Here is a 57048-nt window from a genome sequence, read left to right on the forward strand (position 1 = left end):
CCAGCAGGGTGGCCGGTGCAATCGTCAGCGGCATGTCTTCGTCCGTTACCAGTGCGTCGTTTTCGGCTTCCGGTCCATCGTTGCCGGCATCCGGATCGTCATTGACCGGATAGAGATACACTGTGACCGTTGCCGTATCAGTACCTCCTCGACCGTCGGAGATGGTATAGGTAAATGTTGTTTCACCATTGAAGTTTTCATTTGGCGTAAACAAAACCTGGCCGCCCTGCAATACTACAGAGCCATTCAGAGGGTTTTGCACACTGAGTAATGTGAGCAAGTCTCCATCGGGATCGCTGTCATTCGCCAACAAGGCGGAAACAGGAATAAACAATTGCCCATCTTCGCTTGCGGTAAAGTACTGGAATTCCGATTGACTTTCAGACTGATACCCGTCATCACGAGCATCTGGTGGGTTATTGAGTGGCACAACATCCGGATTAACAACAATTGTTACTGTTGCGGTATCGGAACCCCCTTGCCCATCACTAATCGTATAGGTAAAGCTGGCATTTCCAATAAATCCAGCGCTTGGCGTGAAAACCACTTGACCATCTTGCAAAGTGATCGACCCATTTACGGCCCCTTGCACACTGGTAATGACCAGAGGGTCACCATCAGGATCGCTATCATTTGCCAGCAGAGTCGCCAATCCGATTGATACAGGACGGTCTTGCCCGGTATTAAACAAGTCATTCTGCGCATCAGGACCATTATTTCCATCCTGCGGCTCGGGCTCCTGCGGAAGTACGGCCACGCTAACAATTGCAGTATCCGAACCACCCTGCCCATCGTTGATGGTGTAGGTGAAACTCGCATTTCCATCAAAGCCAGGATTTGGAGTAAAAACAATCTGGCCATCCACAATGGCAACAGAACCATTCACCGCATCTTGCACACTTGTAATCACCAATGGATCACCGTCTGTGTCAGTATCGTTTCCGAGCAAGCTGGCAAAGCTGATTTGAACAGGCGAATCCTGGTTTGTAACCAATACATCATCCAGCGCATCCGGGGGTTGATTGACAGGATTAACCGAAATACTGACCGTTGCCGTGTCTTCTCCTCCACGGCCATCACTGATCGAATAGGTAAAACTTGCTGATCCAGTAAAATCAGGAGCTGGAGTAAAGATGATTTGCCCATCCACCAGCTCAACAGTGCCATTGACAGCATCCTGCACGCTGGTAATGAGCAAAGGATCACCATCGGGATCCAGATCATTTCCAAGAAGTACCGCAGGGAGAATGCTCAAGGGAACACCCCTGTCGGTTACCAGGGCATCATCCTGTGCATCCGGTTCCTGGTTTACCGGCGATACAACAATCGTGACTGTGGCCGTATCCGTACCGCCACGGCCATCACTGATTGAGTATGTAAAACCGGCGTTGCCGCTGAAATCCGGATTAGGGGTAAACACAATCAGGCCATCCAGCAGGGCAACGCTGCCATTCACGGGATTTTGCACACTGGTAATCACAAGCGGATCACCATCCGGGTCAATGTCATTGCCCAGCAAGACGGCCGGATCGATATTCAGCGGAACATCTTCATTGGTAAACAGGAAATCATTACCGGCCAGCAAGGCATTATCATCCACGGCATCTGGCACGTTATTGGCGTCATCGACTAGATCCCCAGGCAATACCAGCGGATCGAGCAGATTCACGTCAAGGCCGGAAGTATCAAAGCCGCTATTGAGCGAAATCTGGCTATTGTTGAAGCCCACCACCACAATCCCGCCGCCGCCGTCATCACCACCGCCGGCTCCGCCTGCGCCAGCGGCCGTGGCTTCGGTGATCTGCGTCGGGTCGATGCCCTGGGCGATCAGCTGCTGGATACGGGCGGCGTCGTCCACTTCGGCGGCGCGGTCAGCGACATCGGCGGCCGGCTTGAAGACGTCATAATCCAGCACCATCTGGCTTTGCCGGCCAAGATCGAGGCGCTGGCCGTCGATGAAGGCAATGCTGACGCTGCCATCCAGGGTCTGGATGGTTTCGTTCTGGAAGACCATGTCGCCAACCTGCAGGACACGGGTCACGCCGTTGACATCGGTCACCATGACGGTGCCATTGATGGCTTTCACCGTACCGATGGCCGTGACATTCGCCGAGCCTTTCAGTACCTGGGTTGCCGTATTCGCTTGCTGGGCCATTTCACACCTCCACACCAGAATCCAGTCGCCAATGCCCAGTCCGCAGACGGGTCATCCGATGGATTAAGTGTATGCAGCAGGCCCGGGGGCGCTATCGTACTCAGGTACTAGAAGGTGCGGCGTCCCCTCGTCGCTCGTCAGAGCCCGACTGCTTGAGCAGCAGGGCAAGATGCAGGCGATCCGCCACGCCCAGTTTGCTGAAGACGGCGGTGAGGTGGGTTTTGACCGTGCGGTCGGTAATGTTGAGCGCGCGGGCGATCTGCTTGTTGTTGGAGCCATCGGCCACCAGTGTGGCAACCTCGCGTTCACGGCTGGTCAGGCGCGCCAGCGCCGGGTTCCCGGCACGATCCGGCGGCGCTGCGGCCGGCAGCTTGTGCAAGTGCAGCATGAAGAGGGGCCAGGCTCTCGCCGAGAGCCAGAAGCCGCCTTGCCGCACCACAGCCACGATGCGCTGGCGCTCTTCAGGACGCAGTCCGGGGCCGCAACAGGCCAGCACGCCGCGCCCCAGCCATTGCAGCTCTTCTTCCCCCGCAAAATCCAGCCCGCCCAGAATCAGCCGCGTGCGGCGCACCAGCTCCGGCAAGCGCTCGGTCAGTTGCGCCGCATCATCACGCAGGTCGATCACCAGCAGGCCGGCAGGGCTCAGTGGCAGGCGCAAGGCTTCGGCAAGGCTGCCGACATGGCAACGCCCGGCGGATTCGCCGAGTGCCGCCAGCCAATGCCGGCCGAATGCGTCGTTGCTGCTGACCACCGCCTGGATGTCCATCCCTGCTCCCTCTGCCCGCCCAGGTGACTGCGAAGTGGCCTGCGCTCGCGCGGACACTGCCGCCACCGGTTTTCATCTTTCCCGTTATAGCCCCCACCTCCGGCAGCGTGCGGCCTTTCCCCCGAGCGACAGGGATAAGCCTGCCGCCACTGGTTTTTCCCTATGGCGGCAAGCAATGCGGACTGATAAAAGCAAAGCTCGGCAGTCTCGATAAACATCGCCATGTATCTACCATGAACCAAGGAATAATCTACGCTGCAGCTGCATACCTCCTATGGGGCTTGCTGCCGCTGTATCTGAAAGCCTTGCAGGACATGCCAGCGCTGGAAATCCTGCTGCACCGCATGGTCTGGTCACTGTTTTTCCTGCTGGGCATCCTGGCGCTGCGGCGGCAATGGCGCTGGCTGCACGAGCTGCAGAATCGCCGTGTGCTGGGCGGTTTTCTGCTCAGCGCACTGCTGCTGGCCGGCAACTGGTTCATCTACATCTGGGCAGTACATGCCGGGCGTGTGGTCGACGCCAGCCTCGGCTACTTCATCAATCCGCTGGTCAGCGTGCTGCTCGGCGTGATCATCCTGCATGAGCGCCTGCGCCGCGGCCAATGGCTGGCCATTGCACTGGCGGCCGCCGGCGTGCTCTGGCTGACACTGCAGGCCGGCCAGCTGCCCTGGATCGCCATTGCCCTGGCGCTGACCTTTGGCTGCTATGGCCTGCTGCGCAAAACAGCCGGACTGGGCGCGCTGGAAGGCCTGACGCTGGAAACCCTGCTGCTGTTTCCCCTGGCCCTGCTGGCGCTGGCCTGGCTGATGCTGCATGGCGGCAGCCGCTTTGTGGATGGCCCGGACGGGCTGCGCCTGCTGGCGCTTTGCGCCGGGCCGGTCACCGCGATTCCGCTGCTGCTGTTTGCCGCCGGGGCGCGCTCGATCAGCATGACCCAGCTCGGTCTGCTGCAGTATCTGGGCCCCACCGTGCAGCTGCTGCTGGGCGTGCTGCTCTGGCAGGAGCCGTTTGGCCTGGCCAAGCTGCTCGGCTTTGCCCTGATCTGGGCGGCTTTGCTGCTCTTCACCGCCGAAGGAGTCTGGCAAGCCTGGCGCCGTCAGCGCTAAGCCGGCCAAACCAGCAGGCATGGCAAGTGAGCTGGCGCACATGCACCGGCTGGACAATGCGCTAGGCTCTGTTTAGCTTGGAAAGACAGCAGCGTATCCTGGCTGCACGCCTCGCGGAGAACACCATTGCGCCTGCTACAGCTATTCATCCCCCTGCTAGCCCTGCTGCTTGCAGCCTGCGGTCAGCCCGAGCTGGCACGCCTGCCTGCCGGCGCACCCATCCTCGCCTTTGGCGACAGCCTGACCTTCGGCACCGGCGCCAGCCCGGCCGAGGCCTATCCGGCCCGGCTCGCGGCACTGACCGGCCATCCGGTCATCAACGCCGGCATTCCCGGTGAAACCAGCGGCGAAGGCCGGGCCCGGCTCGCTGCCGAGCTGGATCAACACCAGCCGGCACTGGTGCTGCTTTGCCTGGGCGGCAACGATTTCCTGCAGCGTAAACCTGCCAGCGAAACACGGGCCAATCTGGCGGCCATGCTGGACGAGCTGCGTGCCCGCAAGACCCCGGTATTGCTGATCGGCGTGCCCAGCCTGGGCTTTGGTCTGGAAACCAACCCTGTGTATGCCGAGCTGGCCAAGCAGTATCAAGTGCCGCTGAATGATACGCTTGAGGGTATTCTTGGCGAACGCGAACTGAAGAGCGATACGGTGCATCCGAATGCCGAAGGTTACCGGCAGTTTGCGGAGGCACTGGCCGAACAGCTCGCCGGAACCGGCGCCCTCCGAGCCCGCTGAGCGGGTAAAAACCAATCAGCACGGCATGACAATCCTGCTACCAGCCTCAAGGCTGGCGAAGCCCTGCCGTCAGCTTTGCGGTCAAGTGCCGGATAAGTGCAATCTGCGACTGACTTTCCAGTACGCGTCTGGCTACAATAGAGGTCCCGGACGCAGCCGCGTCACGAATCGGGCGGTAACAGGGCCATGCAATAATGGCCATAGCCGGCGCCGGTCAGCCCCGCTGCAAGGCTGCGCGACAACGACATTCAACGATTTACTTTTGCTTGCTCACCTCTCCGGCCTGGCCGGGGAACACGGGATACGGGCCGGACATGCACCGGCCCGGTAAGGGACATACGGTGGTGTTTTCGTTTTTCCGCAAAAAAGATCAGGACGATGGCAAGGGCCCAGCCAGCATCACGGCCCCCCAGACCAACCCTGCGCCTGCCCCAGGCAAGGCGGGTACTGGCGCACCGGCCGCACCAGCAGAGCCCGTCACCAGCGCACCGGATGCGCAGAACGGCTATGACCTGTCGAGCCTGACCATCGAGGTCGGTGTCGGCTCCGAATCGCTCAGCGCCGCCGAAGAACAGGCGGTGATGCTGCATGCCAACAAGCAGGCGGAAGCCGCCATTGCCGTGCTGCAGGCCGAACTGCCCGCACTGAAAGGCAAGCGCCGGCTGGAATCCTGGCTGATGTTGTTCGAACTCTTCCAGCAGACCAACCAGCGTGCGGCCTTTGATGCGCTCGCGCTCGACTATGTGCTCGAATTCGAGCAGTCGCCGCCGATCTGGGAAAGCGGCAAGCCGCAGGTCAGCAGCAAGCCGCAGGGCAACAGCAATTACCACGCCTTTGGCCCGCGTCTGACTGCCGACACCATCATGGCCGAAACCGAGCGCCTCATGGAGGCCATGGGGCGTGGCCCGCAGCTGCGCGCGGACTTCAGCAAGGTGAAGGAAATCGACATGCTCGGCGCTGCCGAGCTGATGGTGTCCTGGCAACAGGCCCGCAAGCTGAAGGTCACCCTGCTGGTGCTGGGCTCGCAGACCATCATCCAGCTGCTGTCGGAAAAGATCGAGGTGGGCCGGCGTGCGCCGGCGGAAGCCCCCTTCTGGCTGCTGCTGATCGAGCTTTACCAGGCACTGGGCCTGCAGGACGAGTTTGAAAACCTCGCGGTCGACTATGCCGTGACGTATGAAGTATCCCCTCCCTCGTGGGACAGCCGCTTCGCGCCGCGCACCGCCAGCCAGGTTGCCGACGACGAGGCGCGCGCCAAGGCCGAACTGGGCGTGGCGCATGCCGTGATTACCGATGAATTGCAACTGAGTGGCGACATCTGTGCCAAACAGGGCGATGCGCTCGAGAATATCCGCCGCTACGCTCAGGATCATGACGAGGTCGTCATCAATCTGCGCGGCGTGGCGCGCATCGACTTCGAATCGGCCGGCCTGATGCTGAATCTCTTCATGGGATTGCAGCACAAAACGCTGCGCATCGTGCAGGCCAATGAAATGGTGTACGGCCTGCTGCGCCTGATGGGCATCACCGACATGGTCAGCGTCAGCCGCCGCAAGGGTGGCTGAAGCCCGCCCGCTTGATTTGCCGGGGCAAGACGCCATCTGGGGATAAACAGGCCGCCAGCTGAAGCGGCCAGTGCTGCGCAGCACGGCAGACCGTGCCCACGGGCACAGTCCGCGCCCGGCAGCCCCTTCCACATCGACATTTTTCCCGGAGCAACTCCATGCAGCAATTCGATGGCACCACGATCGTCTCGGTGCGACGCGGCAATCAGGTCGCGGTCGGCGGCGACGGCCAGGTCACGCTGGGCAATGTCGTGATCAAGGGCACGGCGCGCAAGGTGCGCAAGCTCTATCACGACCAGGTCATCGTCGGCTTTGCCGGCGGCACCGCCGATGCCTTTACCCTCTTCGAACGCTTCGAGGCCAAACTGGAAAAGCATCAGGGCCAGCTCACCCGCGCCGCAGTCGAGCTCGCCAAGGAATGGCGCACCGACCGCGCGCTGCGCCGCCTGGAAGCCATGCTGATCGTCGCCGACCCGAGCGCCACGCTGGTCATCACCGGCAATGGCGACGTACTGGAACCGGAACAGGGCATCGCTGCCATCGGCTCCGGTGGCGCCTTTGCGCAGGCCGCAGCGCGCGCACTGTTTGAGAACACCGAACTGCCGCCGGACGTGGTGGTAAAGAAAGCGCTGGAAATCGCCGGTGACATCTGCATTTACACCAATCAGAATCACGTCATCGAAACGATGTAACTGCACATGCTGATTCCTGATTAGCCAGACTTCTCAGCAATACCCAAATCAACCACAAAGACACAGCGCAAACCGGGAGCACACCATCGGCATTTCTCAGCGGTTTGCCTCCACTGTGTCTGTGTGGTTGAACAGCTTATTGTGGTTTGCTGAGAAGAATCTCCAATCTGGTGCTGGTTTGTGCCGGGCTTTGCCCGGCGCGGGCCGCCGGCCGAAAACCGGGTTTTCACCACCCGCCGCCAGTCCGTTACAGTACTATTGATCCGGCCCTAGGAAGTTTGAATTTCCGTAGGAGCGAGCTTGCTCGCGAAGCCTTGCTGATCGCGAGCAAGCTCGCTCCTACGAGTAAAAACATCAGAGGGCCGGATCAATATGGCGAAGCGCTTAGCGGGGCGCCTGCAGCGCATAGCGAAGCTCGCTGTTGCGTTTCCGGGACTTGCCGGCATGGCATCCGCCGCCATGGCACAGGATTTCGGCAAACCGCTGAACTGCGATGCGCGGGAAACCGCTTTTTACCACTACCAGCAAAAGCCGTGGCCGATACCCTCACCCTCCTGCGTGCGCTGCAGCACGACCGCTACCACTCCGGCTCGGCGCTGGCCGAGCAGTTCCAGTGCTCGCGCGCCAGCATTTCCGGCGCACTGGCCGAAGCCGAATCATACGGTATCGAGCTAGAACGCAAGCACGGCGTTGGCTACAGACTGATACACCCCATTGTATGGCTGGATGAAGCGGCCATTGCCGCACGCCTGCCCGCACAGAGTGTCTTGCAACTGCAACTGTGCAGCAGCACTGCCTCCACCAACCGCAGCCTGCTGCAAAATGGCAGCCATGGCCAGGTGCTGGCCACCGAATGGCAAAGCGCCGGCCGTGGCCGGCGCGGCCGCAGCTGGCAGGCCCCGGCCGGCGGCGCACTGCTGTTTTCGCTGGCCTGGCAATTCGACGGCGGTGCCAGCCGGCTGGCCGGTCTGCCGCTGGCCGTCGGCGCCTGTGTCGCGGAAACCCTGAGCCGGCACGGCGTGACCGACATCGCCCTGAAGTGGCCAAACGACCTGCTGCTGCCAGCCCAGCCGGGCGGCTGGGCCAAGGCCGGCGGCATTCTGATCGAAATGCAGGGTGACGCGCTCGGCCCCTCGCTGCTGGTGATCGGCGTCGGGCTGAATCTGGCCGCCCCGGTCGGTACCGACAATGCGGCCAGCGGGCTCAGCGCGCACGGCCTGGACTGTGACCGCAACACCCTGCTTGGCGACGTGCTGGCGGCACTGGAAACGCTGCTGCGCACCTTCGCCGCCGAGGGCTTCAGCCCGGCACTGCGCCAGCACTGGGAAGCCCGCCATGCCTGGCAGAATGAACCCGTCACCGCCATCCTGCCCGACGGCAGCCGCCTGCCCGGCCTCGCCCGCGGCCTGGCCGCCGATGGCAGCCTGCTGCTGGATACCGCCCAGGGCATGCAGACGCTGGCCAGCGGCGATATCAGCCTGCGCCGGGAATGACATGGAGCTGCTGATCGACCTGGGCAATACCCGCACCAAATGGCTGCTGAGCAGCGGCGCCCTGCCGGCCGACAGCCCCGACGACGCGGCAGCGCACCCGCCTGTCTGTCTGCCTGCGGGGCACGCCAGCGATGCCGCCAGCCTCTTTGCCGCCTGGCGAGACTTACCACGGCCACACGCCGTTGCCGGCTGCGCGGTTGGCAGTGCACAGCTGCAGCAGAAAATCGCCGCGTTCTGTCGCACACACTGGCAGTTGCAGGCGGTCTGGCTGCACCCCTCCGCGCAGGATCTCGGTATTGCCAATCCGTATGCCAGCGGACAGCTGGGCAGCGACCGCTGGGCGGCGCTGCTGGGTGCGGCGACGCTACACCCGCACACCGGGCTGGTGGTGGTTTCCGCCGGCACCGCCTGCGTCATCGATGCCCTGAGTCGCCATGGGCAGTTTCTTGGCGGCTACATCGCCCCGGGTTACCGGATGCAAAGACTGGCCCTGCATCAGCACACCGCCCGCCTGCCGCTGGCCGAAGGCGGCGCGCAAGCCTTTCCGCACAACACCGCCGACGCCATCGCCAGCGGCTGCCTGTTCAGTCTGACCGGAGCCATCACGCAGATGGCCGAGCAGCTGGCGCAGCACGACGGCTGCCCGCCACACATCCTGCTCAGCGGCGGCGATGCCGCACTGCTTGCCAGCCGGCTTAACAAGCCCGCCCGCGTGGTGGATAATCTGCCGCTGCGCGGCTTGGCCGCTTTGCGGACATCCGGCGAAGGAGTCTTCCTGCCATGAAATGGCTGTTTTTTCTGTTGCTGACGGCCAATGCGGCCCTCTTCGCGCTGGCGCAGCTGGAGCGGCAGCCACCGGCGCTCAATCTGGCCTCGCGCGAGATCAATGCCAGCGCCGTGCGCATCGTCGGCCTGGAACCCGCCAGCAGCAGCCCGGCTGCCGACCCGGAAGCCGAAACGACGCCCGAGCCTCCCGCCGCCCCCAGCCCCACACCCGTGCAGCAGGCCAAAGCCAGCGCGCCCGCCAGCGGCAAGCTGGTCTGTCTGAAATGGCAGGGACTGACCGGCGAACAGGTGGCCGCCGCCCGCGCCAACCTTGCCGAACTGCAGGTCAAGGCCAATGAACAGGGGCGTGCCGACAGCAGCAACAAGGTCTGGGTTTACATTCCGCCACTGGACAGCCTGCAGCAGGCGCAAACCAAGGCGGCCGAACTGAAGGCGCTGGGCGTCGATGATTATTTCGTCATCAATGACGGCCGCCGCTGGCAGAACGCGATATCCCTGGGCATTTTCTCCAATCGCGAAGCCGGCGAGCGTTTCCTGGAAGAGCTGCGCGCCAAGGGCGTGCGCTCGGCCGTGCTGCGCGAGCGCGACGATGCGGTACGCCCGACCACCTTCGTGATCCGCAACGCCACCAGCGAACAACTGGCAGCAATTCGCCGCTTCAATGCCCAGTATCGCGGCGCCGAAGTCAAGGAACTGGCCTGCTGGCAATAGTGGCAGGGTGAACAAGCCCGACTTCAGCCGGCGGCAAGCACTGGGCATGGCTCAGCGCTTCCGGCCTGCATCACGGGTAGCTGTAGAGCTGCCAGCGTTGCTCCGGGTTGCCGTTCACGTAAAAATCCTGCGGGGGTATTGGCACCCGACCCTTTACCGGCATAGCCTTGACAGGCATACCCTCAAGCTTATTGGCCTGCGCCTGCCCTCCCTGCCCCCCACTGCCAGCAGCCAGCCCCTTGGCCGGCGGCAGAATGGCCCCCGCCGGCAAGGCGGAGGCTGGCAAGACGCTTACCGGGCCGGGGCCCGGCACCGGGTGTGCGACCTTTTTGCTGGCGGGCTTCGCCTGCAAGCGGTGGCGACTGCTGTATACATCCGCCAGTGCCGGTGCAGCCAGCAGCAGGGCCGCCAGCGCCAGCCGGCGATACGCGCCGTATTGCCATGCCGGTTTGCTCATTGCCTTGTTCCTCCCGCCTTCTCGATACGCACATGATCGCCCGGCTCGACCGCGCCATCGACACGGCCGATGGCAAACAGGGGCTGGACGGCGGTCAGAGTCAGCCGTCCGCGCAGCTCTTCGGCCTCGCCCAGACCGGAACCCGGCGGCGCGCCCAGTGGCTGCACGGGCAGCGCGCTGTTCTTGCGGCGGTAGACGCGCAAGGTATCGCCGGGACGCATGCCGCTTTCCGCGCCGGCATCGATGTAGACATCCCGGCCGTCCAGCCGCACCACGCGCGCCGACAGCGGCAGGCAGCTCAGTGTTGCGTCGATCCGGCCCTGCAGCTCGCCCAGCACCTGCCGGACCATGCGGCCATAATCGCTGCGGAAAAAATGGCTGGATGCGAACTCGGTGTGCTCCGGCAGCACCACACTACCCGCGGCTGTACCACTGAACAGCTGGCGGGCCAGCAAGGCGCCGGAAATCCCGTCGAAAACAAACAGCTCGACATCGAAGCGCCGCTCGGCCGGCGTGGCCTTGACGCCAAACTGGGCAAAGCGTGCTCCCGGCACATTCAGCACCTGCTTGCGCTCACCGGGGCGCACATCGTTGCCCCAATCGACGGTATATCGCTCGCCGGCAAACCCGGTGTCGCGCACGATGCCGCCGACGACGAATTGCACACCAAAGCGCAGGGCCAGCTCGTGCACACGCTCGGGCATCTGCTGGGGCTCGAGCAATTTCGGGCTGAAATGAAAGGCCGCCTGGTACGCCGCCTGCTGCGGCAGGTAATGGCCGGAATTGAAGAGCTCGCGCCCCAGCCAGCTTTGCAAGCCCTCGGGAACGCGCAACAGGTCATCAGTCGCGGACGGCTGCTGGACATAGAAATAGGTCAGCAGCAGCTTGCGGCGGTAGCGATCAAAGCCGCACTCCCCCGCTGTGCCCGGCTGCACATTGCTGGCCGGTCGGGCCGGCGCCACATCCAGCCGCACATGCCAGAAACCGTTCGCCTGCCATTCCTGCAGCAAGGTGTAATCACCGACCGGCGCGCCACTCAGTTCGGAATACTCGACCAGCCGGCTGTTGCGGGTATCGAGGCTGCTGCGCAAGCGCGTGCCGGCGGCCAGGCTGGCATTGTGCAGGGCATCGCGGATGGCCTCGGCGCGCGCCAGTTCGACGCCCCCCGAACCCAGCGGTGCAACGCCAGTGAATTCAGCGGCCTGCGCCGGCAGGCCCAGTGCGCTCAGCAGGCTGGCAAAGCAGGCGGCAAGAACAAGGCGGATCATTGCGCCAGATAGTAGTTGTTGCTGCTCTCCCGGCTCTGGGCCAGTGACTCGGGCGCCCGGGCCGGCGCATCCTGCACCTGGACCGGCGGCGGCGCGGCGCGCAGCGCATCACGCTGGAAATCGGGGGTCAACTCCAGCTCCAGCACCGTTTCATAGCCATTGCCGGGCAAGGGTGTGACACTGACAACCCGTGCGCCGCGCAGATAGGCTTCCAGATAGACCCGGAAGCTGTCATTGGTCATCGTCGCGGCATTCACCGTGCTGTTGCCAACGATTTTCAGGCCGGACACGGTTTCCGCCAGCGCCCGGTAGGCATCGAGCTTGGAGGCGCGCAGGGCCAGGATGCGGCGCTGATCCGGCGAGAGCCCTTCCACGGTCGGGGATGTGCCATAGCCGACGGCCGTGACCTTGGCCGGCAGACTGACCGTCGGCGCGGTCGCCGACGAAGAAGAACTCATGCTTGCGCAACCGCCCAGCAGCAGACTGCAGGCGATGCCGATGGCCAAAGCGGATTTCATTTCCGGTTCCTTTCTGGGTAATGCGGGCGTGTGCTGCAGTCTAGCAGTTTGTGGCTGACAGATGACGCCCGGGACAGCTCCCGGCAAGGCCGCGCGCTCCGGCAAGGCCGGACAGTGGCAACTATGCTGCAGTCACCGGCCCACAGGAGCGCAATCATGACCCGCAATCAGGTACTGCAAGGCATTCTGGAACTGTTGGAAAAGCTCAGTGACAGCGAACTCGAGGCCCTCTACAACCGCCTGCACGACGAGGACCATATTCTCGCCACTGGCGGCGGACGCTTCGAGCACCAGGACATGGTTGACTGAGACCCGACCCGCGTCTCCCCATCCCGGCGATAGCGGGCATTTATAAAACCAAAAATCTTCAACGCAGAGTCGGCGCAAAAAGCGCCCAGCCCCCGGGTTTGGCTGTTTTTGGCCTGACACGGCGTTGCAAAGCCCTTGCATAGAACGACTATGCGGCAGGCTTCGCGCCTTGTTTCAGGCCAAAAACAGCACAAACGGGCAGCGCAAACAAAACCTCAACAGAACCCAGGATTTCTGGTTTTGGCTTAGTCTGTACCCAACTATGCTTGGCGCTTGCGGAAGACCAGATCCCACACGCCATGCCCGAGCTTGATGCCCCGGTTCTCGAATTTGGTCAGCGGGCGGTAATCGGGACGTGGCGCGTAACCGTCGGCGCTATTGACGAGCTCCGCGTTCGCCGACAGCACATCAAGCATCTGCACGGCGTAGTCTTCCCAGTCGGTGGCCAGATGAAGGTAGCCGCCCGGCTGCAGGCGCGACACCAGCAGCTGCACGAAGGGCGACTGGATCAGCCGGCGCTTGTGGTGGCGTTTCTTGTGCCAGGGATCGGGAAAATAGATGTGCACGCCGGCCAGGCTGTTTTCCGCCAGCATGTGCTGCAGGACCTCGACGGCATCGTGCTGGATGATGCGCAGATTGCCGATGCCACTCTCGCCGGCGAGCTTCAGGAGGCTGCCGACGCCGGGCGTATGCACTTCGACGCCGATGAAATCGCTATCCGGCCGGCCAGCGGCGATTTCCGCCGTGGCCTGCCCCATGCCGAAGCCGATTTCCAGCACGCGCGGGGCGCTGCGGCCAAAGGTGGCGTCAAGATCAAGCAGGGCGGGCTGATAAGGCAGGCAGTAGCGCGGGCCAAAATCATGCAGCGCCTTTTCCTGCCCCTTGGACAAATGCCCCTGGCGCAGCACGAAGGATTTGATGCGACGGTGCTTGCCGTCCGGGCCGGAATAATCGCATTGCGGCCATAGCGCGCGGATTTCTTCGGCCTGGCCGGCGGCGCTGAAATGCTCCCAGACGATGCCGTTCACATCCGTTTCGGCGCTGTTCGCCTCTGCCGCCGCGTCTTCCCAGCCCAGATGGCGCAAGCCCGGCGCCTCGTCCGTCACGCGCACCGACACATTCAGTGTTTTCGTGCGCCACAAGGCATACGCGCCGGCGATCACCAGTACTGGCTCGCAGCCCAGGCGCTGGCTGTAATCGGCGATGCTGGCGTCAAGATCACGCACGCCCAGCGCCAGATGCAGTTTCCTGTCACTCATACCCGTCATCCAAAAATGAAAACGCCGCCCATGGCGGCTTGACTGGCCACGATTATAGCAGCCTGGCGCACGGACGGTTCATGCCCGGTCAGCCACCGCCGGTACCGCAGGGCAGACCATTCGGCAGGACCCGCATTTGCAAGCTGACATTCCGTACTAAAGTGTTTAAATTAGCAAAGCCTGATGGACTGGAGCTGGGCATGAACTCACCGCAATTTGCCGGCCTGCGCCATCTGCCTGCCTGCCAGGGCAGCACAAGCGGGCCGGCCATCCATCATGGCCAACCCAGTGCCCACCATCTGGAACAGGAAGCCCGCAACATCCCGCCCGGCGGCGTGGCCGTCGAGCGGCAACGCCCCATTGCCACCCTGCTGGGCTCCTGCATCGCCGTCTGCCTGCATGACCCGCAGGCCGGCGTACTGGGCATGAATCATTTTCTGCTGCCCGAGCTGCATCCGCGGCGCATCAGCAATACCGACCTGCATCTTTCGGGAATGACCTCGATGGAAGTGCTGGTCAACGCCATGCTGAAGGCCGGTGCGCAAAAACGCCGGCTGACCGCCAAGGCCTTTGGCGGCGCCAGCATCGTCCAGCATCTGGCCCACGCGGTGGGCGAGCGCAATATCCGTTTTACCGAAGAATGGCTGGCCGCCGAGGGCATTCCGCTGCTGGCCTGCGATTGGGGGGATGTAATGGCGCGCAAGATTGTCGCCAATCCACGCACCGGCGACGTTTTCTGCCGCCGCCTGCCCTGCACGCCACCACAGCAGCGCGAGCTGAACGCCGCCGAAGCTGCCTACCGCAAGGCGCTGGAACTGCAGCTGGCACAGCGCAGAATCGACTACTTCGACTAGGTTCTGTTGATGTTTTGTTTGCGCTGCCCGTTTGTGCTGTTTTTGGCCTGAAACAAGGCGCGAAGCCCGCCGCATGGTCATTCCATGCCAGGGCTTTGCAACGCAGGGTCAGGCCAAAAACAGCCAAACCCGGAGGGCTGGGCGCTTTTTGCGCCGACTCCGCGTTGTTGCTTTGCTGACATAACCCGTTATGCGGCGCTCGCAACGCCTTGATTCGGCGCAAAAATCGCTCCAGCGGGAACGCAAACAAAACATCAACAGAACCTAATCACAACAAGGGGTATTACCCTGCAGCCCTTTTCTGAAAAAGGCTACAGGGCAATACCCCATTTGCACAAAACATCGCCCAGGTGAACGGCAACCGCCAACGCAGCGCAGAGGAAAGACAGAATCTTTGCGGTTTTCTGCGCAGCTTTGCCTTGGCTGGTGCCCTTGGTGTCCTGGCTTAATTGAACGGCCCTGCCGGGATACGGCAATCGCCGCCTTACTTGCTGGCGGCGATCAGCCCGCTCACCGGGCTGGACGGGTCGGCCGAATACAGTTTCTTCGGCATGCGCCCGGCGAGGAAGGATTCGCGGCCGGCCTCGACCGCCAGCTTCATGGCGCGCGCCATGCGCACCGGATCCTTCGCGTGCGCGATCGCGGTATTCATCAGGATGCCGTCGCAACCAAGCTCCAGCGCAATCGTCGCGTCCGACGCGGTGCCGACGCCGGCGTCGACCAGCACCGGCACGCTGAGCTGCTCGATGATCAGCCGCAGGTTCCACGGGTTGAGAATGCCCATGCCGGAGCCGATCAGTGAGGCCAGCGGCATCACCGCGCAGCAGCCGATCTCCTGCAGCTCCTTGGCGATGATCGGGTCGTCCGAGGTATACACCATCACGTCGAAGCCATCTTTCACCAGCACCTCGGCGGCCTTCAGCGTTTCGCGCACGTTCGGAAACAGCGTGTGCTGGTCGCCGAGCACTTCCAGCTTCACCAGGCGGTGGTCATCGAGCAGCTCGCGCGCCAGGCGCAGCGTGCGGATCGCATCCTCGGCGGTGTAGCAGCCGGCGGTGTTGGGCAGATAGGTGAACTCGGACGGCGGCAGGTAATCGAGCAGGCTGGCTTCGCCGGCATTCTGGCCGATGTTCACGCGGCGGATCGCCACGGTGACGATCTCGGCGCCGGAGGCCTTCACCGCGTCGCGCGTCTGCGCGAAATCCTGGTACTTGCCGGTGCCCACGATCAGGCGGGAGTTATAGGTCTTGCCGGCAATCTGGAAAATGTCGTCACTCATGGTCTTGCCCCTTTTGTCATTGAACCTGCTGGCGCCCGGTGTGCGGGTCGATCTTGCAAAAAAGTGCTTCTGCGGTGCCGGCCCGGCAACTCGACAGGGTATAGCTTTACAGCCATTTACAGAAAATGGCCACAGGCCGATACCCAATGCCGTTTGCCAGTCCGCGCAAGTGCTGGATCAGCCACCGCCCACGGCGACAACCATTTCCAGCACATCACCATCGGCGAGCCGGGTGTCGGCATGCTGGCTGCGCGGCACGATTTCGCCATTGCGCTCGATCGCCACGCGCTTGCCGGTCAGTTCGAGAATGCCGAGCATGTCGGCCACGGTGATGGAGTCGGGAAACTCGCGGTGTTCGCCGTTGAGCGATAGTTTCATCACAGGCCCCTGCCCTCTTGATTCAAACCGGGGCGATTCTAGCATGCCGGACCAACGCTGCCTTGACGCGACTCAGGGTTTGCCGCGTAGGGCGCTGCCGATCAGCGCCAGCAGCAGCACATGACTGACCAGGCCGAGGTAATAGCCGGGCAACATGCGCAACACCTCGGGCAAACCGGGCAGCCAGGGCGAGCCGATGTAGCCGGCGAGTTGCACGCCCTGCCACAGCAGCAGCAGGCGCCGCCATTTCGCCAGCCTGCCCGGACACCGGCACAGACCGACGGGCAATAGCAGAACCAGCAGGCTGGACAGCGTCTGCGCGGCCAGCAACAGCGGCACGGCCAGCGCGACGGCAGATGCGCCGTCCTGCATCTGTTCGAGTGGCAGGGCCAGCGCAATCAGCCAGATCCGCCAGCCCGCAAACTCGACCATCTCGCCCAGCAGTGGCGTGGCCAGAAAAGGCAGCACAAGCGCCGCCAGGTAGAACAACGGCGCAAGCAGCGCCAGGGCACGTTCAGGGCGCGGCATCCTGCTCGTCCACGGCAGCCACCGCGCGCTCGCGCAGGCGCAGCGCCAGATAGCGGCGGGCATGCAGGACGGTGAAAACGGCCCAGCCCAGCAGCAGCGCGGCAATCAGCAGCACATCCTGCAACGCCGTGCCATGGATGGTCATCAGCATGGCCAGCAGCGTCAGCGGCAGGAACAGCGCCACACACAGCGCATGCCGGCCGGCAAGGCGCAGGTAGTCGCGCGCCAGGGCAGCATCATGGCGACGCGCGGTGCAGCCACGCAGCAGGCTGGCAAGGCAAAGGGCTCCGGCGCACAACAGCAGCAACAGGAGCCAGGCTTGCATCAGCCCCTCACGCGCTGCAGGCGGTGGACACTGGAAAGCCCGCGCAGACTCTTGAACACCTGCGCCAGGTGCACGCGGTTGTGCACCTGCAGCGTGAACTGCACCTGGATCAGGTGGTCGCCGCTGTCGGACTGATCCTGCATGCTGACGGCAGCGATATTGGCGTCGGCGTCGGCGATGGCGGCGGCCAGCGCGGCGAGCGTGCTGCGGTCGTTGCTAGCGAGCACCTTCACCGGCACATCGAACAGCCGCGAGACATCCGGATCCCACTCGACGTAGATCAGCTTCTCGGCGTCGATGCGCCCGCGCGCAACCAGCGGACAATCATGGGTATGGATGAGCAAGCCCTGGTCTTTCTTGACCATGCCAAGGATAGGGTCGCCGGGTATCGGGTTGCAGCAGCGGGCGAACTGGATGGCCATGCCCTCGGTGCCGCGCACGGTGACCGCAACCGGCTTCCTGCCCGGCGTGCTGTCTTCATCCCAGGCGCCGGACAACTGCAGCAGGCGCTTGGCGACGACCACCGACAGGCGCTTGCCCAGGCCGATTTCGGCCAGCACCTCGTCGCGCGCCTTGTCGCCGTGTTCGCGCAGATAGCGCTCCCAGGCCTCCTCGGTCAGCGGGTGCGTCTGGTTCAGCGCCGCGAACGACTGCTGCAGCAGGCGCTCGCCCAGGTGCACCGACTCCTCGAAGCGCATGGTCTTGAGGAAATGCCGGATATGGCTGCGCGCCTTGCCGGTGGTGACAAAAGTGAGCCACGAGGGGTTCGGATGCGCGTGCGCAGCCATGACGATCTCGACCGAATCACCATTCTTCAGCCGCGTGCGCAGCGGCACCAGCTCGTGATTGACCTTGGCGGCGATGCAGCGATTGCCGACGTCGGTGTGCACTGCGTAGGCGAAGTCCACGCAGGTCGCGCTGCTGGGCAGCGAGAGGATCTTGCCCTTGGGCGTGAACACATACACCTGGTCGGGGAAGAGGTCGACCTTGATGTGCTCGAGAAATTCGACCGCATCGCCGGAATCGGCCTGCATTTCCAGCAAGGACTGCAGCCACTGGTGCGTCTTTTTCTGGACTTCCGAGAAGCCCTCGTCGCCGGACTTGTACATCCAGTGGCTGGCCACGCCGGCGTCGGCAATGCGGTGCATGTCGTTGGTGCGGATCTGGATCTCGATCGGCGTGCCATAAGGGCCGAACAGCGTCGTGTGCAGCGACTGGTAGCCGTTCTGCTTCGGAATCGCGATGTAATCCTTGAACTTGCCCGGAATCGGCTTGAACAGCGAATGCAAGGCACCCAGCGCCAGGTAACAGGCGCCGAAGTCCTTCACCTGCACGCGAAAGCCATAGATGTCCAGTACCTCGGAAAAGCTCAGGTGCTTTTCCTGCATCTTGCGGTAAATGCTGAAAAGGTTTTTCTCGCGGCCGCTCACCGTGGCCTCGATGCCGGCAGAGGCAAGCTTGGCGCGGATGGCATCGAGGATCTTGCCGACGACCTCGCGGCGGTTGCCGCGCGCAGCCTTCAGTGCCTTGGAGAGCACGTCGTAGCGGTGCGGGTGCAGGTATTTGAACGCCAGGTCGTCCAGCTCGACATACACCGCATTCAGGCCGATGCGGTTGGCGATCGGCGCGTAGATTTCCAGCGTTTCGCGCGCGATGCGTTTTTGCTTGTCGGCACGCATCGCATCCATCGTGCGCATATTGTGCAGCCGGTCGGCGAGCTTGATCAGGATGACGCGCAGATCGTGCGCCATGGCCAGCAGCATCTTGCGGAAGTTCTCGGCCTGCGCCTCTTCCTTGCTCTGGAATTCCAGCTTGTCGATCTTGCTCATGCCGTCGACCAGCTCGGCGACCGTCTTGCCGAATTTCTCGGTCAGCTCGACCTTGGTGACACCGCTGTCTTCCATTACATCATGCAGCAGGGCGCCAGCGAGCGCCTGGGCATCGAGCTTCCACTGCGTGAGGATGCTGGCAACGGCCAGCGGGTGCGAGATATAGGGTTCGCCCGATTTGCGCTGCTGTTCGCGGTGCGCCGCCTCGGAAAAGAGAAAAGCCCGGCGCAGGAATTCGCGATCCTCGGGCTTGAGGTAGGACGTCAGCTCGCCCAGAAAGCGGTTGGCGCTATCGATGACCTCCGGCGCACGCGCCAGGGCGGGAACATCATGGGGGCCAATTTCCGCTTCCATAGGCAGGCTCGATCGGATCAGCCGCGGTTGCGGGTCAGGATTTCCACCCCGACGAGGCCGGCGGACATTTCGCGCAGCGCCAGCACGGTCGGCTTGTCACGGCCCTGATTTTCCACCTGCGGGGTGGAGCCGTTTTCGATCTGGCGGGCGCGATAGGCGGCGGCCAGGGTCAGGTCAAAACGGTTCGGGATGCGGGACAGACAGTCGTCGATAGTGATGCGGGCCATGCGGCGATTCTCCAAAAGCGTCAAAAGCAGCGGGCAGACAGGCTGCCCGTGATGAAACAGTATAGCAAAGGCCGTGCCGGGCCGTCGAAAAACGGCCGGTCGGTCAGCCCTTCAGTGCGGCGATCAGCGCCGTGTGGCGGGCAGATTGCGCCGCCAGGCGCAGGCGCTCGGCGCGCACGACGGCGACGATGTCACGCACGGCCTCGTCAACGTGCTCGTTGATGATCACGTAATCGGCCTCGTCGACATGGCTGATTTCCTCGCGCGCCACGGCCATGCGCCGGGCGATCACTTCGTCGCTGTCCTTGCCGCGGCCGCGCAGGCGGCCTTCGAGCACATCCAGCGACGGCGGCAGCACGAAAATGCCGATCACCGCCGGGTGCAGCCGGCGTACCTGCTGTGCGCCCTGCCAGTCGATTTCCAGCAGGATGTCGCGACCTTCGGCCATCACGCCGTTGATCCAGCTTTGCGAGGTGCCGTAGTAGTTGCCGTACACCTCGGCATGCTCGAGAAAATCGCCGGCGTTGATCATGCGCTCGAACTCGGCGCGTTCGACGAAATGGTAATCACGGCCATTCACTTCGCCCTCGCGCGGCGCACGGGTGGTGTAGGACACGGACAGCTGGATGTGCGGGTCGGCGGCAAGCAGCGCCTTGACCAGCGTGGTCTTGCCGGCACCCGACGGTGCGGTCACGACATAGAGATTGCCTTTGGCCATTGCAGTAATCGGAGTCATTTCAGGTCCGCCAAGATTAGCACAAAGCCTTGCTCTGCTGCGTAGCCGCGCAGCACGGCGCAGCGGGATTGCCCGGCTGGCGGCAGCTTGCCACCGCTTGTCACACCGGTAAGCCGCGCCACCACCCAACAACTGACAAGCAATTTAAAATCAGCATGTTAGCCATGGAGCCAAGGCCATGTTTCCGTCAGTGGGCAGCATGGCTGCCCTGATCAGCAGCTTGCCGGACAGCACGCGCCCGCAGCCGCGGGGGGAACGGCGCGCCCGCGAAACGGCAGACGACGCCAGGACGGACGAAACCCGCGCACCAGCGCGCCAGAAAGCCGACGGCAAGGCGGCTGACGAGCAGGAAGAAGACAAAGCCATCCCCCCTGGCACCCCGCGCTCGCCATCCGGCCAGCCGCTCAGCCCCCAGCAAATCGCCCAGATCCAGGAGCTGGAAGCCACCGACCGCAAGGTGCGCCAGCATGAACAGGCCCACCTGGCCGCAGCCGGCGGGCTGGCGGTCAGCGGCGCAAACTACACCATGGTCACCGGCCCCGATGGCAAGCGCTACGCCGTGGCCGGCGATGTGCGCATCGATGTCTCGCCGGGGCGCACGCCCGAAGAAACAGTGCGCAAGGCGCGGATGATCCAGGCCGCCGCGCTGGCGCCTGCCGACCCGTCCGCCACCGACCGCAGCGTGGCCGCCGAAGCCGCACGCATGGAGCAGCAAGCCCTGCAGGAAATGCGCCAGCGCAGCAGTACCAGTGAAAAGCTCAGCCGCAGCTACGACAGCAACGAATTGCCGCAGGGCGTATTCAGCGCGTATGCCTGACCCCACATACCCACACACCCATACACCCATACACCCAAAGCCCTTTGCAGCAATAGGTTTCAGCCGAATACCCAAAGCACAATCAGCGTCGCAACCACCAGCCCCGCAGCAGGCGTGCGCCCAGCAGCAGCGCCAAGACGGCCGCGTAAATCAGCGGCTGCGTCAGATCGCGCTTCACCAGCCACAGGTAATGCAGCACGGCGAGGATGCTGGCCGGATAAACCAGCCAGTGCAGTCGCGCCCAGTTGCGCTTCAGCCGCCTGATCCAGCCATCCGTCGAGGTGATCGCCAGCGGCAGCAGCAACACAAAGGCGGCAAAACCGAGCGTGATGAAGGGGCGCTTCAGCACATCGCGCCACATGGCGGCCAGATCGAAGAACTGGTCCAGCCACAGCCAGGTCAGCACGTGCAGGCTGGCGTAGAAAAAGGCAAAGAGCCCAAGCATGCGCCGCAGACGCACCAGCGCGCCGTAGCCGCTCAGCCAGCGCAGCGGCGTCACCGCCAGCGTCAGGCACAGACCGACCAGTGCCCAAGTGCCGGAGGCATGGGTAATGAACTCGACCGGATTGACCGGCACGCCCTGCACCACCAGCACGCACACGCGCACCAGCGGCAACAGGCACAGCAGGAACAACAGGGGCTTGACCCAGCGTGGCAACATGCTCGCCTCAGTAAAAACGCTTCAGGTCCATGCCCTTGTACAGGCCGGCCACCTGATCGGCGTAACCGTTGAACATCAGCGTTTTGCGGCGGAACAGCTCACCGATGCGCCGCTCGCTGGCCTGGCTCCAGCGCGGGTGATCGACCGTCGGGTTGACGTTCGAATAGAAGCCATATTCGCGCGGATTGGCCATGCTCCAGCTCGTCGGCGGCTGCGTTTCCTGCAGGCGGATGCGCACGATGGACTTGCTGCTCTTGAAGCCGTATTTCCACGGCACCACCAGACGGATCGGCGCGCCATTCTGTTTGGGGAGGATGTCGCCATACAGGCCAACCGCCAGAATGGTCAGCGGGTGCATGGCCTCGTCGATGCGCAGGCCCTCGCGGTAGGGCCAGTCGAGCACGCGCTCGCGCACGCCGGGCACCTGCGCCGGATCGGCCAGGGTTTCGAAGGCCACGTACTTCGCGCGGGAGGTCGGATCAACCTGCTTGAGCAAGGCCGCCAGCGGAAAGCCCACCCAGGGGATGACCATGGACCAGCCTTCCACGCAGCGCAGGCGATAGATGCGCTCCTCCAGCGGGGCGAGCTTCAGCAATTCTTCAATGCTGAAACGGCGCGGCTTGCCGGCCTCGCCGTCCACCAGCACGCTCCAGGGGCGGGTTTTCAGCGTGTGGGCCTGTTCGGCCGGGTCGGATTTGGCCGTACCGAATTCATAGAAATTGTTGTAGCTGCTGATTTCCTTGAGGGTATTTTTCTCTTCGGCGGTCGAATAGGGCGAAGTGCGCGCCGGCAGCGCGGCGCTGGCGGTCGGCCCCAGGAGCGCCAGCGTCATGGCGGCGCCGGCGCCCATGAATTGCCGGCGGTTCAGATACACCTCGCGCGGGGTGATTTCACTCGGCGCAATCGGGTCGGGGTAGCGTATCAGCATGTTCGGGTCCTCGGTCTGTGCTGCTTGGTCGCCGCAGCACGGGCCGTTATGACAGGGAGTGCTGAAAATGATTCCCGCTCCGGCAACGCCCATTCCCCTGACGCCCCATCCCTTGAAGCCCCATCGCCGCGCAAACACGCAGCACCTCGGGCCCGGCGAGCGCGGCAAGACCATCCGACAGCGCCGGCCTGCCGCGCTGTCGCGCCCCCAGAAACGCCAACAGCGCCGGAGGCGCTGTCGTGGCCGGGCTTGCCCGCCCTTATTTGGTCGAGAGCACCCACTGCGCCAGCGCCTTGGCTTCGGCATCGGTCACCGCATTGGCCGGCATGGCCAGCGAGCCCCAGGCGCCACTGCCGCCCTTCTGGATCTTGGTGGCGAGCTTGGCAACCGCGCCCTTGTCATTCTTGTACTTGGCGGCCACGTCCCTGTAGGACGGTCCGACCAGCTTCTTGTCCGGCGCATGGCAGGCCATGCAGGCCTTGGCCTTGGCCAGCTCGGCCGGATTGACCGGGTTGGCGGCGCTGGCGCCGGCGGCGGCCAGCAGCAGGCCACAGCACGTCAAAAGGGTAGTCGGCAATGTCATCTCGGTCTCCGGGTGGTCATGGGTCTTGTACTGGCCGTAGCTCGCTCACGGCTGGCCGCCGGCCGCCCTCGCTTGCGGGTCAATCCGCAGGTTTGCGGGCATTCGTGCCAGAATAGCGGCATTCAAGCGCACTGCGTACATCCTGCATGGACTACTTCCCCCTTTTCCTTGATCTGGCGCAACAAGACTGCCTCGTGGTCGGCGGCGGCGAAATCGCCACGCGCAAGATCCGCCTGCTGCTGGCCGCCGGCGCTCGCGTGACCGTGCTGGCGCCGGCACTGCACGACGAGCTGGCCGGACTGGCCGAGGCGGGCCGCCTTCGGCATCAGTCCGGCGAATTCGCAAGCGGCATCGTCACGCGCGCATGGCGGCTGGTGATCGCCGCCACCGACGACGCCGACGTGAATGCCGCCGTCTTCGCCGCCTGCGAGTCCGCCGGCGTGCTCGTCAATGCCGTGGACGACCCGGCGCACAGCCGCTTTATCACCCCGGCCATCATCGATCGCTCGCCCTTGCAGATTGCACTATCCACCGGCGGCGGCACCCCCGTGCTGGCGCGCCAGCTGCGCGCGCAGCTCGAAGCGCTGATTCCGCACGGCTACGGTGAACTGGCCGGCCTGCTGAGCGACTTGCGGGCGCTTTCCAAGGAAAAACTGCCCGAGCCGGCCGCCCGCCGGCATTTCTGGGAACAGGCGCTGGCCGGGCCGCTGCCCGACCGCGTGTTCGCCGGCGATGTGCAAGGCGTGCGCGCCGAGCTGGTCGCCGCGCTCAACGCGTCCGACGCTGGCGCGCTGACGCGCGGCGCCGTCTATCTGGTCGGCAGCGGGCCGGGCAACCCGGACCTGCTGACCTTCCGCGCGCTGCGGCTGATGCAGCAGGCCGACGTCGTGCTCTACGACAACCTGGTCAGCCCGGCCATCATGGAGCTGGTGCGCCGCGACGCCGAGCGCATCTACGTCGGCAAGAAGGCCAGCAACCACGCGCTGCCACAGGAAGACATCAACCAGCTGCTGGTCCAGCTCGCGCAGGAAGGCAAGAAGGTGCTGCGGCTCAAGGGTGGCGACCCCTTCATTTTCGGCCGCGGCGGCGAGGAAATCGCCGAACTGGCGGCAGCCGGCATCGAGTTCGAGGTGGTTCCCGGCATCACCTCGGCGGCCGGCGCTTCCTGCTACGCCGGCATTCCGCTGACCCATCGCGACTACGCGCAGTCGGTGACCTTTGTCACCGGCCACCGCCGCGCTGGCGAAATCGAGCTGGACTGGCCGCGGCTGGTCAACCCGGCCGAAACGGTCGTCGTCTACATGGGTGTCGCCCAGGCGCCGCGCATCAGCGCACAGCTGATTGCGCATGGCCGCGCACCGGATACGCCGGTGGCCATCGTCGCCAACGCGACGCGCAACGACCAGCAGGTGGTGATCGGCTCGCTGGCAACGCTGGCCGACGATCTGGCCGGCGCCAGCATCAAGCCGCCGGCGCTGATCATCATCGGCGACGTGGTGAAGCTGCATGCCCAGCTAAACTGGCGCAAACCCAAGCAGGGTATTGCCCCGTAACCCATCACAGAAAAAGGCTACAGATCAATACAGCGGGCCGTATCAGCGATCACGGAGGAAATGGGCCTCCAGCGCGCTGACCAGCTGCTCAAACTGCAGGGGCTTGCTCAGGTAGTCGTCCATGCCGGCGGCGCGACACTCGGCTTCGTCGCCGCGCATGGCATTGGCGGTCAGCGCGATCACCGGAACGGCATGCTGGCGCACGGCGCTGGCCGGATCGCGGATGATGCGCGTCGCCGCCAGGCCATCCAGCGTCGGCATCTGCACATCCATCAGCACCAGGGCATAGTCATTGCGCTCCAGCAGCGCCAGTGCCTCGCGACCATCGCGCGCCTCGTCGCAGGCAAAGCCCAGGCGCTGCAGCATCAGGCGCACTACCTGCCGGTTGACCGGATTGTCATCGACCAGCAGCAGCTTGCCGGTCGCGACAAAATGCGGGCGTGGCCGGCTGCTGGCGATCTCGTCAGGCGCCGTGCCGGACTGCAGCTGCTGCAGGCAGCGCAGCAGCGCGCGCTGCTGCACCGGCTTGTCGAGACTGCCCGCCAAGCCATGCCTTTGCCATTCGACACGCCCGAGCGGGTGCAGGCTTTCCTGCAGCAGCACGCAGCGCAATTGTGGATGACTGGCCAGCAAATCGACGGCCAGCTGCAGGCCCGTGCCCTCGGGCCAGTCCTGCCGGATGAAGACGACGGGATCGGGCGTCTCGGCGCACAGCGCGGCCAGCGCGCTGCGCGCCTGCGCGATGTCACCGGCCAGCTGCACGGCGCAACCGCAGCGCCCGAGTTGCAGGGCCAGCAGCGCCCGGGCATAGGGCTGCGGCTCGATGACCAGCACCGCCAGCGGCTCGGCCAGCAGTGCCGGCGGGCTCGCTGCCACGGCCGGGCCCAGCGGCAGGCGGCAGTAAAACCACGCCCCTGCCCCCGTCGCACTATCCGCGATCAGCTCGCCCCCCATCAGCTGCACCAGCCGCCGCGAAATCGACAGGCCCAGCCCGGTACCGCCGTAATGGCGCGCCACAGCGGCATCTCCCTGCCGGAAGGCTTCAAAGATCGACTCGACCTGCCCTTCGGGGATGCCGATGCCGCTATCGCGCACGCTGAGCTCGACCCACAGGCCATCGTCGCGCTCCAGCCGGCGCGCCAGCAAGGACACTTCGCCACCGGCGGTGAACTTGATGGCGTTGCCCAGCAAATTGACCAGCACCTGGCGCAGCCGCCCCGGATCGCCCAGCACCAGTTGCGGCAGCGCCGGGTCCAGATCGCAGAGCAGCTCCAGGCGTTTTTGCTGGGCGCGCGGCGCCAGCAGCTTGCAGACGTCCTCCAGCAATTGCACCAGATCGAATTCGATGGCTTCGATTTCCATCTTGCCGGCGTCGATCTTGGAATAGTCGAGAATGTCGTTGATCACGCCCAGCAGTGCTTCGGCGCTGCGCTGCATGGTGAGCGCGTAATCGCGCTGCTGGTGATTGAGCGGTGTATCAAGCAGCAACTGGCTCATGCCGATGACGCCATTCATCGGCGTGCGGATTTCGTGGCTCATATTGGCCAGAAACACCCCCTTGGCCCGGTTCGCCGCTTCGGCGGCATCGCGCGCCTCGGCCAGTGCGGCGATGCGCCGCCGGTCGCGCTGCGTGGCCAGCACCAGCAACAGCAGCGTGGCCGCCAGCAGGATGCTCAGCGTCCAGCCGCCGAGGCGGATCGCCAGCGCTTCGGCCTGGGCCGGTGGCGGCACCAGCATGCTGACCTGCCAGCGCCCGCCGGGCACGCGCACTTCTTCCTGGACCTGCAGCAGCGCCGGATCAAGCCGCACGCCCCAGACTGGCTCGCCCTCGGCGCCACCGGCGTCCTTGCCAAGGATCACCAGCCGGCCGCTGAGTTCGGGATGCAGGCCAAGCCGCCGCCAGAAGAGCTCAAGGCGAATGACCGTGCTGATCATGCCCCAGTAGCGGCCATCGGCCAGGTACACCGGGACACGGTAAATCAAGCCTTCGCCGCCCTGCACCAGGCGTACGGGGCCGGCCAGAAACGGCCGGCGCGAATCAATCACGCGCTTGACCGCCGGCCACTGCGCGGTCACGTCCGGATAGTAAAGACCAATCGCCTTTTCATTGCCCACCATGGGATACATCCAGCGGATGCGATTGTCCGGCGCGATGCCGATATTGCGCAGATTGCGTCCGAGCAGGAACAGCTGCCCCATCATCGCCGGCATTTGCTGCTCCAGCTGCTGCGGACTGGAGGTGCGGATAAAGGCATCCAGCCCGCTGGCCACGAACAGCGTCGAATTGAGCTCGCTCTCGACGGCAGCACGCAAGCGCGCCGCCTCCGCCTGGGTGGCATGCTGGGCGCGGATCAGGCTTTCCCGGCGCTCCTGGCGAACCAGGTGCTCGGTCAGCAGGCCGCCGCCGGCCAGAATGAGGCAGGCAGGCAGACACAGTTCGGCAAGATTGCGCCAGTGCATGAATCGCGGCATCCCTGATGGCTTGCAGATAGCACTATAGGCAGTACGCCGGCCAGACGCCGGGGCGGCTGCGCCGCAGACGCTTCACCATCTCGCCCGCGCAAAAACCCTGAGCGCGGCTCAGGCTGGCCAGAGCCTGAGCAGCGCCGGCAGCGTCAGCGACGTAAACACGCCATTGAGCCCCATGGCCAGCCCGGCGAATGCTCCCGCCGTGGGCGAAAGCTGGAAGGCACGCGCCGTGCCGACGCCGTGCGCGGCAATGCCCAGCGCAAAGCCGCCGGCAATGTCGCTGTCGATGCGGGCCAGCCGCAACAGCGGCAGTACGGCCATCGCGCCGAGAATGCCGGTAAGAATCACCACATTGGCGGTCAGTGCCGGCAGGCCGCCGGCGTGCTGCGACAGGGCCATGGCAATCGGCGTGGTCACCGACTTGGGTACGAAGGACACCAGCACCTGCGGGCTGAGGCCAAAGAGCTTGCCAAACAGCAGCGCGGTCAGCATGCCGGCCAGGCCACCGACCAGCAAGGCTAGCAGCAGCGGCCACAGCAGCGTGCGCACGCGCTGCAGATTGTCGAACAGCGGCACGGCGAGCGCGACGGTGGCCGTGCCCAGCAGCCAGTGATACAGCTGGGCGCCCTGGAAATAGTCGGCATAGCTGACCGCGCTGGCCTTGAGAATGCCCATCAGCAGCGCGATGCTCACGAGTACCGGGTGCAGCAGGGCAAACTGGCCGCTGCGCTCGTACAGGCGCTCGGCCAGCAGGTAACAGGCGGCGGTAACGCCCAGCCACAAAAACGGCGCCGTGCGCAGCGCCAGCAGCATCGCGTCGGAATCCAGCGGATTCAGCAGCTCCATCACTCGTCCCTGGCCGGAAAACGGCGCAAGAGCATCTGCAGTGTCCATGCGGACACCAGCAAGGTCACGACGGTCGAGAGCACCAGCACGGCCAGCATCGCCCAGCCCTCGTCGCGCAGCAACGGGCCCAGCAGCATCAGGCCAACACCGGCCGGAACAAAGAGCAGGGCCATGTAGCGCAGCAAGGCCTGGCACACCCGCCCGACCCGGTCATCCACGCCGCGGCGCAAGGTGCACCAGGCCGCCAGCAGCAGCATGCCCAGCACCGGGCCCGGCACAGGCAGGTGCAGGCCGCGACTGAGCATTTCGCCGGCCAGCTGAAAAAGCACCAGAAAGGTGAAGCCGTACAGCATTCGTGCTTGTCCTCGGCGGGGTGTTGAACAAGTCGGTTCTTCGGCCGACATCAAGCACCGGGCAAAGCCCGGCGCAAATCATCATCTGTAAAATCAAGGGCTTATTTTTTGTTTTTCATGCATTTTTTACGGCGAGGCCGTAAAAAATGGGCCACAGGCTGTTTTTCAACAGCCTGTTAGGCTCTGTTGAGGTTTGATTAATTTTTACGCGATGGGCTATTTTGCCCCAGTACCAGGCATTTGCCACGCCGCAGTACGAGTACTGTCAGTGGCAAATAACGCCGTAATGGGGCAAAAGAGCCCATCGCCCGCAGGGCAGCCCCGCCATGCTTGCCGGATGCTTTGTCGCCAATGCTCGTCAATACCCGTATTGACTTGCGCTTGGCTTCGCGCCCCGGCCAGTTGGCGGGGCTGCGTAAAAACTAATCAAACCTCAACAGAGCCTAGAGACTGACCAGATCCAGCCGGTTGAGGCTGCGCCCCAGGAAACGCTCGCCGATGGTCTGGAATTTCACCGGCAGGTCGGTCACGTAATACTGGTAATCGGGCAGCTCGTGCTGCGGATTGGCCAGCCCGCGCTCACCCAGCAGCTGTGCGGCCTGGTCGGCGATCGACAGGGCGGAATCGACCAGCTGCAGGCGCGATCCGGTGATGTCGGTCAAGAGCGGCTTGAGCAGCGGGTAATGCGTGCAGCCCAGCACCAGCGTGTCGATGGCCTCGACGAAGACCGGCTTCAGGTATTCCTGTGCGGTGAGCCGCGTCACCGGATGGTCGAGCCAGCCCTCTTCGACCAGCGGCACGAACAGCGGGCAGGCCTGCGAATACACGCGGCTATCCGGGTTCAGCCGATGGATCGCCCGGGCGTAGGCGTTGGAGTTGATTGTGGTCGGGGTGCCGATCACGCCGATGCCGCCCGTCTGCGAGCGCGCGACGGCATTCTTCGCGCCCGCCTCGATGACATCGAGCACTGGCACGGGCGAGGCCGCGCGCACCTTGTCGGCAGCGACCGCGGCCATGGTGTTGCAGGCGATGATGAGGATCTTCACCTGCTGCTTGAGCAGGAAATCGGCAATTTGCTGCGTGTAGTGCTCGATGGTCGCCACCGACTTCACGCCATAAGGCACGCGCGCGGTGTCGCCAAAGTAAATGATGTTCTCGAAAGGCAGGCGATCCATCAGGGCGCGCACGACGGTGAGGCCGCCGACGCCGGAATCGAATACGCCTATGGGGTGCTGGGGAAGCGATGTTTGCATGACAGCCTCGCAGAAAGCGCGATTTTACCCTTGCCGCGCCCTGCCGGGCGAGCGCTGCCGACGGCAACAAATTACGTTACCGCTGCGCAATACCCACATTTCTCCAGCGGGTTTAGGATGTAAGGGATCGCCATCGCCGGAGACCCTGCCATGATTGCCCTGCGCGAAGCAGCACAAGCCGGACTGCTCGGGCGCGAGCACTGGCTGCCGAATCTGGTCGCTGGCGTCATTGTCGGTGTCGTGGCGCTGCCGCTGGCCATGGCCTTTGCCATCGCCAGCGGGGCCAAGCCGGAACAGGGCATCTATACCGCCATCATCGCCGGGCTGGCCGTTTCGCTGTTCGGCGGCAGCCGGCTGCAGATCGCCGGGCCCACCGGCGCCTTTGTCGTCATCCTTGCCGACATCACCGCACGCTATGGCATTGCCGGCCTGCATATCGCAACATTGCTGGCCGGCGCGATGCTGGTGTTGCTGGGCATGGCCAGACTGGGCAATGTCATCCGTTTCATCCCGGCGCCGGTGATACTGGGGTTCACCAGCGGCATCGGCGTGGTGATCTGGGTGGGGCAATGGCCGGAATTTTTCGGCATCGCCGCGCCACCCGCCCGGCATTTCCATGAAAAACTCATTGCACTCAGCGCTACCCTGCCGCAGTTTCATGGCGCGACCCTGCTGCTGGCCGTGACCGCGCTCGCGCTGACGCTGTGGGGCAACCGCCTGCCGGGGTGCAAGCGCGTTCCCGGCCCGCTGCTTGCGCTCATCGGCGTGACACTGATCCAGCATTTCGGCCAGTTCGACGGTGTGCGCACCATCGCCAGCGCCTTTGGCGGCATTGCGCAGTCGCTGCCGCTGCCGGCACTGCCCGAGCTGTCCGCGGCACGCGTGATCGAGCTGATCGGCCCGGCCTTCTCGATCGCCATGCTGGGCGCGATCGAGTCGCTGCTGTCCGCCGTGGTCGCCGACGGCATGGCCGGCACGCGCCACGACGCCAACCAGGAGCTGGTCGGCCAGGGTCTCGCCAACCTGCTTTGCCCGCTGTTCGGCGGTTTTGCCGCCACCGGCGCCATCGCGCGCACCGCGACCAATGTGCGCAATGGCGGAACCAGTCCGCTCGCCGGTGTCGTGCATGCCATCACGCTGCTCGCCATCCTGCTGCTCGCCGCGCCCTTGGCCGGCCACATTCCGCTGGCGGCGCTCGCCGCCATCCTCTTCGTCGTTGCCTGGAACATGAGCGAGGCGCACCGCTTCGCGCACATGCTGCGCCATGCACCGCGCGCCGACGTGGCCATCCTGCTGATCACCTTCGGGCTGACCGTATTCACCGATCTGGTCGTTGCCGTGCAGATCGGCGTGATCCTCGCCGTGCTGCATTTCCTGCGCCGCATGGCCGGCAGCGTCACCGTCGCGCGCCACGCCGAACCCGACCTCGCCCACGAGCTGGCTGCTCAGGGGCTGAACGGTCTGCCGGCTGGCACGCTGGTCTACAGCATCGAGGGGCCATTCTTCTTTGCCGCCGCCGAGCACTGCGAGCGCGCGCTGATTGCCTCGCACACCGAGGCGCGCCGCCAGATCATCCGCCTGCATCATGTGCCCTTCATCGACATGACCGGCCTGCAGACACTGGAAAAGATCATCCGCCAGCTGCAGCAGCGGCGGGTGGCCGTGGTGGTGTGCGAGGCGAATCCACTGGTGCTGGGCAAGCTCGACAAGGCCGGCGTGCTGGCACTCCTGGGCGAGGATGGCTACCGCACGACGCTGGCTGCGGCGCTTTCCGACATACCACCACCCCCATAGACGTACAGCCCATTAAGAAAATAGGCTGCACTCATATACCCCAATAAAATCGACCAGCCCGCCACACGGTGCGCGGGCTATAATGCGCGCATTCCTTCACCGACCACGAGAATGCCGCCATGCGCCCATCCGGCCGACAACCTGCAGAGCTGCGCCCTGTCCGTCTTACCCGCCACTACACCCGTCATGCCGAAGGCAGCGTGCTCGTCGAGTTCGGCGACACCAAGGTGATCTGCACCGCCAGCGTCGAGGAGAGTGTTCCCGGCTTTCTGAAGGGCAAGGGCCAGGGCTGGGTGACCGCCGAATACGGCATGCTGCCGCGCTCGACCGGCAGCCGCATGAAGCGCGAGGCGGCACAGGGCAAGCAATCGGGCCGCACGCAGGAAATCCAGCGCCTGATCGGCCGCGCGCTGCGCGCCGTCGTCGATCTGGAGAAGCTCGGCGAGCGCCAGATCAGCATCGACTGCGACGTGATCCAGGCCGACGGCGGCACGCGCACCGCCAGCATCACTGGCGCCTTTGTCGCGCTGAGCGACGCCATCAACGGCCTGATCGCCGCCGGCAAGCTGGAACAATCGCCGATCCGCGAAGCGGTCGCCGCCATCTCGGTCGGTGTGTATGAAGGGACGCCGGTGCTCGACCTCGACTACCCGGAAGACTCGGCCTGCGACACCGACATGAACGTGGTGATGACCGCCTCGGGCGGGCTGGTCGAGGTGCAGGGCACCGCCGAAGGCGTGCCGTTTTCGCGCACCGAGCTTGATGCGCTGCTCGACCTGGCTCAGGCCGGCATCGCCGAGCTGATCCGCCTGCAGGATGCTGCACTGCAAGGCTGAACGCCCTTCTGCAGTGGGGTCTGTAGTGCGCTGTTGCGCACTACAGACACTCCCCTGCCGCCAGGCTAAGCTCTTCATCACAAAGACAAAGCAGCACTTGAGCTGCGGGTGTAAGCGATGCTAGATTCATGCCCGCAGCACAGACTGCCAAAAGACGGACCGGCCCGCCCGGCCGTCACGACGACGCAGCCGGCTTCGACCGGACGGTGCGCAAACACAAGAAAAATAGACCGAAGTAATCACACCTTCTGGAGCGAAGTGAATGAAGACTTATCGCCTTGGCCTTGCCCTCTTGGGCAGCGCTACCGCCGCCCTCTTGTCTCCGGCCGTCGTGCACGCGCACGGCACCATGGCCGATCCGATCAGCCGCGTGCTGCAATGTTTCAATGAAGGCCCCGAGTCGCCTAAGTCGGCCGCCTGCCAGGCTGCGGTCGCCGTATCCGGCCCGCAAATGCTGTATGACTGGTCGGGCGTGAACCAGAACCCGAACGGCGACCACAAGGCCTTCGTCCCCGATGGTCAGCTGTGCGGCGGCGGCAAATCCAACTACGCCGGCCTGAACCTCGCGCGCACCGATTGGCCCACCAGCCCGATCGCACCGAATGCCAACGGCCAGTATGACTTCATCTACAAGGCCCCCGCCCCGCACCAGACCCGCGAATGGGCGCTGTACGTGACCCGCGACGGCTGGGATCAGACCCAGCCGCTGAAGTGGTCCGACCTTGAGCGCTTCTGCACGCTCGGCAATGTGCCGGTATCCGCCGACAAGACCTACAAGCTGACCTGCCCGCTGCCGAAGAAGACCGGCCAGCACATCATCTTCAGCACCTGGCAGCGCTCCGACAGCCCGGAAGCCTTTTACACCTGCTCGGACGTGAACTTCTCCGGCGCCGTTTCGACCTTCAAGGAACTGGGTCAGGTGCGCGCCTACCAGGATCTGGCGGAAAACAGCAAGGTGGTCTTCCGCCTCTTCGACGCCCAGGGCCTCGATCTGGAGAAGACCGAGCTCGTCGTCGGCTTCGACACGCAAACCGGCCAGAACACTGGCCTGGCCGCCAACTGGCCGTTCTTCCTCTCGCAAAAGGTCAATGTCGCGTCGCGCTACGTGAGCATGGGCGTGCTGCAGGGCAACGGCAGCGTCGCGCCGGTGCAGAACGCACAAGACAACCGTGTCTATAGCCGCAATGGCGCCAGCTACACCTTCCGCGTTGATATTGAAGGCGCAACCGTACCGACCGTGGTTCCGACCACCCAGCCGACCGCAACGCCGACCAGCACACCGACCACCAGCCCGAGCGCGACACCGACCGTTGCTCCGACGGTGACTCCGCCTGCCGGCAACTGCGCCGCAGCCTGGGACAGCACCAAGGATTATGCCGGCGGCAGCCGCGTCAGCTACAACGGCAAGCTGTGGGAAGCGTCCTGGTGGAACCGTGGTGAAGCCCCGGGCAGCCAGCAATGGGGCGCCTGGAAGGAAGTAGGCAGCTGCAGTGCAACGACGGCAACACCGACCGCTGCGCCGACGCCGACCAAGGCTCCGACCGCCACACCGACAGCAGCCCCGACCCCGACTGCGGCACCAACCGTGGTGCCGACTGCCACGCCGACCGTGGCACCCACCGGCTCGGTTCAGGCTTGTGCCGCCGCCTGGGATGCCAAGACCGTCTACGCCAACACCGGCACCGTGGTGTCCTACAGCGGTCGCAATTACTCCAACAAGTGGTGGATCACCGGCGAAAACCCGACTGCCGGCGGCCAGTGGGGTCCGTGGAAAGACCTGGGTGCCTGCAAGTAAGACAAGCAAGCCCTCAAGCTGGCGCCAGAGTTCTGGCGCCAGCCCCCAAAACTGAAAAATCCCCCGGATCACCGGGGGATTTTTTTGCGCTCGATGCTTTTTGGACTCAAAGCAAGGACTTGCTCAGGTTTCCACCACCCCGGCCAGCTGATGGCTGCTGTGCTCGTGCGGCAGGGCAAGGTATTCGCTCGACTGCATTTCGGTCAGGCGACTGGCCGTGCGGAAAAATTCGCCAGCCTGCGGCCCCTCGACATACAGCTCGTCCACGCCGACGGCGGCTGAGAGGATGAGCTTGACGCGGTGGTCGTAAAACACATCGACCAGCCAGGTGAAGCGCCGTGCCTGATTGGACTGCGCGGCGCTCAGCCGGGGAATGTTGCTGATCAGCACCGTATGGTAGGTCTGCGCCAGCTCCAGATAATCGGCCTGCCCGCGACCGTCTCCGCACAGCACGGCAAAATCGAACCAGACCAGTCCCGGCGCATGGCGCCGCGGCTTGAGCCGTCGGCCGGCGAGCGTCAGGGTATTGGGCAGGTCCGCGCCGGTCGCGATGGCATCAAAGAGGCGGGCGAGCTCCGCGTCATTGTCAGCGGAAAGCGGTGTCAGGTAGGTGCGTGCGGCACTCAGGGTGCGCATGCGGTAATCCTGGCCGCCATCGACATTGAGCACATCAAGCCTTTCCTTGAGCAAGGCGATCGTGGGCAGGAAATTCTGCCGCTGCAGGCCATTCGGGTAAAGCGCATCCGGCGCGTAATTGCTGGTGGCCACCAGCACCACGCCGCGCGCGAACAACTGTTCCATGAGACGGCCAAGCAGCATGGCGTCGGCGATGTCGGAAACATGAAATTCGTCAAAGCACAGCACGCGCACCGCCCTTGCCCACTTTTCAGCGACAGCGACCAGCGGATCGGCCACGCCCTGCTGCGCACGCAATTCGGCATGCACTTCCTGCATGAAGCGGTGAAAGTGCAGGCGCTTCTTGCGCCGGTACGGCAGGCTGGCAAAAAAGGCATCCATCAGAAAGCTCTTGCCACGCCCGACGCCCCCCCAGAAATACAGGCCGCGCGGCAAATCCGGCTGCGGCAGCAGCGGCACCCCGAACAGTGCCGCCTTGCGAAACGGCCGGGCGCGCCGGGCCTTGAAGTCGACCAGCTGGTGCCAGAGTTCGTCCAGCCGGGCGATGGCGGCAGCCTGCGCCGCATCGGGCAGGAAAGCGGGGTTGGCGGCAAGCTCGCGATACCAGGCAAGCGGGCTGATACCCTCGGCCGGCGGTGCGATCTGGTGCTGGGACATGCGCAATCTCGGTCTGGTTGGCAAACGCGAATTATACGGCCAGCGCTGGCAAGTCCGGAACCGCCGGTGTTTTGCCTCACCCGCAGCAAAAACGCAATGCCGGTCAACCCGGCCCGGCGCCTTTGCGCAAAGATGGGCCCTCCCCTCACCCACGGACAGGAAGAGCCATGCTGAAAACTGGCAGCGCCATTGCACTCTTTGCCCTGCTGAACACCGCCTGCGCCGCGAGCACGGCGTGGTCAGTGAAAACCGGCGCACCGATACGCGGCGGCGTGCTCACTGATGCCAACGGTAGCGTGATCGTCGGCAATCTGGCCGGCGACGTACTGGCCTTTGATGGCACTCGCCGCCAGCGCTGGCATTCGCGCATCGACGGTGCAATCACCAGCACGCCATTGCGTCACGCGGGCCTTGTCATCATCGCCAGCAGCAAGGGCGTCAGTGCGCTGCAGGAGGCAGACGGCAAGCCGCGCTGGCAACACAAGCTCGGCAATCTGGGCCTGGATCAGCTCAAAAGCTGGGACAGCCTGCAGGCCGACCCCGTCGCTGCCGGCAAGCTGGTGCTGGTCGTTTTTGGCACGCAATTGCTGGCACTGGATGCCGCCAGCGGCAAGCAAATCTGGACAAGCCAGTTGCCTGCGGCAAGCAGCGCCACGCCGCTGCTTACGGCCGACGGCATCCTGCTGGTCGACGAGCGTGGTCAGCTGCAGATCATCGACGCCGGCAACGGCAAGCTGCTCAGGAGCACAACGCTGGCCCGAGCAGCCATCCAGCAAGCGCCGGCGCTGTCCGGCAAGCTGCTCGTCTACGGCTCGCGCGACGGCAAGGTGCGCGCGCAGGTGCCAGGCGAAACGCGGCCGCGCTGGGAGGTGGATCACGGTTCGTCGTGGATTGTCGCCTCGCCCTTGCTGGACGACGGGCTGGCACTGGTGGGCAGTTCGGACAGTCAGCTGCTGCAGGGCATCGATCTGTCCAGCGGCAAGGTGCGCTGGGAGCTGCCATCCGGGCAGAACGCGCTGCGCGCGCCGGTGAAGGCCGGGTCGCTGTACTGGTTCGCCGGTGGCGATGCCTATTCGCCGCAGTCACCCAGCAAGCTGCTGGCAGTAAACGCCAGTGGCAAGATCCGGCACAGCATCGCCATGCCCAGCGCGCTGTTTGGCCAGGCGGTGGTGGCCGGCGACACGCTGTGGATTGGTGGCGAGGACGGCGTACTGCATGCGCTGCCCAGCAAGTAAACGGCAATGAAAAACCCCGGCAAGCCGGGGTTTTTCATTCGGGCCAAAACCGGATTACAGCGCTTCGGCGTTGCTGGCCAGGTAATCGGCCACGCCTTCGGCGGAAGCCTTCATGCCCTTCTTGCCCTTGTTCCAGCCTGCCGGGCAGACTTCGCCGTGCTCTTCAACGAATTGCAGCGCATCAACCACGCGCAGCAGTTCGTCGATGTCGCGGCCCAGCGGCAGGTTGTTGACGACCTGGTGCTGAACGACGCCGTTCTTGTCGATCAGGAAGGTACCGCGCAGCGCAACGCCAGCTTCGGCAAGCTCAACGTCGTAAGCCTGGCAGATTTCGTGCTTCACGTCGGCGACCAGGGTATAGCCAACCTGACCGATGCCGCCCTTTTCAACCGGGGTGTTGCGCCAGGCGCTGTGGGTGAACTGGCTGTCAATGGACACGCCGATCACTTCGACATTGCGCGCCTTGAATTCCTGCAGGCGGTTGTCAAAGGCGATCAGTTCAGACGGGCAGACGAAGGTGAAGTCGAGCGGGTAGAAGAAAACGGCAGTGTACTTGCCGGCGGTTTCTTTCTTCAGATTGTAGCTGTCAACAATCTGGCCATTGCCAAGAACGGCGGCGGCGGTGAAATCCGGGGCTTGCTTGCCTACGAGTACGGCCATGTTGTATCTCCTGGTTGGGGTGATGATGCAATTGCTGCAAAGCGCTGCACGATAATTTGGGGACGACCCGGCGTCAAATCAAGAGTCTTCATGCTCACGATAGGCGGCCACTATCACCGTTTCCTGCTCGCCGGGCAAAGTGCACAATGGGCTGCATTGCCATGGCCGAGCCGGAACGCAACACGCCAGCCCGCGGACGATTGCCAAGAGCGCCTGCAGACGCGATGATGCAAGCGTTCGATGACACGCTGATGGTGCAAATCATGATCCACTCCCCCAGCCGCCGCAGCCTGCTTGCCCTGCTGCTGAGCGCCATGCTGACCGGCCCGGTTTTCGCCGGCGAGCCGGTCACCATCCTGACCCAGCAGGATGTCTATAGCGATTACCTGAAGTTTCTCAAGGGCCGTGATCCCCTGAGCCTGACGCGTTTCGATGGCGAACATTCGCGGCGGGACGTGGTGGAGCTGGTCCTGGTGCAGCAGGCACTCAAGCTGGGCGGCAATACCCGGGCGATCAAGCTGGTTACCGTCAATGCCACCAGCGACTCCTACAACCGCTACCTGAAGGAAATTTCCACCGGCAATGCGGCGCTTGGCGGCAATTCGGTATGGGAAGTCGATCTGAAGCCGCTGGCCGACAAGGTGTACATCAGCGAGCCAGCCATTCGCCAGGGCGAGTTTCACGCCGGCCTGTACACCATTCCGGGCAACAGCCGGGCACTGGCTGCCAGTGACCGGGCCGCCGTGCAGAAGCTCACCGCCGTGGTTGCCGACAGCTGGAAACCCGATATTGCAACGCTGGAGAGCATCCCGATCAAAAATCTGCTGAAAACCCACAGCTGGGATTCCATGATCGGCATGGTCAGCAAGCAGCGCGCCGATGTGGTGCTGGCGCCCTTTCAGCCCACACCCGACCTTTCCTTCGAAGCAGGCAGTCAGAAATTTGTCCCTGTACCCAATGTGAAAGTGGGCCTGCAGGGCAGCCGGCACTTTTTTGTCAGCCGCAGTTACTCAGGCAGTGCAACGCTCGCCAAGGCACTCAATAGCGGCCTCGATATCTTGCGCAACAACGGTACCATCGAGCGAGCCTACCGGGAATCCGGCTTTTTCAACGCCCGGACGGCTGGCTGGAAGCTGATCAACTGAGGCTTCTGCGACACTCCTGACCGAAACAGCCGGCGACGCCGGCTGTTTGCATTTTGGCTTGCTGATTCTGGCAATACTTACTGCAAGGGTTCCGGCTTGCCGATGTAATACCCCTGGGCAAAATCCACGCCGATGGCGGACAGGTGGCTGCAGATTTCCTCGTCCTCGACAAACTCGGCGATGGTACGCATGCCAAGGCTGTGACCAATGTCATTCACGGCAATCACCATTTGGCGGCTTACGCGGTCATTAGCCATGTCGCGCACCAGGCTACCATCGATCTTCAGGTAATCGACGGCGAGATTCTTGAGGTAATTGAAGGAGGAGAAACCGCTGCCAAAGTCGTCAAGTGCAAAGCGGCATCCACGTGCGCGCAGCGTTTCAATAAACAGCGTCGACTCCTTCATGTTCGAGATCGCGCTGGTTTCGGTAATCTCAAAGCAGACCAGAGCCGGAGGAACCCGCGTCTTGTCGAGTTGCTGCAGGATGAAAGACAAAGTCTGCCGGTTCAGCGACTTGCCGGACAGGTTGATCGACAGATGGGGCAGCGTCAGCCCGTCCTGCTGGCGCTGCGCTAGATAGGCAATGCTGTGTTCAACCACCCAGCTGTCAACCTGCGCCATCATGTCATAACGCTCGGCGGCGGGAATGAAAGCGCCGGGAGGAATGATGCGGCCAGTATCGTCACTCATGCGCAAGAGGATTTCCAGGTGCGCCAGACCACTTGATGACGGCCGCAGCGGCTCGATCTTCTGGGCATAGAGGCGAAAACGGTTCTGCTCGATCGCTTCACGCAAGGTGGCCAGCAGCTGCAGTTCGTTATGCCGCTCCTGCAGGTCATCGTCACCACCGGCATACCAGCTCAGCCGGTTGCGCCCGGCATCCTTGGCGGCAAAGCAGGCCACATCGGCCTGACTCATCGCTTCCTGCGGGCTCAGTGTCGTGGCGTCGATCAGCGCCAGCCCGATGCTGACGGTGACGCCAAACGGCCTGCCCTGCCAGACAAAACGGTATTGCTGCAGGGCATGCAGAATGCTCTCGGCCAGATGGCGGGCATGATCGCGATTGCCTTCGGCCAGCAGGATGCCGAACTCGTCGCCACCAAGCCGCCCCAGCAAGCCAAAGCTGGGCGCCACCAGCACCTGCAGCTGCTCGGTCACCTGACGCAGCAACTCGTCACCGGCGAGGTGGCCGCAGGTATCGTTGACGAGCTTGAACTGGTCAAGGTCGAGCAGCATCAGCACATAAGTCCGCGAGCCCACCGCAGCACGCCGGCAGGCGTCATTGAGCTGCGATTCGAAACCGCGGCGGTTGATCAGCCCGGTGAGGTCATCGTGGTTGGCCTGGTAGGCCAGTTTTTCGGTCAGCGCTTCGGCGGCGCTGACATCATGGAGGATGAGCACCATCCCCACCACGTCGCCATCCCAGTCACGGATCGGCGCAATGGCGTATTCAACCGTCATGCGCAAGCCCTGGCGATTGATGATGCGTGCCTTGTGTCCGCGCGAAGACTGCCGGCTTTCCCTTGCCGCCAGCAGCGCATCGTTGAGGATGTCTGCCGTCAGTTCGCTGCCCGGGGCGCACAGCACGCTGCTGACCGGCTGCGCGCGGCTGTCATTGTGCGACTGGCCGATCAGTTTTTCGGCAGCCGGATTGAGCAGCTTGACCCGGAAATCCGGCGTAGTGGTAATGATGGCATCGGTAATTGAAATCAGCGTGACTTCAGCCAGCTCTTTTTCCAGAAACAGCGCACGCTCGGCATCATCGCGCTCCTGCACGCCCTGCAGCAGATTGCCGCGCATGGTATTGAAGGCATTGACCAGCGTCTGCAGCTCATCGCGCTTTTCGCTGGGGCGCCGGCTCAGGGCCAGCGGCGCCGGCAGGTTGCCATAATCGAAATTGCGCGTGTATGCCGTGATGTGCTTGAGGTGGCGCGCGATCAGGCGATGGTAAAGGCCGAGAAACAGGATGGCAGCGACCAGCAAGCCGACGCCTTCAATGAGCAGGATGGATTGAAAAGTATCAATCAGGCGACTGCGCAAGCCCTGGAGGCTGGAGATCAGCCGCATTTCGCCCAGAATCACCGTCTTGTTGGTCAGCGGGTGCAGATAGCCGACCTGGAAGGTTTCGGTGATGTAATCACCACCGGGTATCAGTTCCTTGCCGGCGCTGTATTTGCCGCCATCGCTTTCGGACAGCTCCACCCGGTCGACCACGCGGGTTTGCAGCATTGAGCTCAGCTGCGTATGTACGGCATCGGTATTGACCAGCCAGAGATTGGCCGCCAGCTGCGGCGTCGTGCTTTTGCCGATGGCCTGCAAATCGGCCCGGGTCTGGTGCAGGCTGCGGTCGTACTCGCGCTTGAGCAAAAACAGCGTCAGGGACAGACACACCGCCAGCCCGGCAACAAAGGTCGCCAGCACAAGGCGTGCGGCAAGCCGGTTTTCCTGATAGGTATTCTGCAATCGATGGAAGAAGGAGGTGTGCACGATCAACCGAGTAAGCTGCTGTCCATCCAGCATAACCGCGCACTGCACGGGTTACAACCGGCAGTACGCAAATCTGTCAGGAAGAACAGGGCCCGCCCACCCGGGGCGCAGAGCTCCCCGGGCTCAATCCGCTGCGGCTTCTTCAGCGACCTTCTGGGCAATTTTGCCCGCCCAGAATTCGGCGGTTTCCTTCTCCGCATGCTCGACCATCACGCGCACCACCGGTTCGGTGCCGGAAGGGCGCAGCAATACCCGGCCGCTGGCGCCCATGGCGGCTTCGGCTTCCTGCACGACAGTCCTGATCGTCGCCGAGGCATGGCAATCGAAGCCCTTGCTGATGCGCACGTTCTTCAACACCTGGGCATAGAGTTGCAGATCCCGGCAGAAGCCGGCCAGGGTCGCCCCACTTTCCTTGAGCGCCTGCAAGACCTGCAAGGCCGAAATGATGCCATCGCCGGTGCTGTGCCTGTCCAGGCACAGCAAATGCCCGGAACCTTCCCCGCCCACCAGCCAGCCATTGGCCTGCAATTTTTCCAGCACGTAACGATCGCCCACCTTGGCACGCTCGAAGCCGATTCCCTTGCCCTTCAGTGCATTCTCGACGCCGAGATTGGTCATCAACGTGCCAACGACACCTGCGCCAAGTGTTCCCTTCTGCTGGCGGTAGGCTGCCAGCACATACAAGAGCTGGTCGCCATCGACGATGCTGCCATCGGCATCGACCATGATCAGGCGATCGCCATCACCGTCCAGCGCGATGCCGAATTGCGCGCCTTCGGCCAGCACGGCGCGGCGCAGCGTTTCCGGGTGCGTGGCGCCGACCTCTTCATTGATATTGAAACCATCAGGCGTCACACCGATGCTGATGACCTCGGCGCCCAGCTCGTGAAATACGTGTGGCGCGACCTGGTAGGTGGCGCCGTGCGCACAATCAACCACCAGCTTCAAACCACGCAGGTCAAGTTCGTTCGGGAAAGTCGACTTGCAGAATTCGATGTAGCGGCCAGCGGCATCGCTCACCCGCCAGGACTTGCCGATCTGTTTCGGGCCGACACAGGGCTGGGCCTCATCAATGGCAGCCTCGATGGCGAGCTCGACCGCGTCATCAAGCTTTTGCCCGCCAGCGCCGAAAAACTTGATGCCATTGTCGTGATAGGGATTGTGCGACGCCGAAATGACCACCCCCGCCGACAGGCGCAGGGCTCGCGTCAGATAGGCGATGCCGGGGGTCGGCAAGGGGCCGGTCAGGTAAACATCCACGCCGGCGGCATTGAAGCCGGCCTGCAGAGCGGCCTCCAGCATGTAGCCGGAAACCCGGGTGTCCTTGCCGATCAGCACGGCGGCATGCTCGCCCTGCTTGCGGCCGGCATCCATCGCCAGAACACGGCCAGCGGCATAGCCGAGTTTCATGGCGAAATCCGGTGTGATCGGATAATCACCCACCAGACCACGCACGCCATCGGTACCGAAATATTTGCGAGCCATGCCCTTCATCCTGTCAGCGGATTGACGATGGCCGGCATTGTAAAGCGGCGAGCACCTGCAGTGCATCCACTGTTTCACTGACATCGTGCACACGGATCACCGCCACTCCCGCCAGGGCCGCCAGCAGCGCGGCAGCCACGCTGGCCGGCATGCGCGCGTCCACCGCGCGACCGGTAATGTCGCCGAGCATGCGCTTGCGCGACACACCGACCAGCAGGGGGGCCGGCAGCTGCGCCAGCATTTCCGGGAGCGCCCGGAAAAGCTCGCGGTTGTGTTCAAAATTCTTGCCAAAGCCAAAACCGGGATCCAGCAAGATACGTTCAGCAGTAATTCCCGCCAGACAAGCATGAGCATGACGCTCAAGCAGATACCCTGACACCTCGGCAACAACATCGGAGTAGACAGGGGCGGCCTGCATGGTCTGCGGCTCGCCCTGCTTGTGCATCAGGCAAACGCCCGCGGAATGCCCGGCCAGCAAGGCCAGCGCGCCATCGCCCTCCAGCGCGGCGATGTCATTGACCAGATCCACGCCCACTGCCAGCGCCGCCGCCATCACGGCCGGCTTGCGGGTATCGATCGACAGCGGCACACCGTCACCCAGCAAGGCCTCGAGCACCGGCAAGACGCGGTCGATTTCTTCCTGCTCGGGGACAAAGGCGGCACCCGGGCGGGTCGATTCGCCACCGATGTCGAGAATGTCGGCCCCCTCTTCAATCAGCCGGCGCGCATGCGCGACGGCAGCCGCCGTGCTGGCATGCCTGCCTCCGTCGGAAAACGAATCGGGGGTGACATTGACGATGCCCATGACGAGCGGGCGATCAAGGGCAAGGCGGAAACGTCCACAGGCAAATTCGGTCTGGCTCATGCATGGGCTCCTGAAAAGGAAAAGGCGGCCCGCAGGCCGCCTTGTCTGTCATACCGGTAATCAGGCTTCGGCCGCCGGAGTGGGCGCCGCTGCAGGCGCATCACCGCTGGGCGTGTTCCCGTCAGACGGCAGGCCAAGCTTCGGCGCAGGCGGATTCTTGGGCGGACGCGGCTGGCGGCCTTCCATGATGTCGAGAATCTGCTCGCGATCGATGGTTTCCCATTCCAGCAGCGCCGAGGTCATGGCTTCAACCTTGTCGCGGTTTTCGTCCAGCAGCTTCACGGCCAGCGCATACTGCTCGTCGAGGATGCGGCGAATTTCCGCATCGACCTGCTGCATGGTCGCTTCCGACAGATTCTTGTGCGTGGTGACCGAACGGCCAAGGAAAACCTCGCCGTCATTTTCGCCATACACCATGGCGCCCATCTTCTCGCTCATGCCATAACGCGTCACCATGTCGCGGGCCAGTTGCGTGGCGCGCTCGAAGTCATTGGAAGCGCCGGTCGAAATCTGGCCGGTAAACAGGTCTTCCGCAACGCGGCCACCGAACAGCATGGTGATCTGCGCCAGCATCTGGTCCTTGTACAGGCTGAAGCGATCCTGCTCGGGCAGCGACCAGGTCACGCCCAGCGCGCGGCCACGCGGAATCACGGTCACCTTGTGCACCGGGTCGCAGCCCGGCAGCAACTCGCCAATCACGGCATGGCCGGATTCGTGATAGGCAGTCTTCTTCTTGTCGTCGGGCTGGATGATCATGGACTTGCGCTCGGCACCCATGAAGATCTTGTCCTTGGCGTCTTCAAAATCCTGCATGTCGACGAGCCGCTTGCTGCGCCGCGCGGCAAACAGCGCCGCTTCGTTCACCAGGTTGGCCAGATCGGCGCCGGACATGCCCGGCGTGCCGCGCGCAAGAATGTTGGCATCCACATCGGACGACACCGGCACCTTGCGCATGTGCACGCCAAGAATCTGTTCGCGGCCGCGGATGTCCGGCAGCGGCACGACCACCTGGCGGTCGAAACGGCCCGGACGCAACAGCGCCGGATCGAGCACATCGGGGCGGTTGGTCGCGGCGATCACGATAATGCCGGAATTGCCCTCGAAGCCGTCCATTTCAACCAGCATCTGGTTCAGCGTCTGCTCGCGCTCATCGTTGCCACCACCGAGGCCGGCGCCACGCTGGCGGCCGACCGCGTCGATTTCATCGATGAAGATGATGCACGGCGCGTTTTTCTTGGCGTTTTCGAACATGTCGCGCACGCGGGCGGCACCGACACCGACAAACATTTCGACGAAGTCGGAACCGGAAATCGAGAAGAACGGCACCTTGGCCTCACCGGCAATCGCCTTGGCCAGCAAGGTCTTGCCGGTACCCGGCGAGCCAACCATCAGGATGCCGCGCGGCATGCGCCCGCCCAGACTCTGGTATTTGGAAGGATCGCGCAGGTAGTCGACGATTTCGGCGACGTCCTGCTTGGCTTCGTCACACCCGGCCACATCGGCGAAGGTGACCACGTTCGTGTCCTGATCCAGCATGCGCGCACGGCTCTTGCCGAAACTGAACGCCCCGCCCTTGCCGCCGCCCTGCATCTGGCGCATGAAGAAAATCCATACACCGATCAGCAGCAGCATCGGGAACCAGTTGATGAAGATGTTCATCAACAGCGACGGCTCTTCTTCCGGTTTCGCCTCGAATTTCACGTTGTACTTGATCAGCGTATCAACCAAGCGGAAATCGAAGGGGGCGAGCGTGGTGAAGGTCTGGCCATCCTTGCGGGTACCCTTGATCAGCTGCGGACGCAGCGGGCTGCCCTCGATGCTGACCTGGGCGATCTGGCCATTTTCCACTTCGGTCATGAACTGCGAATACGGCATGGTATTGGCAGTTGTCTGACGTTTGGTCATCTGGTTGAACACCGTCATCAGCACAAGGCCGATGATGAGCCAGATGGCGATATTCTTGCCGAGATTGTTCACGGCTTTGCTCCTTCAATTCCGGCCGGTAGCCGGGACGATTCATTTTAACGGCAGGCGCCGCGTGTTGCCCCGAAAAATTGCTATCGGGGCCATAGCAGGACTTTGATTCAGCGGAAATTAGCCCTTCTTGCCCTTGCCCAGCAGATAAACTTCACTGCTGCGATCGCGGGATGCTTTCGGCTTGCGGGTCACCACCGAAGCAAACTCGCCGCGCATGGCCTCCAGGTATTCGGTGAAGCCGCTGCCCTGAAACACCTTGACCAGAAAATGGCCGCCAGGTTTCAAGTGTTCGCGGGAAAAATCGAGCGCCAGTTCGCACAGGTACATGCTGCGCGCCTGGTCGGTCACGGCATTACCGGTGATATTGGGGGCCATGTCGCAGATTGCAAGGTCGACCAGCCGACCGTCCAGCAATTCCAGAAAACGGGCCAGCACCTCGTCTTCGCGAAAATCGCCCTGCACGAATTCGACCCCGCGGATCGGGTCCATGTCGAGAATATCCAGCGCGAACACGCGGCCACTCTCCCCCATCAGGCGCCTGGCCACCTGGCACCAGCTGCCGGGCGCGGCGCCAAGGTCGGCGACCCACATGCCGGGCCTGATCAGCTTGTCCTTCTCATTGATTTCCAGCAGCTTGTACGCCGCACGGGCACGATAGCCATCTTTCTGTGCCTGGTGCACATAGTGGTCGTTCACGTGTTCCTGCAACCAGGCATTACTGGTTTTACTTCGCGCCATCAGGTAAACTTCCCTGTTTTTTCAAGGATTTGAATTTATGGAACTCACAGCAGACCAGCGTCGCCACCTCAAAAGCCTGGCCCACCACCTCAACCCGGTGGTCATGATCGGCAACAACGGCCTGACGGACGCGGTTCTGCGTGAAATCGCCGTGAATCTGGATGCCCACGAACTCATCAAGGTTCGCGTCCTTGGCGATGACCGCGAAGCCCGCGCCGCCTTCATGGAGCAGATCTGCGCCGACCTGCAGGCTGCACCGGTGGGCCTGATCGGCAAGCTGCTGATCATCTACCGCCCGACCGAAGAGGGCAAGTCCCGCATCGTTTTGCCGAAGGCAAAGAAAAAGTGATGCCCGCCGAAGGCAAAGAAAAAATGAGGCTTGCCGAAGGCAAAGCAGCAATGCATCACCGGGTGTGAGCCGGGAAACAGCGAACCTTCCCGCCCTCCACGAAAAAGGCAGCCGACGCTGCCTTTTTGTTTGCGCAAGCCACCGGCATCGCCCCCAGGCGGGATCACGCCCGACTGGCGGCAAGTGATTCAGCGGCTGCCGCCCTCGCCCCAGACATAAGCTACACCCAGCAAGGCCTGGACAAAGTAAATCAGCGTGGAAATCGCATGCCAGGTGGCAAAACCGCCGCCGAACAGGCCCTCGCTGGCGTTCACCATGGCGGGCTTGAGTCCGGCGATGATGGGAAACACGGCAAACTGGTTGATCAGCGTGCAGACCAGCATCAGCAGCACCAGCCAGAAGCGGCCATTGCGCAGCGCGCGCAAGCCCTCGACCCACAACCACCAGATCAGTAGATAGCTGCCGGCGACAATCCCCACCCAGCCCATCAAGCCCAGAATCTTGCCGGCCAGGCGGCCGGCCAGCGCATTGTCCAGCGACCCGAACAATGCGGGCGCGACCAGCACGCCGACGACCCACATGCCGCCGATCCAGAATGTGGTCAGCAACTGCCGGATGCCATTCCCCATCACATACCCCGGTAGCGATATGCCTGCGGCCATTCATACCAATGACCTACAGACGAATACCCTTAGATATACTGCACGCCCAGCACTTCGTACTCGCGCTCGCCGCTGGGCGCCATCACCACGGCCACGTCGCCGGCATACTTGCCGATCAGCGCGCGGGCAATCGGGCTCGACACGGAAATCTTGTTGACCTTGATGTCGGCCTCATCGTCACCGACGATCTGGTATTTCACCTTTACTTCACTTTCCAGGTCTTCCAGTTCGACGGTGGCGCCGAACACCACGCGGCCGTCCGCCGTGTCGGCCAGGGCCTTCGGGTCGATGATCTGGGCATTGGAGAGCTTGCCTTCCAGCTCGGCAATGCGGCCTTCAACAAAGCCCTGCTTTTCCTTCGCGGCATCGTACTCGGCGTTTTCCGAGAGATCCCCCTGCGCACGCGCTTCGGCAATCGCCTGGATCACGGCGGGGCGCTCAACGCTCTTGAGGTGTTGCAGTTCCTGCTTCAGTTTCTCGGCACCAGCCACGGTCAGCGGGATAGTAACCATCGTCTTTGATTCTCCTGAACGGCGCCGCTCCCGCAGCACCAAAAACAACAGCCGCCGTCACGCAGGACGGCGGCTTTTCAATTAAGCAATACCTTATCAGCGATTCAGCGCGCGATGCAAGCCCTGCAGATCGTAGACCTTCATCTCGCCCAGCTCCTTGATGCCCACGCACGCGGCGCGCGCGCCGGCGATGGTGGTGAACACCGGCAGCTTGGCCTTCATCGACTCGTGACGGATCGAATAGCTGTCCTGAATGGCCTGACGGCGCTCTTCAACGGTGTTGAAGATCATCTGGATTTCGCCATTGACGATCATGTCGACGATGTGCGGACGACCCTCGGTCACCTTGTTGACCGCAGTCACCGGCACACCTGCAGCCTCGATGGCGGCAGCCGTGCCCTTGGTCGCGACCACCTTGAAGCCGATGCTGGTCAGCACGCGCGCGCATTCCACCGCCCCCGCCTTGTCGCCGTCCTTCACCGAGATGAAGACGCTGCCCTTCACCGGCAGCACGAGGCCGGCAGCCAGCTGCGCCTTCACGAAGGCCTCGGCGAAGCTCTCGCCCACGCCCATCACTTCACCGGTCGACTTCATTTCCGGGCCGAGGATGGTGTCAACGCCCGGGAACTTGTTGAAGGGGAAAACGGCTTCCTTCACCGAATAGAACGGCGGAATCACTTCCTCGGTCACGCCCTGGTCAGCCAGCTTCTGGCCGAGCATGCAGCGTGCGGCCACCTTGGCCAGCGGTACGCTGGTCGCCTTGGACACATACGGTACGGTACGCGAAGCACGCGGATTCACTTCCAGCACGTACACGGTCTCGCCCTGAATGGCGAACTGCACGTTCATCAGGCCGATCACGTTCAGCGCACGGGCCATTTCAACGGTCTGGCGACGCAGTTCGTCCTGCAGCGCCTTGGACAGCGAATACGGCGGCAGCGAGCACGCGGAGTCGCCGGAGTGCACGCCGGCCTGCTCGATGTGCTCCATGATGCCGCCGATGATCACCTGCTCGCCGTCGGACAGCGCATCGACATCGACCTCGATGGCGTCGTTCAGGAAGCGGTCCAGCAGCACCGGCGAATCGTTGGAGACCTTGACGGCTTCGCGCATGTAGCGCGCCAGATCGTCTTCGGAATGCACGATCTGCATCGCGCGGCCACCCAGCACGTAGGACGGGCGCACCACCAGCGGATAACCCAGCTGAGCGGCCAGCGCCAGCGCGTCCTTCTCGGTGCGCGCGGTGGCGTTGGGCGGCTGGCGCAGCTTCAGGTCCTGCAGCAGCTTCTGGAAACGCTCGCGGTCTTCGGCCGCATCGATCATGTCCGGGCTGGTGCCGACAATCGGCACGCCATTGGCTTCGAGCGCGCGCGCCAGCTTCAGCGGCGTCTGGCCGCCGTACTGCACGATCACGCCAACCGGCTTTTCTACCGCCACGATTTCCAGCACATCTTCCAGCGTCAGCGGCTCGAAGTACAGGCGGTCGGAAGTGTCGTAGTCGGTCGAAACGGTTTCCGGGTTGCAGTTGACCATGATGGTTTCATAACCATCGTCGCGCAGCGCCAGTGCGGCATGCACGCAGCAGTAGTCGAACTCGATGCCCTGGCCGATGCGGTTCGGGCCACCGCCGAGAATCATCACCTTCTTGCGGTCGGTCGGCTGTGCCTCGCATTCTTCCTCGTAGGTCGAATACATATAGGCGGTGTTGCTGGCGAACTCGGCCGCGCAGGTATCGACGCGCTTGTACACCGGGCGGATGCCGTGCGCGTGGCGCGCCTTGCGCACCGCATTCTGGTCGCAGCCCAGCAGCGCACCGAGACGGCGGTCGGAGAAGCCCTTGCGCTTCAGCGCGCGGAACTCGGCCTGGGTCACGCTCTCAACGGCACGGCCGCGCAGCGCGTTCTCGGTCTTGACGATATCCTCGATCAGCACCAGGAACCACGGGTCGATCTTCGAGAGCGCATGCACTTCATCGACGCTCATGCCGACACGGAAGGCATCCGCCACGTACCACAGGCGCTCCGGACCCGGAGCAGCGATTTCGGATTCGATCAGCTGGCGGTCGGTGGTGACTTCGTCAAAGCCGGACATGCCGGTTTCCAGGCCGCGCAGCGCTTTTTGCAGCGATTCCTGCTGGGTGCGGCCCATGGCCATCACTTCGCCGACCGACTTCATCTGCGTGGTCAGGCGGCTGTTGGCCTGCGGGAATTTTTCGAAGGCGAAACGCGGGATCTTGGTCACCACATAATCGATCGACGGCTCGAACGAGGCCGGGGTCTTGCCACCGGTGATGTCGTTTTTCAGCTCGTCCAGCGTGTAGCCCACGGCCAGCTTGGCGGCCACCTTGGCAATCGGGAAGCCGGTGGCCTTGGAGGCCAGCGCCGAGGAGCGCGACACGCGCGGGTTCATTTCGATGACGATCAGGCGGCCGTCCTTCGGATTGACCGAGAACTGTACATTGGAGCCACCGGTGTCCACGCCGATTTCGCGCAATACCGCGATCGATGCATTGCGCATGATCTGGTATTCCTTGTCGGTCAGCGTTTGCGCAGGCGCCACGGTGATCGAGTCGCCGGTGTGCACGCCCATCGGGTCGAGGTTTTCGATCGAGCAGACGATGATGCAGTTGTCGTTGCGGTCACGCACGACTTCCATCTCGTACTCTTTCCAGCCCAGCAGCGATTCTTCAATCAGCAGCTCCTTGGTCGGCGAAAGGTCGAGACCACGGGTACAGATTTCGATGAATTCCTGGATGTTGTAGGCAATACCGCCACCGGAACCGCCCATGGTGAAGGACGGACGGATGATCGCCGGAAAGCCGACCTGCGCCTGCACGGCCAGTGCTTCTTCCAGCGAGTGGGCGATGCCGGAGCGGGCGGAGCCCAGGCCGATCTTGTCCATGGCCTGCTTGAACTTCTGGCGGTCTTCAGCCTTGTCGATGGCTTCCGGCGTCGCGCCGATCAGCTCGACCTTGTACTTGTCGAGCACGCCATTGCGCCACAGGTCCAGCGCGCAGTTCAGCGCAGTCTGGCCACCCATGGTCGGCAGGATCGCGTCGGGACGCTCCTTCTCGATGATCTTTTCGACCATCTGCCAGGTGATCGGCTCGATATAGGTCACATCGGCCATGTTCGGGTCGGTCATGATGGTCGCAGGGTTGCTGTTCACCAGAATGACCTTGTAACCCTCCTCGCGCAGCGCCTTGCAGGCTTGCGCGCCGGAGTAGTCGAATTCGCAGGCCTGGCCGATGATGATCGGGCCGGCGCCAATGATCAGGATGCTGTTGATGTCGGTACGTTTTGGCATTGTGTGTGAGGTGTGAGGGGTAAGGCATAAGGAGCCAAACCGCTTTACACCGTCCTCCTGGGAGAATTGAGAGAGAAGAACGAGGTCAGGAACGAAGAGGGCTTGCGCCTCACTCCCCGCTCCTCACACCTCACTGCTTGCCAGCCATGCTGGCGATGAATTTGTCGAACAGATACGCCACATCGTGCGGGCCGGGGCTCGCCTCCGGGTGCCCCTGGAAGGAGAACGCCGGCTTGTCGGTCAAGGCGATGCCCTGCACGGTGCCGTCGAACAGCGAGCGGTGTGTCACGCGGACATTGGCCGGCAGACTGGTTTCATCGACCTGGAAGCCGTGGTTCTGGCTGGTGATCATCACGTGCTTGCTGTCCAGATCCTGCACCGGATGGTTGGCGCCATGGTGGCCGAACTTCATCTTGCTGGTCTTGCCGCCGGCAGCAATGCCGAGAATCTGGTGGCCCAGACAGATGCCGAACAGCGGCAGGCCCTTGGCAAGAAACTCGCGAGTCGCGTCGATGGCGTAGGTACACGGCTCCGGATCACCGGGGCCGTTGGAGAGGAACACGCCATCCGGATTCAGCGCCAGCACCTCGGCAGCCGGGGTCTGCGCCGGAACAACGGTCAGCTTGCAACCGCGCTCGGCGAGCATGCGCAGGATGTTGTGCTTCACGCCGAAGTCGTAGGCCACCACGTGGTATTTCGGGTTGGATTGCACGGTGTAACCCACGCCCAGCTTCCACTCGGCGGTATGCCACTCGTACTTGTCGCTGGCGCTCACCACCTTGGCGAGATCCTGACCGGCCATCGAGCCGAAGGACTTGGCCTTTGCCACGGCAGCGGCGGCGTCGATCTTGTCGCCGGTGACGATGCAGCCGGGCTGGGCGCCCTTTTCACGCAGGATGCGGGTCAGCTTGCGGGTATCGATATCGGCAATAGCCACGACACCGTTTTTCACCAGATACTCGCCCAGACTCATGTCGGCACGGAAGTTCGAGTGAATCAGCGGCAGATCGCGAATGATCAGGCCGGCGGCAAAAACGGCGCGCGATTCGGCGTCTTCGGCATTGACGCCGTAGTTGCCGATGTGGGGATAGGTCAGGGTCACCATCTGTTTGGTGTAGGACGGGTCGGTCAGGATTTCCTGATAACCGGTCAGCGAAGTATTGAACACCACTTCACCGATTGTTTCACCGTTGGCGCCAATGCTGGTACCGTAAAACAGGGTGCCGTCGGCAAGCGCAAGAAGGGCTGGTGTGGACACGGGCGGCTCCTAAATGGGGGGAATTCTGGCGGCACACGTAGAAAAACGGGACAGGTCGACCCCATCCCGTTTCATGTGCAAAATTGGCGGAATTCTACCCTGAAAGCGCCCGGCTTTCAATCCGCGCGCCGGAACCATCCGGCCAGCCTGGGCTGGATCGCCGCGCCCGCCAGCCATTGCGGATTGGACGGCGTGAGCCCCAGCTCCTTTTCGCGCCGCCCCACTTCGCGCCGCGCGGCGGCAAAGGCTGCCGCCCAGCCGGATTCCTTCCGCAAGCCATCGTAGAGCGCGCGACCAAAATCGGTGAAATGGTTTTCATCGGCGCAGCCAAAGGAGGTGTTGTCGGCATCGGCCGCGGTGATCACCAGCGTCTGCGCATCGGCCAGCGGCTTCAGGTAACCGCCGCTGTAACAGGCCGACACGATGATGATGCGCCAGCGCACGCCAGCCGCATCCAGCGTGCCGCGCAACCACTGCGGGTCAAGCTGGGCCAGCTCCAGCGGCGGACTGTCGAGCACGAAGCGATGCCGCGGGCCCGGACCACCATGCGAGGTCAGGTAGAGCAGCAAGGCATCTTCGTCCGGGTTCATCTGCTGCGCCGCGCGGCGTATGCCGGCGGCAATGCTGGTCAGGGTGGCGATGGGCACCTGCCCCGCGCTGGCATCATGATTGGCCAGCAAGAGGGTATGTGCCTGCGCACCAAACTGCTCCTTGGCTAGCGCCGCATACGCCGAACTTTCGCGCAGGAAAACCTGCTGACTGGCATCACCGCCAACCGCGATGGCAAACAGCTCGGCCTGCCCCGGCGTACCCGGTGCGATGGCGGCCAGGCGCTCAGCCAGCAAGGCTGGCTCCGCATAAAAATGCCGCTCGCTGGCGAGTCTGGGTGGCGCATACTCGCGCTGAAACGCTTGGCTCTCCGCTTCCGACCAGACCCACAGGCGATCAGCATCATTGAAAAACCAGACCTGCACGGCACTGGCCAGCAAGAGCAGCAGCGCGTAGAGTGCAGCGCGCCAGCGCGACAGCAAATCCCAGCGCACCAGGCACACGGCCAGCGCCAGCGCCTGCCAGAGCGTGAGCACGACAAAAAGGACAAAACCGGCCCAGCCATCGGCCAGTTGCGGCAGCCGTGGCAAGAGCCAGATCATCAGCGGCGCATACAGCAGCACGGTGATCAGCAAACCCTGCGCCCAGCCCAGCATCAGCGCCACCCAGCCCACCGGGCTGTCGGCACGCGGCGCCACCAGCTGCACCAGCAGCAAACCGAGAAAAGCCTGCAGCAGCCAGACCGGCACGGCTGGCCAGTTGAGCGCCGAGCCCTGCTCCAGCAGGCGATACTGCACGACAAGCGCGGTCAGAAACAGCAGCGCCAAGAGCGGCAGGACAGGCCAGCGCGACAGCCCGGCATGGGCAAAATCGACCCGGCGAAACAGCAGCGTGCGCGCCGCCGTGCTCAGCGGCGTATGCAGGGCGCCCCTCATGCGGCATCCAGCAACGACTGGATATCGTCGGCGATGGCCTCCGGCTCGGTTTGCGGCGCATAGCGGCGCAGCACCTGGCCGTCGCGCCCGATCAGAAACTTGGTGAAGTTCCACTTGATGGCTTCGCTGCCCAGCAGGCCCGGCTGCTGGGCCTTGAGCCAGACATACGCGGGGTCGGCTGCATCGCCATTGACGTCGATCTTGGCGAACAGCGGAAAGCTGACGTCAAACCGGCTGCGGCAGAATTCTGCGATCTCGGCATTGCTGCCCGGCTCCTGCCCGCCGAACTGGTTGCAGGGAAAGGCGAGCACCGAAAAACCACGCCCGGCAAAGCGGCGCTGCAAGGCCTCCAGCCCGGCATACTGTGGGGTAAAGCCGCACTGACTGGCCACATTCACCACCAGCAGCACCTGCCCCTGCCAGTCGGCCAGCGGCTGCGTACGCCCTTCGCCGTCCAGAACGCTGAAATCGTAAAAGCTGCCCATCTGCATTCTCCCAACTTGCTATATGCTTGCGCGATTATGCCTGAAGCCGACGACAACAAGGCCGCCAGCGCCTGGAGTGGCCATGCCGCTGCCGCCAAAGCAACACCCGATGTGGCAAGCCAAGCCCTCAGCCATGCACTGCGCAAGCGCGGACAGCTCACCGCCCCGGCCGGCAGCCGGGTCTGGCTGCTGCTCACTCCGCATTTCCGCCATTGCGTCGCCGCCTGCCTGGAACGCCTGGCGCGCGAAAGCCGCAGCCTTCATCTGGTCGGCTGTCTGGCCAACGGCATTTTCAGCGACGAGGACTGGTCGCTGGATGGCCCGATGGCGGTAGTGCTGATCGAACCACCGCCCCCGGCCGGCGACCGCTGGCGCCTGACGCTGGCGGCGCCCAATGCCCTGGCTGGCGACTGGGCGCACGACGGCAAGCTGCGCATCGGCGGCATTGCCGGCGATGCCACCGGCGTCGGCCCTTACTGCCTCTGGCAAGGCCGGCACATCAGCGCCGGGCGGCTGGACCTGCCCTGCCGGCGCCCACGCTGGCTGCAGGCCGACGGCTTTGTGCCCGACGGCCCCCGCCAGCGAGTCAGCGCCAGCGACGGCCTGCTGCTCACCGGCCTCAATGGCCGCCCGGCCCTGCCGCTGCTGGCGCACTGGCTGCAGGACAGCGGGTCGGAGCAGCGGCTCTGGCAGGGCGCCATGCTGCATGAACCCGACCACCCCAGGCAGGGGCGCTGGCTGGCGCTGCTGGGGCGTGACGAGGCCCGTCAGGGCCTGCTGCTGGGCGGACACGCACCACGGGATGCCGAGCTGGTCTGGGGTCATCAGGATCCGGCGCTGACCGCCGCACGGCTGGCGGACGGGCTGACGCAGCTCGCCCGCCTGCGCCGACCGGCCTTTGCGCTGGTCTTCGCCAGCCAGCATGGCGGCGCCTTTGGCGGCACCGGCGAAGACCCGTACTGGCAGGCCGTGCGTACGGCGCTGCCGGGCGTGCCCTTTGCCGGTTTCTATGGCAACGGCCAGCTGCTGCCGCTAGCCAGAGGGATACAAGTCATCGACAATGGCATGCTTGCCGTCTTGTTCGATTGAGGAAATCAAGGTCCATGCTGTTCAATCCCAGCCGCGAGGAAGCGCGGCGCTTTTTCATCACTGCCTGGCAAAAACACTTGCAGCAACAGCCGCTGGCCGACCTGGAGGCCATCGTCGTTGACGTGCTGGAGGCGCATCCGGAATACCACGCCTTCCTCAGCGAAGACTACCTCGACCGCGACTGGCCGCCGGAACACGGCGAGAGCAACCCCTTCCTGCACATCAGCCTGCACCTGGCGATCGCCGAACAGCTGGCCATCGACCAGCCCGCCGGCGTGCGCGCGCTGTACGGCCAGCTGCATGCCCGGCACGGCGACGCCCACAAGGCGCTACACGACATGCTGGAATGCCTGGGCGAAATGCTCTGGCAGGCACAGCGCCAGCAAACGCCGCCCGACCCGAACATCTATCTGGACGGCCTGCGCCAGCGGCTTCAGCAGCGCTAATCAATAGGTATACGACTGCAGCCCAATGAACGATTAGGCTGCAGCCACATACCCAGCACGCTTATTCCTTGCGGTATTGCTCCAGGTCGCGAATGCGCGCATCAATGCCCGACTGCAGATGGAAATCGTTGCCCGGCTGGCGCAAGGCCAGCTGGAACTGCTCCAGCGCCGGGCCGTACTCCTGCAGGCGCACATAATATTCGCCGAGCGCCTTGTGCTTGGCCATCGGTTTGTCCTGCTTCTCGTAGACCCGCGCGGCACGCTGGTACAGCCAGGCATCGCCCGGATACAGCGAGAGCCCGTCGTCCACCAGCGCCAAGGCTTCTGTCAGCTTGCCGGCGGCCGTCAGGGCGTCGATGGTGCCGTACAGCAATGCCCGGCTGCCGATGAACTGCGCGCGCGCCGCCTGCAGGATGGCGACGGCCTCGCTGCTGCGCCCCTGATCCAGGCGGATTTGCCCGGCAAGGAATTCCAGCGCCGGGTGCGACTTGCCGGCCAGTACCGCACGCGCCTGCTGCAGCGCCTGCCAGGCAAGGTCATAGTCCCGCGCCTGATAGTGCGACAGCGCCAGACCATAGCGCGCGGCCACTTCGCTGGCATAGCGCTTGTCGCCCAGGGTTTTCTGATAGAAATCGACGGCCGCCTGCCCGCCCAGTTGCTGGGCGCGCAGCTTTTCGCGCAGGAACAGGAAATCCAGCGAATCGGGCACCTGGCGGTAAGGCCGGTCGGCCACCCGGGCCTGGGCGTCGGCAATGCGCTTGTAGGTCACCGGGTGGGTGCGCAGGAATTCCGGGGCATTGGCTTCGATAATGCGGTTGTGCCGCTGCAGGCGCTCGAAGAAGGCCGGCATGCCTGCGGGGTCGTAACCGGCATCCTGCAGCGTCTGCATGCCGATGCGGTCAGCCTCCTGCTCGAAGGCATAGGTGAAATCGAGTTGCTGGCGGGTGGCAAGACCGGCCCCGGCCATGGCCACGGCACTGCCCATGCCCGACTGTCCGGCATGCGCAGCCAGCAGGGCCACCGCCATGGCGGCCAGCGACACCCAGGCGCCGGAGCGCGAACCGTCCAGCATGCGCGCGACATGGCGCTGGCTGACGTGGGCAATTTCATGCGCCAGCACGCTGGCGAGTTCCGATTCATGCTGGGCCGCGACGATCAGGCCGCTGTGAATGCCGATATAGCCGCCAGGCATCGCAAAGGCATTGACCGAACGGTCACTGAGGGCAAAGAAGGTAAAGCGGCTGTCGCCGACATTGGCAGCCTCGACCAGCCGATGCCCCATGGCGTTGAGGTAGGCGACCACTTCGGGGTCGTCGAGCAGCAGCCCGCTGCGGCGAATCTGCTGCATGGCG

53 protein-coding genes (1 of these 53 only partly in view) are annotated in these 57048 nt (G+C 63.7%); 19 read left to right on the forward strand and 34 right to left on the reverse strand.

What is annotated here, in order from left to right; genetic code table 11:
- A partial coding sequence (locus C515_RS20405; protein WP_043648916.1) for a retention module-containing protein occupies window positions 1–2155 on the reverse strand: 2155 nt, incomplete at its 3' end.
- A 100-nt stretch (window positions 2156–2255) separates the two neighbouring features.
- Window positions 2256–2921 carry a helix-turn-helix transcriptional regulator gene (locus C515_RS23535; protein ID WP_051304808.1) on the reverse strand — a complete coding sequence of 222 codons (666 nt, stop codon included), beginning with the start codon at window positions 2919–2921 and terminating at the stop codon, window positions 2256–2258.
- Window positions 2922–3154: 233 nt separating this feature from the next.
- Here C515_RS23535 and rarD point away from each other — a divergent pair, with 233 nt between their 5' ends.
- The 7 genes from rarD to C515_RS0109355 all read left to right on the forward strand — a co-directional run bounded on the left by rarD (window position 3155) and on the right by C515_RS0109355 (window position 10009).
- Window positions 3155–4027, forward strand: coding sequence for an EamA family transporter RarD (gene rarD, locus C515_RS0109320; RefSeq protein ID WP_028455309.1), 873 nt, complete (start codon window positions 3155–3157; stop codon window positions 4025–4027).
- A gap of 126 nt (window positions 4028–4153) precedes the next feature.
- Window positions 4154–4762: an arylesterase gene (locus tag C515_RS0109325; protein WP_028455310.1), complete on the forward strand. Its 609-nt coding sequence runs from the start codon at window positions 4154–4156 to the stop codon at window positions 4760–4762.
- A gap of 314 nt (window positions 4763–5076) precedes the next feature.
- Window positions 5077–6327: an STAS domain-containing protein gene (locus tag C515_RS0109330; protein WP_144290414.1), complete on the forward strand. Its 1251-nt coding sequence runs from the start codon at window positions 5077–5079 to the stop codon at window positions 6325–6327.
- A 158-nt stretch (window positions 6328–6485) separates the two neighbouring features.
- Window positions 6486–7019 (forward strand): ATP-dependent protease subunit HslV, encoded by a 534-nt coding sequence (gene hslV, locus C515_RS0109335; protein WP_028455312.1) that lies wholly within the window; start codon window positions 6486–6488, stop codon window positions 7017–7019.
- A gap of 533 nt (window positions 7020–7552) precedes the next feature.
- Window positions 7553–8512, forward strand: coding sequence for a biotin--[acetyl-CoA-carboxylase] ligase (locus C515_RS0109345; RefSeq protein WP_028455313.1), 960 nt, complete (start codon window positions 7553–7555; stop codon window positions 8510–8512).
- Between the two features lies 1 nt (window position 8513).
- On the forward strand, window positions 8514–9296 hold the full coding sequence (locus C515_RS20415) for a type III pantothenate kinase (protein WP_051304809.1): 783 nt from the start codon (window positions 8514–8516) through the stop codon (window positions 9294–9296).
- Window positions 9293–10009: an SPOR domain-containing protein gene (locus tag C515_RS0109355; RefSeq protein WP_028455314.1), complete on the forward strand. Its 717-nt coding sequence runs from the start codon at window positions 9293–9295 to the stop codon at window positions 10007–10009. The genes C515_RS20415 and C515_RS0109355 overlap by 4 nt, the downstream gene beginning before the upstream one ends.
- Before the next feature lie 70 nt (window positions 10010–10079).
- Here the strand turns inward: C515_RS0109355 and C515_RS0109360 are convergent, their stop codons facing one another.
- The 3 genes from C515_RS0109360 to C515_RS22510 are packed head-to-tail and all read right to left on the reverse strand — an operon-like array spanning window position 10080 to window position 12252.
- Entirely contained in the window at window positions 10080–10466 is a 387-nt protein-coding gene (locus tag C515_RS0109360; RefSeq protein ID WP_028455315.1) for a hypothetical protein, read from the reverse strand.
- Complete coding sequence (locus tag C515_RS0109365) at window positions 10463–11734, reverse strand: flagella assembly protein FlgT middle domain-containing protein (protein WP_028455316.1); 1272 nt, start codon at window positions 11732–11734, stop codon at window positions 10463–10465. The genes C515_RS0109360 and C515_RS0109365 overlap by 4 nt, the downstream gene beginning before the upstream one ends.
- Entirely contained in the window at window positions 11731–12252 is a 522-nt protein-coding gene (locus C515_RS22510) for an LPP20 family lipoprotein (RefSeq protein ID WP_051304810.1), read from the reverse strand. The genes C515_RS0109365 and C515_RS22510 overlap by 4 nt, the downstream gene beginning before the upstream one ends.
- Window positions 12253–12408: 156 nt before the next feature.
- On the opposite strand from C515_RS22510, the gene C515_RS24025 reads away from it, so the two are divergent.
- The gene (locus tag C515_RS24025) at window positions 12409–12561 is read left to right on the forward strand and encodes a hypothetical protein (RefSeq protein WP_158380803.1); all 153 of its coding nucleotides are present in this window, start codon (window positions 12409–12411) and stop codon (window positions 12559–12561) included.
- Between the two features lie 260 nt (window positions 12562–12821).
- On the opposite strand, the gene trmB is transcribed toward C515_RS24025, so the two are convergent.
- Window positions 12822–13538 carry a tRNA (guanosine(46)-N7)-methyltransferase TrmB gene (trmB, locus tag C515_RS0109380; protein ID WP_051304820.1) on the reverse strand — a complete coding sequence of 239 codons (717 nt, stop codon included), beginning with the start codon at window positions 13536–13538 and terminating at the stop codon, window positions 12822–12824.
- A gap of 482 nt (window positions 13539–14020) precedes the next feature.
- On the opposite strand from trmB, the gene C515_RS20425 reads away from it, so the two are divergent.
- Window positions 14021–14674 (forward strand): chemotaxis protein CheD, encoded by a 654-nt coding sequence (locus C515_RS20425; RefSeq protein WP_051304811.1) that lies wholly within the window; start codon window positions 14021–14023, stop codon window positions 14672–14674.
- Between the two features lie 484 nt (window positions 14675–15158).
- Here the strand turns inward: C515_RS20425 and C515_RS0109390 are convergent, their stop codons facing one another.
- From C515_RS0109390 to gmk, 7 genes are all read right to left on the reverse strand, one after another.
- Entirely contained in the window at window positions 15159–15953 is a 795-nt protein-coding gene (locus C515_RS0109390) for a thiazole synthase (RefSeq protein ID WP_028455318.1), read from the reverse strand.
- Between the two features lie 177 nt (window positions 15954–16130).
- Window positions 16131–16331 carry a sulfur carrier protein ThiS gene (thiS, locus tag C515_RS0109395; RefSeq protein WP_028455319.1) on the reverse strand — a complete coding sequence of 67 codons (201 nt, stop codon included), beginning with the start codon at window positions 16329–16331 and terminating at the stop codon, window positions 16131–16133.
- A 72-nt stretch (window positions 16332–16403) separates the two neighbouring features.
- Window positions 16404–16859, reverse strand: coding sequence for a hypothetical protein (locus C515_RS0109400; RefSeq protein WP_028455320.1), 456 nt, complete (start codon window positions 16857–16859; stop codon window positions 16404–16406).
- The gene (locus C515_RS0109405; protein ID WP_028455321.1) at window positions 16846–17184 is read right to left on the reverse strand and encodes a hypothetical protein; all 339 of its coding nucleotides are present in this window, start codon (window positions 17182–17184) and stop codon (window positions 16846–16848) included. Before C515_RS0109405 ends, C515_RS0109400 begins: the two co-directional genes overlap by 14 nt.
- A complete protein-coding gene (locus C515_RS0109410; protein WP_028455322.1) occupies window positions 17184–19367 on the reverse strand; it encodes a RelA/SpoT family protein in 2184 nt (727 codons plus the stop codon). The genes C515_RS0109405 and C515_RS0109410 overlap by 1 nt, the downstream gene beginning before the upstream one ends.
- A gap of 17 nt (window positions 19368–19384) precedes the next feature.
- Window positions 19385–19594 (reverse strand): DNA-directed RNA polymerase subunit omega, encoded by a 210-nt coding sequence (rpoZ, locus tag C515_RS0109415; RefSeq protein WP_028455323.1) that lies wholly within the window; start codon window positions 19592–19594, stop codon window positions 19385–19387.
- Window positions 19595–19697: 103 nt separating this feature from the next.
- On the reverse strand, window positions 19698–20321 hold the full coding sequence (gene gmk, locus C515_RS0109420; protein WP_444541989.1) for a guanylate kinase: 624 nt from the start codon (window positions 20319–20321) through the stop codon (window positions 19698–19700).
- 187 nt (window positions 20322–20508) lie between these two features.
- Here gmk and C515_RS23060 point away from each other — a divergent pair, with 187 nt between their 5' ends.
- Window positions 20509–21147 (forward strand): putative metalloprotease CJM1_0395 family protein, encoded by a 639-nt coding sequence (locus C515_RS23060; protein ID WP_245575016.1) that lies wholly within the window; start codon window positions 20509–20511, stop codon window positions 21145–21147.
- Window positions 21148–21229: 82 nt separating this feature from the next.
- Here C515_RS23060 and msrQ read toward each other — a convergent pair whose 3' ends face one another.
- The 3 genes from msrQ to C515_RS0109440 form a co-directional block, all read right to left on the reverse strand.
- A complete protein-coding gene (msrQ, locus tag C515_RS0109430) occupies window positions 21230–21808 on the reverse strand; it encodes a protein-methionine-sulfoxide reductase heme-binding subunit MsrQ (protein WP_043648920.1) in 579 nt (192 codons plus the stop codon).
- Window positions 21809–21815: 7 nt separating this feature from the next.
- Window positions 21816–22736, reverse strand: coding sequence for a protein-methionine-sulfoxide reductase catalytic subunit MsrP (gene msrP / locus C515_RS0109435; protein WP_028455326.1), 921 nt, complete (start codon window positions 22734–22736; stop codon window positions 21816–21818).
- A gap of 259 nt (window positions 22737–22995) precedes the next feature.
- On the reverse strand, window positions 22996–23319 hold the full coding sequence (locus C515_RS0109440; protein ID WP_051304812.1) for a c-type cytochrome: 324 nt from the start codon (window positions 23317–23319) through the stop codon (window positions 22996–22998).
- Window positions 23320–23465: 146 nt separating this feature from the next.
- Here C515_RS0109440 and cysG point away from each other — a divergent pair, with 146 nt between their 5' ends.
- A complete protein-coding gene (gene cysG, locus C515_RS0109445; RefSeq protein WP_028455328.1) occupies window positions 23466–24872 on the forward strand; it encodes a siroheme synthase CysG in 1407 nt (468 codons plus the stop codon).
- 42 nt (window positions 24873–24914) lie between these two features.
- Here cysG and C515_RS22515 read toward each other — a convergent pair whose 3' ends face one another.
- The 4 genes from C515_RS22515 to murI form a co-directional block, all read right to left on the reverse strand.
- A complete protein-coding gene (locus C515_RS22515; RefSeq protein WP_158380804.1) occupies window positions 24915–27332 on the reverse strand; it encodes a response regulator in 2418 nt (805 codons plus the stop codon).
- Between the two features lie 120 nt (window positions 27333–27452).
- Window positions 27453–28235: an LrgB family protein gene (locus tag C515_RS0109455; RefSeq protein WP_245575017.1), complete on the reverse strand. Its 783-nt coding sequence runs from the start codon at window positions 28233–28235 to the stop codon at window positions 27453–27455.
- Complete coding sequence (locus tag C515_RS0109460) at window positions 28187–28540, reverse strand: CidA/LrgA family protein (protein WP_028455330.1); 354 nt, start codon at window positions 28538–28540, stop codon at window positions 28187–28189. Before C515_RS0109460 ends, C515_RS0109455 begins: the two co-directional genes overlap by 49 nt.
- 443 nt (window positions 28541–28983) lie before the next feature.
- A complete protein-coding gene (gene murI / locus C515_RS0109465; RefSeq protein WP_028455331.1) occupies window positions 28984–29793 on the reverse strand; it encodes a glutamate racemase in 810 nt (269 codons plus the stop codon).
- A gap of 150 nt (window positions 29794–29943) precedes the next feature.
- Between murI and C515_RS0109470 the strand changes: the two genes are divergently transcribed.
- From C515_RS0109470 to C515_RS22520, 3 genes are all read left to right on the forward strand, one after another.
- Window positions 29944–31587 (forward strand): SulP family inorganic anion transporter, encoded by a 1644-nt coding sequence (locus tag C515_RS0109470; protein WP_028455332.1) that lies wholly within the window; start codon window positions 29944–29946, stop codon window positions 31585–31587.
- A gap of 119 nt (window positions 31588–31706) precedes the next feature.
- Window positions 31707–32423 (forward strand): ribonuclease PH, encoded by a 717-nt coding sequence (gene rph, locus C515_RS0109475; protein WP_028455333.1) that lies wholly within the window; start codon window positions 31707–31709, stop codon window positions 32421–32423.
- Window positions 32424–32685: 262 nt separating this feature from the next.
- Window positions 32686–34218 carry a lytic polysaccharide monooxygenase gene (locus C515_RS22520; RefSeq protein ID WP_051304815.1) on the forward strand — a complete coding sequence of 511 codons (1533 nt, stop codon included), beginning with the start codon at window positions 32686–32688 and terminating at the stop codon, window positions 34216–34218.
- Between the two features lie 123 nt (window positions 34219–34341).
- Here the strand turns inward: C515_RS22520 and zapE are convergent, their stop codons facing one another.
- Window positions 34342–35511: a cell division protein ZapE gene (zapE, locus tag C515_RS0109485; protein WP_028455334.1), complete on the reverse strand. Its 1170-nt coding sequence runs from the start codon at window positions 35509–35511 to the stop codon at window positions 34342–34344.
- 167 nt (window positions 35512–35678) lie between these two features.
- On the opposite strand from zapE, the gene C515_RS0109490 reads away from it, so the two are divergent.
- Window positions 35679–36746 carry an outer membrane protein assembly factor BamB family protein gene (locus C515_RS0109490; protein ID WP_028455335.1) on the forward strand — a complete coding sequence of 356 codons (1068 nt, stop codon included), beginning with the start codon at window positions 35679–35681 and terminating at the stop codon, window positions 36744–36746.
- Window positions 36747–36800: 54 nt separating this feature from the next.
- Here the strand turns inward: C515_RS0109490 and C515_RS0109495 are convergent, their stop codons facing one another.
- The gene (locus C515_RS0109495; RefSeq protein ID WP_028455336.1) at window positions 36801–37406 is read right to left on the reverse strand and encodes a peroxiredoxin; all 606 of its coding nucleotides are present in this window, start codon (window positions 37404–37406) and stop codon (window positions 36801–36803) included.
- 224 nt (window positions 37407–37630) lie between these two features.
- Here C515_RS0109495 and C515_RS20445 point away from each other — a divergent pair, with 224 nt between their 5' ends.
- A complete protein-coding gene (locus tag C515_RS20445) occupies window positions 37631–38551 on the forward strand; it encodes a hypothetical protein (protein ID WP_051304816.1) in 921 nt (306 codons plus the stop codon).
- A gap of 77 nt (window positions 38552–38628) precedes the next feature.
- On the opposite strand, the gene C515_RS20450 is transcribed toward C515_RS20445, so the two are convergent.
- The 5 genes from C515_RS20450 to rlmE all read right to left on the reverse strand — a co-directional run bounded on the left by C515_RS20450 (window position 38629) and on the right by rlmE (window position 46108).
- Window positions 38629–41073: an EAL domain-containing protein gene (locus tag C515_RS20450; RefSeq protein ID WP_081686866.1), complete on the reverse strand. Its 2445-nt coding sequence runs from the start codon at window positions 41071–41073 to the stop codon at window positions 38629–38631.
- 90 nt (window positions 41074–41163) lie between these two features.
- A complete protein-coding gene (gene glmM / locus C515_RS0109510) occupies window positions 41164–42525 on the reverse strand; it encodes a phosphoglucosamine mutase (protein WP_028455337.1) in 1362 nt (453 codons plus the stop codon).
- A 13-nt stretch (window positions 42526–42538) separates the two neighbouring features.
- The gene (gene folP, locus C515_RS0109515) at window positions 42539–43390 is read right to left on the reverse strand and encodes a dihydropteroate synthase (RefSeq protein WP_028455338.1); all 852 of its coding nucleotides are present in this window, start codon (window positions 43388–43390) and stop codon (window positions 42539–42541) included.
- Window positions 43391–43450: 60 nt separating this feature from the next.
- The gene (gene ftsH / locus C515_RS0109520) at window positions 43451–45367 is read right to left on the reverse strand and encodes an ATP-dependent zinc metalloprotease FtsH (RefSeq protein ID WP_028455339.1); all 1917 of its coding nucleotides are present in this window, start codon (window positions 45365–45367) and stop codon (window positions 43451–43453) included.
- Between the two features lie 117 nt (window positions 45368–45484).
- Window positions 45485–46108, reverse strand: coding sequence for a 23S rRNA (uridine(2552)-2'-O)-methyltransferase RlmE (rlmE, locus tag C515_RS0109525; protein ID WP_028455340.1), 624 nt, complete (start codon window positions 46106–46108; stop codon window positions 45485–45487).
- 34 nt (window positions 46109–46142) lie between these two features.
- Here rlmE and yhbY point away from each other — a divergent pair, with 34 nt between their 5' ends.
- Window positions 46143–46454 (forward strand): ribosome assembly RNA-binding protein YhbY, encoded by a 312-nt coding sequence (yhbY, locus tag C515_RS0109530; RefSeq protein ID WP_028455341.1) that lies wholly within the window; start codon window positions 46143–46145, stop codon window positions 46452–46454.
- Window positions 46455–46642: 188 nt separating this feature from the next.
- Here the strand turns inward: yhbY and C515_RS0109535 are convergent, their stop codons facing one another.
- The 6 genes from C515_RS0109535 to C515_RS0109560 form a co-directional block, all read right to left on the reverse strand.
- Entirely contained in the window at window positions 46643–47083 is a 441-nt protein-coding gene (locus C515_RS0109535) for a DUF4149 domain-containing protein (RefSeq protein ID WP_028455342.1), read from the reverse strand.
- Window positions 47084–47145: 62 nt separating this feature from the next.
- Entirely contained in the window at window positions 47146–47628 is a 483-nt protein-coding gene (greA, locus tag C515_RS0109540; protein WP_028455343.1) for a transcription elongation factor GreA, read from the reverse strand.
- Between the two features lie 96 nt (window positions 47629–47724).
- Window positions 47725–50934 (reverse strand): carbamoyl-phosphate synthase large subunit, encoded by a 3210-nt coding sequence (gene carB / locus C515_RS0109545; RefSeq protein WP_028455344.1) that lies wholly within the window; start codon window positions 50932–50934, stop codon window positions 47725–47727.
- Window positions 50935–51064: 130 nt separating this feature from the next.
- Window positions 51065–52192 (reverse strand): glutamine-hydrolyzing carbamoyl-phosphate synthase small subunit, encoded by a 1128-nt coding sequence (gene carA, locus C515_RS0109550; protein ID WP_028455345.1) that lies wholly within the window; start codon window positions 52190–52192, stop codon window positions 51065–51067.
- Between the two features lie 116 nt (window positions 52193–52308).
- On the reverse strand, window positions 52309–53676 hold the full coding sequence (locus C515_RS22525) for a C13 family peptidase (RefSeq protein WP_051304817.1): 1368 nt from the start codon (window positions 53674–53676) through the stop codon (window positions 52309–52311).
- Window positions 53673–54161, reverse strand: coding sequence for a glutathione peroxidase (locus tag C515_RS0109560; RefSeq protein ID WP_028455346.1), 489 nt, complete (start codon window positions 54159–54161; stop codon window positions 53673–53675). The genes C515_RS22525 and C515_RS0109560 overlap by 4 nt, the downstream gene beginning before the upstream one ends.
- A 36-nt stretch (window positions 54162–54197) precedes the next feature.
- Between C515_RS0109560 and C515_RS0109565 the strand changes: the two genes are divergently transcribed.
- Window positions 54198–55250 (forward strand): FIST C-terminal domain-containing protein, encoded by a 1053-nt coding sequence (locus C515_RS0109565; protein ID WP_028455347.1) that lies wholly within the window; start codon window positions 54198–54200, stop codon window positions 55248–55250.
- Window positions 55251–55264: 14 nt separating this feature from the next.
- Window positions 55265–55696 (forward strand): DUF1841 family protein, encoded by a 432-nt coding sequence (locus C515_RS0109570; RefSeq protein ID WP_211234024.1) that lies wholly within the window; start codon window positions 55265–55267, stop codon window positions 55694–55696.
- A 61-nt stretch (window positions 55697–55757) separates the two neighbouring features.
- On the opposite strand, the gene C515_RS0109575 is transcribed toward C515_RS0109570, so the two are convergent.
- On the reverse strand, window positions 55758–57048 hold the 3' portion of the coding sequence (locus tag C515_RS0109575; protein ID WP_028455349.1) for a beta-barrel assembly-enhancing protease. It continues 146 nt past the right edge of the window; 1291 of the gene's 1437 nt are visible here — the last part of the coding sequence; its start codon lies beyond the right edge, outside the window — the gene reads right to left on this strand; its stop codon occupies window positions 55758–55760.

This window comes from Chitinilyticum litopenaei DSM 21440, assembly GCF_000428145.1.
In the GTDB taxonomy this organism is placed as follows: Bacteria; Pseudomonadota; Gammaproteobacteria; order Burkholderiales; family Chitinibacteraceae; genus Chitinilyticum; species Chitinilyticum litopenaei.

Coding starts and splice junctions, on each gene's coding strand:
- C515_RS0109405 (WP_028455321.1), bottom strand. CDS start 17,184: ATGCAAGCCTGGCTCCTGTTGCTGCTGTTGTGCGCCGGAGCCCTTTGC.
- C515_RS0109330 (WP_144290414.1), top strand. CDS start 5,077: ATGCACCGGCCCGGTAAGGGACATACGGTGGTGTTTTCGTTTTTCCGC.
- C515_RS22515 (WP_158380804.1), bottom strand. CDS start 27,332: ATGCACTGGCGCAATCTTGCCGAACTGTGTCTGCCTGCCTGCCTCATT.
- C515_RS0109360 (WP_028455315.1), bottom strand. CDS start 10,466: ATGAGCAAACCGGCATGGCAATACGGCGCGTATCGCCGGCTGGCGCTG.
- C515_RS0109565 (WP_028455347.1), top strand. CDS start 54,198: ATGCCTGAAGCCGACGACAACAAGGCCGCCAGCGCCTGGAGTGGCCAT.
- C515_RS22525 (WP_051304817.1), bottom strand. CDS start 53,676: ATGAGGGGCGCCCTGCATACGCCGCTGAGCACGGCGGCGCGCACGCTG.
- C515_RS0109440 (WP_051304812.1), bottom strand. CDS start 23,319: ATGACATTGCCGACTACCCTTTTGACGTGCTGTGGCCTGCTGCTGGCC.
- C515_RS0109495 (WP_028455336.1), bottom strand. CDS start 37,406: ATGGCCGTACTCGTAGGCAAGCAAGCCCCGGATTTCACCGCCGCCGCC.
- msrP (WP_028455326.1), bottom strand. CDS start 22,736: ATGCTGATACGCTACCCCGACCCGATTGCGCCGAGTGAAATCACCCCG.
- rph (WP_028455333.1), top strand. CDS start 31,707: ATGCGCCCATCCGGCCGACAACCTGCAGAGCTGCGCCCTGTCCGTCTT.
- thiS (WP_028455319.1), bottom strand. CDS start 16,331: ATGAAACTATCGCTCAACGGCGAACACCGCGAGTTTCCCGACTCCATC.
- msrQ (WP_043648920.1), bottom strand. CDS start 21,808: ATGTTGCCACGCTGGGTCAAGCCCCTGTTGTTCCTGCTGTGCCTGTTG.
- greA (WP_028455343.1), bottom strand. CDS start 47,628: ATGGTTACTATCCCGCTGACCGTGGCTGGTGCCGAGAAACTGAAGCAG.
- C515_RS0109570 (WP_211234024.1), top strand. CDS start 55,265: ATGCTGTTCAATCCCAGCCGCGAGGAAGCGCGGCGCTTTTTCATCACT.
- C515_RS0109400 (WP_028455320.1), bottom strand. CDS start 16,859: ATGCCGCGCCCTGAACGTGCCCTGGCGCTGCTTGCGCCGTTGTTCTAC.
- C515_RS20415 (WP_051304809.1), top strand. CDS start 8,514: ATGGAGCTGCTGATCGACCTGGGCAATACCCGCACCAAATGGCTGCTG.
- C515_RS0109460 (WP_028455330.1), bottom strand. CDS start 28,540: ATGCTGTACGGCTTCACCTTTCTGGTGCTTTTTCAGCTGGCCGGCGAA.
- C515_RS0109470 (WP_028455332.1), top strand. CDS start 29,944: ATGATTGCCCTGCGCGAAGCAGCACAAGCCGGACTGCTCGGGCGCGAG.
- C515_RS23060 (WP_245575016.1), top strand. CDS start 20,509: ATGTTTCCGTCAGTGGGCAGCATGGCTGCCCTGATCAGCAGCTTGCCG.
- yhbY (WP_028455341.1), top strand. CDS start 46,143: ATGGAACTCACAGCAGACCAGCGTCGCCACCTCAAAAGCCTGGCCCAC.
- rarD (WP_028455309.1), top strand. CDS start 3,155: ATGAACCAAGGAATAATCTACGCTGCAGCTGCATACCTCCTATGGGGC.
- folP (WP_028455338.1), bottom strand. CDS start 43,390: ATGAGCCAGACCGAATTTGCCTGTGGACGTTTCCGCCTTGCCCTTGAT.
- C515_RS22520 (WP_051304815.1), top strand. CDS start 32,686: ATGAAGACTTATCGCCTTGGCCTTGCCCTCTTGGGCAGCGCTACCGCC.
- carB (WP_028455344.1), bottom strand. CDS start 50,934: ATGCCAAAACGTACCGACATCAACAGCATCCTGATCATTGGCGCCGGC.
- glmM (WP_028455337.1), bottom strand. CDS start 42,525: ATGGCTCGCAAATATTTCGGTACCGATGGCGTGCGTGGTCTGGTGGGT.
- C515_RS0109355 (WP_028455314.1), top strand. CDS start 9,293: ATGAAATGGCTGTTTTTTCTGTTGCTGACGGCCAATGCGGCCCTCTTC.
- C515_RS0109455 (WP_245575017.1), bottom strand. CDS start 28,235: ATGGACACTGCAGATGCTCTTGCGCCGTTTTCCGGCCAGGGACGAGTG.
- C515_RS0109410 (WP_028455322.1), bottom strand. CDS start 19,367: ATGGAAGCGGAAATTGGCCCCCATGATGTTCCCGCCCTGGCGCGTGCG.
- C515_RS20450 (WP_081686866.1), bottom strand. CDS start 41,073: ATGCTGGATGGACAGCAGCTTACTCGGTTGATCGTGCACACCTCCTTC.
- hslV (WP_028455312.1), top strand. CDS start 6,486: ATGCAGCAATTCGATGGCACCACGATCGTCTCGGTGCGACGCGGCAAT.
- zapE (WP_028455334.1), bottom strand. CDS start 35,511: ATGTCCCAGCACCAGATCGCACCGCCGGCCGAGGGTATCAGCCCGCTT.
- C515_RS20445 (WP_051304816.1), top strand. CDS start 37,631: ATGATGCAAGCGTTCGATGACACGCTGATGGTGCAAATCATGATCCAC.
- C515_RS22510 (WP_051304810.1), bottom strand. CDS start 12,252: ATGAAATCCGCTTTGGCCATCGGCATCGCCTGCAGTCTGCTGCTGGGC.
- rpoZ (WP_028455323.1), bottom strand. CDS start 19,594: ATGGCCCGCATCACTATCGACGACTGTCTGTCCCGCATCCCGAACCGT.
- C515_RS0109390 (WP_028455318.1), bottom strand. CDS start 15,953: ATGAGTGACGACATTTTCCAGATTGCCGGCAAGACCTATAACTCCCGC.
- C515_RS20425 (WP_051304811.1), top strand. CDS start 14,021: ATGAACTCACCGCAATTTGCCGGCCTGCGCCATCTGCCTGCCTGCCAG.
- C515_RS24025 (WP_158380803.1), top strand. CDS start 12,409: ATGACCCGCAATCAGGTACTGCAAGGCATTCTGGAACTGTTGGAAAAG.
- C515_RS0109560 (WP_028455346.1), bottom strand. CDS start 54,161: ATGGGCAGCTTTTACGATTTCAGCGTTCTGGACGGCGAAGGGCGTACG.
- cysG (WP_028455328.1), top strand. CDS start 23,466: ATGGACTACTTCCCCCTTTTCCTTGATCTGGCGCAACAAGACTGCCTC.
- C515_RS23535 (WP_051304808.1), bottom strand. CDS start 2,921: ATGGACATCCAGGCGGTGGTCAGCAGCAACGACGCATTCGGCCGGCAT.
- murI (WP_028455331.1), bottom strand. CDS start 29,793: ATGCAAACATCGCTTCCCCAGCACCCCATAGGCGTATTCGATTCCGGC.
- C515_RS0109365 (WP_028455316.1), bottom strand. CDS start 11,734: ATGATCCGCCTTGTTCTTGCCGCCTGCTTTGCCAGCCTGCTGAGCGCA.
- C515_RS0109490 (WP_028455335.1), top strand. CDS start 35,679: ATGCTGAAAACTGGCAGCGCCATTGCACTCTTTGCCCTGCTGAACACC.
- C515_RS0109535 (WP_028455342.1), bottom strand. CDS start 47,083: ATGGGGAATGGCATCCGGCAGTTGCTGACCACATTCTGGATCGGCGGC.